The organism is Mesorhizobium sp. LNHC209A00 (assembly GCF_000502915.1).
In the GTDB taxonomy this organism is placed as follows: Bacteria; Pseudomonadota; Alphaproteobacteria; order Rhizobiales; family Rhizobiaceae; genus Mesorhizobium.
This window is the reverse complement of sequence record NZ_AYWT01000002.1, coordinates 229211-286342: the sequence shown is the minus strand read 5'-3', so window position 1 is coordinate 286342 and position 57132 is coordinate 229211. Positions and strand designations below refer to the sequence as shown.

Annotated in this window: 51 protein-coding genes and 1 tRNA gene (2 of these 52 only partly in view); 26 read left to right on the top strand and 26 right to left on the bottom strand. The window is 63.4% G+C overall.

Features of this window, described 5'->3' with window-relative positions; genetic code table 11:
* On the bottom strand, positions 1 to 1017 hold the 5' portion of the coding sequence (locus tag X739_RS161185; protein ID WP_023792988.1) for an aspartate aminotransferase family protein. Its footprint begins 363 nt before the window's first position; the window shows 1017 of its 1380 coding nt (coding positions 1-1017); the start codon lies at positions 1015 to 1017; the stop codon falls past the left edge of the window.
* A 157-nt stretch (positions 1018 to 1174) separates the two neighbouring features.
* Here X739_RS161185 and X739_RS161190 point away from each other — a divergent pair, with 157 nt between their 5' ends.
* The gene (locus tag X739_RS161190) at positions 1175 to 1627 is read left to right on the top strand and encodes a hypothetical protein (protein ID WP_023772392.1); all 453 of its coding nucleotides are present in this window, start codon (positions 1175 to 1177) and stop codon (positions 1625 to 1627) included.
* Between the two features lie 14 nt (positions 1628 to 1641).
* Here X739_RS161190 and X739_RS161195 read toward each other — a convergent pair whose 3' ends face one another.
* The gene (locus tag X739_RS161195) at positions 1642 to 2616 is read right to left on the bottom strand and encodes a WD40 repeat domain-containing protein (RefSeq protein ID WP_023772393.1); all 975 of its coding nucleotides are present in this window, start codon (positions 2614 to 2616) and stop codon (positions 1642 to 1644) included.
* Positions 2617 to 3127: 511 nt separating this feature from the next.
* Entirely contained in the window at positions 3128 to 4183 is a 1056-nt protein-coding gene (locus X739_RS161200) for a GTP-binding protein (protein WP_023792984.1), read from the bottom strand.
* Between the two features lie 420 nt (positions 4184 to 4603).
* Between X739_RS161200 and X739_RS161205 the strand changes: the two genes are divergently transcribed.
* Entirely contained in the window at positions 4604 to 5074 is a 471-nt protein-coding gene (locus tag X739_RS161205) for a MarR family transcriptional regulator (protein ID WP_023772397.1), read from the top strand.
* 12 nt (positions 5075 to 5086) lie between these two features.
* Here the strand turns inward: X739_RS161205 and X739_RS161210 are convergent, their stop codons facing one another.
* Entirely contained in the window at positions 5087 to 5956 is an 870-nt protein-coding gene (locus X739_RS161210) for an AraC family transcriptional regulator (protein ID WP_023792971.1), read from the bottom strand.
* 52 nt (positions 5957 to 6008) lie between these two features.
* Here X739_RS161210 and X739_RS161215 point away from each other — a divergent pair, with 52 nt between their 5' ends.
* The 5 genes from X739_RS161215 to X739_RS161235 all read left to right on the top strand — a co-directional run bounded on the left by X739_RS161215 (position 6009) and on the right by X739_RS161235 (position 10047).
* Positions 6009 to 6416 carry a DUF2000 family protein gene (locus X739_RS161215; RefSeq protein ID WP_023792969.1) on the top strand — a complete coding sequence of 136 codons (408 nt, stop codon included), beginning with the start codon at positions 6009 to 6011 and terminating at the stop codon, positions 6414 to 6416.
* Positions 6417 to 6608: 192 nt separating this feature from the next.
* On the top strand, positions 6609 to 7493 hold the full coding sequence (locus tag X739_RS161220; protein WP_032924132.1) for a DMT family transporter: 885 nt from the start codon (positions 6609 to 6611) through the stop codon (positions 7491 to 7493).
* Between the two features lie 67 nt (positions 7494 to 7560).
* Positions 7561 to 8583 (top strand): LacI family DNA-binding transcriptional regulator, encoded by a 1023-nt coding sequence (locus tag X739_RS161225; protein WP_023772401.1) that lies wholly within the window; start codon positions 7561 to 7563, stop codon positions 8581 to 8583.
* The gene (locus X739_RS161230; protein WP_023772403.1) at positions 8580 to 9563 is read left to right on the top strand and encodes a 2-hydroxyacid dehydrogenase; all 984 of its coding nucleotides are present in this window, start codon (positions 8580 to 8582) and stop codon (positions 9561 to 9563) included. The genes X739_RS161225 and X739_RS161230 overlap by 4 nt, the downstream gene beginning before the upstream one ends.
* A gap of 79 nt (positions 9564 to 9642) precedes the next feature.
* A complete protein-coding gene (locus X739_RS161235) occupies positions 9643 to 10047 on the top strand; it encodes a hypothetical protein (protein WP_032924131.1) in 405 nt (134 codons plus the stop codon).
* Here X739_RS161235 and X739_RS161240 read toward each other — a convergent pair whose 3' ends face one another.
* Complete coding sequence (locus X739_RS161240) at positions 10048 to 10821, bottom strand: gamma-glutamyl-gamma-aminobutyrate hydrolase family protein (RefSeq protein ID WP_023792961.1); 774 nt, start codon at positions 10819 to 10821, stop codon at positions 10048 to 10050.
* Positions 10822 to 11084: 263 nt separating this feature from the next.
* Between X739_RS161240 and X739_RS161245 the strand changes: the two genes are divergently transcribed.
* A complete protein-coding gene (locus X739_RS161245) occupies positions 11085 to 12194 on the top strand; it encodes a TRAP transporter substrate-binding protein (RefSeq protein WP_023781713.1) in 1110 nt (369 codons plus the stop codon).
* A gap of 95 nt (positions 12195 to 12289) precedes the next feature.
* Here the strand turns inward: X739_RS161245 and X739_RS161250 are convergent, their stop codons facing one another.
* From X739_RS161250 to X739_RS161265, 4 genes are all read right to left on the bottom strand, one after another.
* On the bottom strand, positions 12290 to 13318 hold the full coding sequence (locus tag X739_RS161250) for a zinc-dependent alcohol dehydrogenase family protein (RefSeq protein ID WP_023792958.1): 1029 nt from the start codon (positions 13316 to 13318) through the stop codon (positions 12290 to 12292).
* Between the two features lie 13 nt (positions 13319 to 13331).
* Positions 13332 to 15119: a TRAP transporter large permease subunit gene (locus X739_RS161255; RefSeq protein WP_031251942.1), complete on the bottom strand. Its 1788-nt coding sequence runs from the start codon at positions 15117 to 15119 to the stop codon at positions 13332 to 13334.
* The gene (locus X739_RS161260; RefSeq protein ID WP_023781710.1) at positions 15119 to 15703 is read right to left on the bottom strand and encodes a TRAP transporter small permease subunit; all 585 of its coding nucleotides are present in this window, start codon (positions 15701 to 15703) and stop codon (positions 15119 to 15121) included. The genes X739_RS161255 and X739_RS161260 overlap by 1 nt, the downstream gene beginning before the upstream one ends.
* A 182-nt stretch (positions 15704 to 15885) precedes the next feature.
* Entirely contained in the window at positions 15886 to 16791 is a 906-nt protein-coding gene (locus X739_RS161265; RefSeq protein WP_023792953.1) for a branched-chain amino acid ABC transporter permease, read from the bottom strand.
* A gap of 143 nt (positions 16792 to 16934) precedes the next feature.
* Here X739_RS161265 and X739_RS161270 point away from each other — a divergent pair, with 143 nt between their 5' ends.
* From X739_RS161270 to X739_RS161310, 10 genes are all read left to right on the top strand, one after another.
* Positions 16935 to 17543, top strand: a complete 609-nt coding sequence (locus X739_RS161270) for a CGNR zinc finger domain-containing protein (protein ID WP_023792951.1) — start codon at positions 16935 to 16937, stop codon at positions 17541 to 17543.
* A complete protein-coding gene (locus tag X739_RS161275; protein ID WP_023792949.1) occupies positions 17536 to 18069 on the top strand; it encodes a hypothetical protein in 534 nt (177 codons plus the stop codon). Before X739_RS161270 ends, X739_RS161275 begins: the two co-directional genes overlap by 8 nt.
* 217 nt (positions 18070 to 18286) lie before the next feature.
* Complete coding sequence (locus X739_RS161280; RefSeq protein WP_023792947.1) at positions 18287 to 21781, top strand: indolepyruvate ferredoxin oxidoreductase family protein; 3495 nt, start codon at positions 18287 to 18289, stop codon at positions 21779 to 21781.
* Positions 21782 to 21918: 137 nt separating this feature from the next.
* Positions 21919 to 24234: an EAL domain-containing protein gene (locus X739_RS161285; RefSeq protein ID WP_015314282.1), complete on the top strand. Its 2316-nt coding sequence runs from the start codon at positions 21919 to 21921 to the stop codon at positions 24232 to 24234.
* Between the two features lie 471 nt (positions 24235 to 24705).
* Positions 24706 to 25395 carry a hypothetical protein gene (locus X739_RS161290; protein WP_245273780.1) on the top strand — a complete coding sequence of 230 codons (690 nt, stop codon included), beginning with the start codon at positions 24706 to 24708 and terminating at the stop codon, positions 25393 to 25395.
* A gap of 143 nt (positions 25396 to 25538) precedes the next feature.
* Complete coding sequence (locus X739_RS1000000167625) at positions 25539 to 25688, top strand: DUF3096 domain-containing protein (RefSeq protein WP_023772413.1); 150 nt, start codon at positions 25539 to 25541, stop codon at positions 25686 to 25688.
* 163 nt (positions 25689 to 25851) lie between these two features.
* A complete protein-coding gene (locus X739_RS161295; protein WP_015314279.1) occupies positions 25852 to 26076 on the top strand; it encodes an aa3-type cytochrome c oxidase subunit IV in 225 nt (74 codons plus the stop codon).
* Between the two features lie 87 nt (positions 26077 to 26163).
* Complete coding sequence (locus tag X739_RS161300; protein ID WP_023792943.1) at positions 26164 to 27438, top strand: Re/Si-specific NAD(P)(+) transhydrogenase subunit alpha; 1275 nt, start codon at positions 26164 to 26166, stop codon at positions 27436 to 27438.
* Positions 27435 to 27863 (top strand): proton-translocating transhydrogenase family protein, encoded by a 429-nt coding sequence (locus tag X739_RS161305; RefSeq protein ID WP_023781704.1) that lies wholly within the window; start codon positions 27435 to 27437, stop codon positions 27861 to 27863. The genes X739_RS161300 and X739_RS161305 overlap by 4 nt, the downstream gene beginning before the upstream one ends.
* Position 27864: 1 nt before the next feature.
* The gene (locus tag X739_RS161310) at positions 27865 to 29262 is read left to right on the top strand and encodes an NAD(P)(+) transhydrogenase (Re/Si-specific) subunit beta (RefSeq protein WP_023772416.1); all 1398 of its coding nucleotides are present in this window, start codon (positions 27865 to 27867) and stop codon (positions 29260 to 29262) included.
* Between the two features lie 75 nt (positions 29263 to 29337).
* Here the strand turns inward: X739_RS161310 and X739_RS161315 are convergent, their stop codons facing one another.
* From X739_RS161315 to X739_RS161330, 4 genes are all read right to left on the bottom strand, one after another.
* Positions 29338 to 30255 (bottom strand): membrane protein, encoded by a 918-nt coding sequence (locus tag X739_RS161315; protein ID WP_023772417.1) that lies wholly within the window; start codon positions 30253 to 30255, stop codon positions 29338 to 29340.
* A 214-nt stretch (positions 30256 to 30469) separates the two neighbouring features.
* Positions 30470 to 32941, bottom strand: a complete 2472-nt coding sequence (gyrB, locus tag X739_RS161320) for a DNA topoisomerase (ATP-hydrolyzing) subunit B (RefSeq protein WP_023772419.1) — start codon at positions 32939 to 32941, stop codon at positions 30470 to 30472.
* A 167-nt stretch (positions 32942 to 33108) separates the two neighbouring features.
* The gene (locus X739_RS161325) at positions 33109 to 33660 is read right to left on the bottom strand and encodes a hypothetical protein (RefSeq protein ID WP_023792936.1); all 552 of its coding nucleotides are present in this window, start codon (positions 33658 to 33660) and stop codon (positions 33109 to 33111) included.
* A gap of 79 nt (positions 33661 to 33739) precedes the next feature.
* The gene (locus X739_RS161330) at positions 33740 to 34309 is read right to left on the bottom strand and encodes an NADPH-dependent FMN reductase (protein WP_023772421.1); all 570 of its coding nucleotides are present in this window, start codon (positions 34307 to 34309) and stop codon (positions 33740 to 33742) included.
* Positions 34310 to 34521: 212 nt separating this feature from the next.
* On the opposite strand from X739_RS161330, the gene X739_RS161335 reads away from it, so the two are divergent.
* Positions 34522 to 35895 carry a cytochrome P450 gene (locus tag X739_RS161335; RefSeq protein WP_023772422.1) on the top strand — a complete coding sequence of 458 codons (1374 nt, stop codon included), beginning with the start codon at positions 34522 to 34524 and terminating at the stop codon, positions 35893 to 35895.
* A 19-nt stretch (positions 35896 to 35914) separates the two neighbouring features.
* Here the strand turns inward: X739_RS161335 and X739_RS161340 are convergent, their stop codons facing one another.
* From X739_RS161340 to X739_RS161370, 7 genes are all read right to left on the bottom strand, one after another.
* Positions 35915 to 36892 carry a complex I NDUFA9 subunit family protein gene (locus tag X739_RS161340; RefSeq protein ID WP_023792931.1) on the bottom strand — a complete coding sequence of 326 codons (978 nt, stop codon included), beginning with the start codon at positions 36890 to 36892 and terminating at the stop codon, positions 35915 to 35917.
* 267 nt (positions 36893 to 37159) lie between these two features.
* Positions 37160 to 37441 (bottom strand): hypothetical protein, encoded by a 282-nt coding sequence (locus X739_RS161345; protein ID WP_023772424.1) that lies wholly within the window; start codon positions 37439 to 37441, stop codon positions 37160 to 37162.
* A gap of 244 nt (positions 37442 to 37685) precedes the next feature.
* Positions 37686 to 38687 (bottom strand): Ldh family oxidoreductase, encoded by a 1002-nt coding sequence (locus X739_RS161350; RefSeq protein ID WP_023772425.1) that lies wholly within the window; start codon positions 38685 to 38687, stop codon positions 37686 to 37688.
* A 106-nt stretch (positions 38688 to 38793) separates the two neighbouring features.
* Complete coding sequence (locus X739_RS161355) at positions 38794 to 39603, bottom strand: ABC transporter permease (protein ID WP_015314268.1); 810 nt, start codon at positions 39601 to 39603, stop codon at positions 38794 to 38796.
* Positions 39603 to 40268, bottom strand: a complete 666-nt coding sequence (locus X739_RS161360) for an ABC transporter permease (RefSeq protein ID WP_032924130.1) — start codon at positions 40266 to 40268, stop codon at positions 39603 to 39605. Before X739_RS161360 ends, X739_RS161355 begins: the two co-directional genes overlap by 1 nt.
* A 205-nt stretch (positions 40269 to 40473) precedes the next feature.
* Positions 40474 to 41271 carry a transporter substrate-binding domain-containing protein gene (locus X739_RS161365; protein ID WP_023772428.1) on the bottom strand — a complete coding sequence of 266 codons (798 nt, stop codon included), beginning with the start codon at positions 41269 to 41271 and terminating at the stop codon, positions 40474 to 40476.
* A gap of 55 nt (positions 41272 to 41326) precedes the next feature.
* A complete protein-coding gene (locus X739_RS161370) occupies positions 41327 to 42142 on the bottom strand; it encodes an ABC transporter ATP-binding protein (RefSeq protein ID WP_031247950.1) in 816 nt (271 codons plus the stop codon).
* 214 nt (positions 42143 to 42356) lie between these two features.
* Here X739_RS161370 and X739_RS161375 point away from each other — a divergent pair, with 214 nt between their 5' ends.
* The 4 genes from X739_RS161375 to X739_RS161390 all read left to right on the top strand — a co-directional run bounded on the left by X739_RS161375 (position 42357) and on the right by X739_RS161390 (position 46468).
* The gene (locus tag X739_RS161375; RefSeq protein WP_023772686.1) at positions 42357 to 43229 is read left to right on the top strand and encodes a dimethylarginine dimethylaminohydrolase family protein; all 873 of its coding nucleotides are present in this window, start codon (positions 42357 to 42359) and stop codon (positions 43227 to 43229) included.
* Positions 43199 to 43870 carry a TetR family transcriptional regulator C-terminal domain-containing protein gene (locus X739_RS161380; protein ID WP_023772430.1) on the top strand — a complete coding sequence of 224 codons (672 nt, stop codon included), beginning with the start codon at positions 43199 to 43201 and terminating at the stop codon, positions 43868 to 43870. Before X739_RS161375 ends, X739_RS161380 begins: the two co-directional genes overlap by 31 nt.
* Before the next feature lie 80 nt (positions 43871 to 43950).
* The gene (locus X739_RS161385) at positions 43951 to 45531 is read left to right on the top strand and encodes a 5-guanidino-2-oxopentanoate decarboxylase (protein ID WP_023792922.1); all 1581 of its coding nucleotides are present in this window, start codon (positions 43951 to 43953) and stop codon (positions 45529 to 45531) included.
* A 229-nt stretch (positions 45532 to 45760) separates the two neighbouring features.
* Positions 45761 to 46468 carry an SDR family NAD(P)-dependent oxidoreductase gene (locus tag X739_RS161390; protein WP_023772432.1) on the top strand — a complete coding sequence of 236 codons (708 nt, stop codon included), beginning with the start codon at positions 45761 to 45763 and terminating at the stop codon, positions 46466 to 46468.
* On the opposite strand, the gene X739_RS161395 is transcribed toward X739_RS161390, so the two are convergent.
* The 4 genes from X739_RS161395 to aroA all read right to left on the bottom strand — a co-directional run bounded on the left by X739_RS161395 (position 46453) and on the right by aroA (position 52522).
* Positions 46453 to 48321 (bottom strand): hypothetical protein, encoded by a 1869-nt coding sequence (locus tag X739_RS161395; protein ID WP_023781695.1) that lies wholly within the window; start codon positions 48319 to 48321, stop codon positions 46453 to 46455. The genes X739_RS161390 and X739_RS161395 overlap by 16 nt on opposite strands.
* A gap of 131 nt (positions 48322 to 48452) precedes the next feature.
* Positions 48453 to 50150 carry a 30S ribosomal protein S1 gene (gene rpsA / locus X739_RS161400; protein WP_015314259.1) on the bottom strand — a complete coding sequence of 566 codons (1698 nt, stop codon included), beginning with the start codon at positions 50148 to 50150 and terminating at the stop codon, positions 48453 to 48455.
* A gap of 205 nt (positions 50151 to 50355) precedes the next feature.
* The gene (gene cmk / locus X739_RS161405) at positions 50356 to 51006 is read right to left on the bottom strand and encodes a (d)CMP kinase (protein WP_023792916.1); all 651 of its coding nucleotides are present in this window, start codon (positions 51004 to 51006) and stop codon (positions 50356 to 50358) included.
* A gap of 157 nt (positions 51007 to 51163) precedes the next feature.
* Positions 51164 to 52522, bottom strand: a complete 1359-nt coding sequence (aroA, locus tag X739_RS161410; protein ID WP_023792912.1) for a 3-phosphoshikimate 1-carboxyvinyltransferase — start codon at positions 52520 to 52522, stop codon at positions 51164 to 51166.
* Between the two features lie 206 nt (positions 52523 to 52728).
* Here aroA and X739_RS161415 point away from each other — a divergent pair, with 206 nt between their 5' ends.
* A complete protein-coding gene (locus tag X739_RS161415) occupies positions 52729 to 53118 on the top strand; it encodes a TIGR02300 family protein (protein WP_023772436.1) in 390 nt (129 codons plus the stop codon).
* Positions 53119 to 53291: 173 nt separating this feature from the next.
* Positions 53292 to 53367, top strand: a tRNA-Ala gene (locus tag X739_RS161420).
* Between the two features lie 722 nt (positions 53368 to 54089).
* Here X739_RS161420 and X739_RS161435 read toward each other — a convergent pair.
* Both X739_RS161435 and X739_RS161440 read right to left on the bottom strand, forming a co-directional pair.
* Positions 54090 to 54791 carry a Crp/Fnr family transcriptional regulator gene (locus tag X739_RS161435; RefSeq protein WP_023772439.1) on the bottom strand — a complete coding sequence of 234 codons (702 nt, stop codon included), beginning with the start codon at positions 54789 to 54791 and terminating at the stop codon, positions 54090 to 54092.
* 190 nt (positions 54792 to 54981) lie between these two features.
* Positions 54982 to 55656 (bottom strand): GntR family transcriptional regulator, encoded by a 675-nt coding sequence (locus X739_RS161440; RefSeq protein ID WP_023781692.1) that lies wholly within the window; start codon positions 55654 to 55656, stop codon positions 54982 to 54984.
* 443 nt (positions 55657 to 56099) lie between these two features.
* Between X739_RS161440 and ssuD the strand changes: the two genes are divergently transcribed.
* Positions 56100 to 57132: the 5' portion of an FMNH2-dependent alkanesulfonate monooxygenase gene (gene ssuD, locus X739_RS161445; protein WP_023792905.1), read on the top strand. It continues 140 nt past the right edge of the window; 1033 of the gene's 1173 nt are visible here — the first part of the coding sequence; its start codon is at positions 56100 to 56102; its stop codon lies beyond the right edge, outside the window.

Here is a 57132-nt window from a genome sequence, read left to right as displayed (position 1 = left end):
GGCGGCGAACTGCAGCGGGTTGGCCGACAGCGTCGTCCCCATGCCGGAATATCCCGGCTCTTTCGTCCTGTTGTAGTCGGCATAGCGCGAGGCGACCTCCTCGCTCATGCCCCAGACGCTCGCCGGCACGCCGCCGGCAATCGGCTTGCCCAGCACGAACAAGTCGGGCTCCAGCCCATATTTACCGGTGTAACCGCCGGGGCCGGTCGAGATCGTATGCGTCTCGTCGATCAAGAGCAGGGTGGCGGCTTCACGTGTCAGCTTTCGCAGCGCCTCATGGTAGCCGGGGTCGGCCAGCACCATGCAGGAATTGGTCAGCACCGGTTCGGCGATGACGCAGGCGACGTCCCTGTCCTTCAATGCGGCCTCGAGAGCGGCGACATCGTTGAACTCAATGACCTTGGCCGTGCGGGTCAGGTCGCGGAATTCGCCCGCCAGTCCCGGCCGGTTGACGGGCTTGCCGTCGATCAGCCGCACCATCGTCTCGTCCACCGAGCCGTGATAGCAGCCGTTGAAGACCAGGATCTTTTCCCTGGAGGTAACGGCGCGGGCGACGCGCAGCGCAAAGCGATTGGCGTCGGTCGCCGTGGTCGCGATCTGCCAGAACGGCAGGCCGAAGCGCTGCTGCAGCAGCGGCCCGATGGCCAGCGCATCCTCGGAAGGCAGCATATAGGTCAGGCCGCGTCCGGCCTGGCGGCGAATGGCGCGCGCCACCGGCGGAGGCGAGTGGCCGAACATCGAACCGGTGTCGCCGAGGCAGAAATCGTCGAGCTTGTTGCCGTCGATGTCGGTGATCGTGGCGCCTCGGGCGCTGTCGACCAGGATCGGAAACGGTGTCGGCCAATCATTCATCCAGTGCATCGGCACGCCGCCGAAGAAGCCGGGCAGGCCGTTGCCGATCTTGGCTTGCGATCTCGGCCGCGCCTCGCGGAAGGCTGCCCCTTCCATCTCCCGCAATCGCGCGATGCGGTCGGGGCTAATCCCGCCGATGGTCTTTGAACTGTCGTTGCCGTGCATGAAAAATCCCTCTGGCTCGTTGCTCTTAGCCAATCCACCTTGGCAACGGCAATTGGCCGTGCGTCCTTTCTGCATTGGCTCAGCCGCCAGCGGCGGCACTTGACCCCGCTGGCGAAGTCGGCGCCAATGCTGTGGGCAACGACGAGCGGGGGGAAGAATGCGGACGATGATCTGCGTGACGATGCTCTTCCTGTCCGCCGGCACGGCGTTCGCGACCGGCGGTATCTGGTGCACCGTCGATGATCCGCAGGCCAAATTCCAGGTCGATGCCGGCGTCACCACGGGCATGGGCGGCCCGACGTTCAATTTCCGCGGCGACCTCGAAATCAAGGCGAGGCCCGCCGGCGATCCATTGCACAAGACGGTGTTCGAGGATGCCAACCTCACCCAGTACTGGCTCGACGACAAGGAACTGCGGCTGAACATCTACCACGAGCAGGAGGTCGCCAAGACCTACAGTTCGGTCGAATTGACGGTCCTGACCAGGGCCAGTGACGAGGGCGTCTATGACGGGGATTACAAGCTCGCTGTCTATGACAGCACGGCCGACAAGAACAGCGATGGCAAGCCCATCGATCTGACCGGCAAGGTCTCCTGCGGCGCCGAGTGATCGGCCATTCCCCGCTAGGCCATGATGTCGATGACGCCGCAATCGCCGGCGGCGCTGCCGAAGGCGACGCGGCGTTCTTCCCTGTCCCACATCATCGCGGTGATGGCGCCCTTGCCTGGTCGCCGCAAAAGCACCTCCTTGGCGTCGGAAAAGCGCACGGCCATCACCATGCCGTCGTCGTAACCGACTGCGACGACGTCCTGGCTCGGATGGCAGGCGACCGCCGTCACCATGGCATTGCCGCGCGTGCCAAGTTCCAGCGGCGCCTTGCCCATCGGGCCGTCCTTGCCCGAAAACGGCCAGACGATCGCCGCCGGCGCGCCCGAACTGGCCAGCCACTTGCCTTTCACGCTCCATGACAGGCTTTTGACCTTGCCGGGATAGCCGCTCATGCGCATGTGCTTGCCGTCGGACAGCTTCCAGCCATGCAGGGCGTTTTCCTGCATGGTGGTGACCAGAAAGGCGCCGTCCGGCGAGAAGGTGATGCCGGTGTGCGCGCCCGCCCATTCCAGTTCCACCGGCTTGCCCTCGGCGGCGGGGAAATGCAGCGTCGCGCCATTGTAACGGGCGACGCCGAAGCGCATGCCCTTGGGCGAGAAGGCCAGCCCCTCGACCGAGCGCGGATGCGCAAATTCCCGGGTCTTGCCGTCGGTGAAGCGCACGAAGGCGGTCTTGCCCGTGGCATACGCGATGGCGCCTTGCGGCCCGGCGGCGACGCTGGTGATCCATTTTTTCCCGGCGTTCGCCACCTCTTGGGTCTCGCCGCCGGCTTTCACGGCAAAGACCTTGCCGTCCTCGCCACCGGTGATCAGCCGGTCATTGGCCGCGTCATGGAAGGCGGCAAGCAGCCCGTCATTGGCCTGCACCGTCTTGTGGCCATTGTCGAGCCGATGGACAGCACCGTCAGCCAGCGCAAAATGCGGCACGTGGCCAAGGAAGACGGCGGCGACGCAATGGCCTTCGAGATCAAGCGGGGCAACTGTGGGCATGGGCTATCTTTGTTCAATGAAAGTGCAGAGGGCGGCTTACTCGACGTTTGCACGTCCGGCAACTATGAGGTCGCGAAGTCGGAACCATAGGCTGTCTCCAATCGCCAATTATGGCGCTGCCCCTCATTGTCCTGCCGGACTTTTCTCCCCGTATAGTGACGTGGAGAAAGACGCTGTCGCGGATGGGTTCGCCTATCGCCAGCGCTGCAGAATAGGCATCGGCCCTGCGGCCAGTCCCCTTCCCCCGTCACTATACGGGGAGAAGGTGCCGGCAGGCGGATGAGGGGCGGCGCCGGCCGTTGGAAATTGTCGCTACAAGGGACTTGGTACCGCCGTGACCGCCCTAAGCAACGTCGCATTCGGCTCTGGAGGGTGCTAGACCAAATCTAAGATAAGCGCGAAATCCGAAGTGGATGCTCTCACCAATTCGGACGTACTGATCGCGACCTGAGGCTCATGTCCGATCTTGCTAACCACGGATTAGGGCATCACCCGGTCCTCTGCCAAACAATCAAGCCGCCTGGCAGGCGTCAAAACTCTTCTTCAGCCGCTCGGCGTCGAGCTCGCGGCCGATGAAGACCAGCCGGCTCTCATGCCTTTCGCCGTCCTTCCAGGCGCGCTGGTGGTCGCCCTCGATGATCATGTGCACGCCCTGGATGACATAGCGCTCGTCATCGCCCTTGAGCGCGATGATGCCTTTCAGCCGCAGGATGTTGGGGCCTTCCATCTGGGTGACCTTCTCGATCCACGGGAAGAATTTCTTCGGGTCCATCTCGCCGCCGCGCAGCGACACCGACTCCACCGTCACGTCATGGATGTCGGACGGATGAGTGTGATGGTGGTGGTCGTGCCCATCGTGGTCGTGATGATCATGGTCGTGATGATCATGATCATGGTGATCATGTTCATCATGCGCTTCGAGGAAATGCGGATCGTTCTCCAGCGCCCTGGACAGGTCGAAGGCGCCACGGTCGAGCACTTCCGACAGCGCCACGCCGGCGCGCGTCGTGCGGTGAATCTTGGCGGCCGGGTTGATCGCGCGGATCGTCGCCTCGACCTTGGCGAGTTCTTCCGGGGTGACGAGGTCGGTCTTGTTGAGCACGACGACGTCGGCGAAGGCGATCTGGTCCTCGGCTTCCTTGGAATCCTTGAGCCTGAGCGGCAGGTGCTTGGCGTCGACCAGGGCCACCACGGCATCGAGCTTGGTCTTGGAGCGCACGTCGTCGTCCATGAAGAAGGTCTGCGCCACCGGCACCGGATCGGCCAGCCCGGTGGTCTCGACGACGATGGCGTCGAAGCGGCCGGGCCGCCGCATCAAGCCCTCGACGACGCGGATCAGGTCGCCGCGCACCGTGCAACAGACGCAGCCATTGTTCATCTCGTAGATCTCCTCGTCGGATTCCACGATCAGGTCGTTGTCGATGCCGATCTCGCCGAATTCGTTGACAATGACGGCGTAACGCCTGCCGTGGTTTTCCGACAGGATGCGGTTGAGCAGCGTCGTCTTGCCGGCGCCGAGATAGCCGGTGAGGACGGTTACGGGGATCTGTGTCTGCGCTTCGCTCATGGCTTGCCTCGAAATGACTAGGCCCTGAAATTCAGGCCGCGAAAAAGGGATTGTCGGTTCCATATAGGATGTGCGCCGGGCTTTTGCACGGGGCAAAACCATGGGCCAAAGCTGCCGACCGGGATCGTCCCGACATCATGGCCGCGGAAAGCCGCCGCCGCTCCCGCGTGGAAGAGCAAGGGCCTGGTGCGAGAGCTGCCCGGTCGTCAAATCGCATTCACGCAGTGGCGCTCCGAATTCCCTTCACGCGAAAGTCGTTTGTCATCTAACTGAAATAAACATCTGGCATCACCACGGCGGACGCCGCGAATGCTTGCCGGCAAAGCTGTTTCGGATGCCGGAATCTTTTTCGATCGTCGATTGCCAACCGGCCGGCTGCGTCTATGCTGTGCGCACCGGCCCGGCCGAAGAGGGATGACCATGGCCAAGGCGGACAAGACTGCAACGATGAGCCGGCTGCATTCAGCGGCAAGGCTGGCAAGGACCGCCCTGGCGGCACGGCTCCTGGCGCATGGCTTTTACGCCGGCCAGGACCAGATCATGCTGGCGCTGGACCGTGAGGACGGCCAGACGCCGGGCAATCTCGCCGGTCGCCTCGGCGTGCGTCCGCCGACCATCACCAAGACCATCAACCGGCTGCAGGCACAGGGTTTTCTGGAGAAACGCGCGTCGGACTCCGATGCCCGCCAGGCCCATATCTTCCTCACCGATACCGGCCGTGAAACCATCCGCGCCATCGAGAAGTCAGTGAAGAAGACAGAGAAGCAGGCGCTCAGGGGCCTCGACAAGAAGGACCAGAAGGCGCTGTTCAAGCTGCTCGCCCGCATCGAGGCCAACCTCTCCAACGAGGAGCTGGTGCTGATCGACGACGACGCCGAGACGGACGACTGATCTCTCCGGCCGTCAGGCTGCCACGGCATTTCCGTGGATCAAGGACGACCAACGGCCCGGCGTCATGCCGAACGCTTTCTTGAATTGCCTGTTGAAGTGGCTCTGGTCGCTGAAGCCGGCCTCGATCGCGATCTGTGCCAGGGACGCGCCGGCGGCGATCATCCTGCGCGCCCGCTGAAGCCGGCGCATTACCAGGAAGCGATGCGGGCTGGTCGAGAAGGCCGCGCGGAAATGTCTCGACAGGGCATAGCGGTCGAGACCCGTGACGGCTTCCAACTCACCCGAACGCACCGGCCGGTCGAGGTTTTCCGTGAGATACTCACCCGCCAGCGTCGCCGCTCGCCACGCCGTCTCGGCTATTGGCTTTGCCGGCTTGCCGGCATGCCGGTTCAGACTTTGCATCAGCCGCGCCAGGAAGTCGTCGACGAACAGCTCGTCGAGTTCCTGCTCCAATGGCCCGAGCGCCGACAGCAGCGTCGCGCAGAAGGCCTCGTCCGTCACCACGCCCTCCCTGACGAAGGGCAACGCCGTGCCGCCGAGACAGCCGAGCATCAGTGACGGCTCCAGATAGAGCATCCTGTAGCGCAGGCCTTCTTCCGTGCCCGCGCCGCCATCGTGCAACTCGTCCGGATGCAGCACGATGACCTGGCCGGGCAGGCTCAGCCGTGCCGCGCCGCGATAGCGGAAGGTCTGCACGCCGCGCAGCGTCACCCCGATCGCGTAGGTGTCGTGGCGGTGCGGATCGAAGGCGCTGCCGTGAAACCGCGCCTCGATGCGTTCCATCCCCGCGGGATCGGGAGCGGAGATGATGCAGTTTTCAGCGGCATCGGCGCACAAACGTCCAAGACCCTCGAAGGCCTGGCGGTCTAGATCGAACGACATCGTCTCCTTCAGCCCCGCTACAGGGGCCTAACTTTGAATGGCTCACTTTCTCATGTTCGATACGAAATTTGCAATCGTGCTGCGGCAAGACCTGGCCGTCTGGCAGAAACTCAACGTCACCGCCTTCCTGACCAGCGGCATCGTCGCGCAATCCCCCGACATCATCGGCGAACCCTATCGCGATCGCGCAGGCAACCTCTACAATCCCTTGTCGATCCAGCCGGTCATCGTGCTCTCGGCCGACCGGGCAACGATAAGTGCGATCCATCGGCGTGCGCTGGAACGCGGCGTCACCACCTCGCTCTATGTCGAGGAGATGTTCTCGACCGGCTTCGATGCAGCCAACCGCGCCGTCTTTGCCGAATTCGCGCCCGAAGATGCCAAGGTGGTCGGCATGGCGCTGCGAGCCGAGAAGAAGGTGGTCGACAAGATAACCAAGGGCGCCCGCATGCATACGTAGCGCCCGGAACTAAGCCTGGCGGCGGCTGTTGTTGTACCAGCGAGCTTAGGCGCGGCTGCGGGCGACAATTGGCTTGCGGGCAAGCCGCAATTCCCGCAAAGTTGGGGTCCAGCCCAGCTTTTCCCCGGCCTGCACGTGAATCCTTCCCAAAGATATGTCGAAAGCGCGACGCCCCCGGTGGCGATCCTGTGCATGCTGACCACCTATGTCTTCTTCACCTTCCTCGACACCAGCAGCAAATATCTCGTCCTGGCCGGCGTCTCCGTCCTGATCGTCGCCTGGGTACGCTTTGCCGTGCATGTCGTGCTCGTTGGAGCGCTGCTGCGTGGCTGGCGCGAACCGATGCGATTTCGACCGGTCAACCTGCCGGCGCATGTGATGCGCGGCGCATTCCTGTTCGGCTCGACCATGTTCAATGTCCTGGCGCTGCGCTCCCTGCAACTGGCCGAGACGACGTCCATCTATTTCTTCGGGCCGATGGTGATCACCGCCCTTGCCGGACCGCTGCTCGGCGAATGGGCCGGCTGGCGGCGCTGGCTGGCGATCCTGGCCGCTTTCGCCGGGGTCCTGATCATCACGCGGCCCGGTGTCGGCGTTTTCGGCATCGGACATCTCTTCGCGCTCGGCTCGATGCTATCGAACTGCTTCTATGTCATCATGACGCGCCGCATGTCGGCGAACGAGACTCCCGAGAGCCTGATCCTGTTCTCGGCCCTGGCGCCGACGGTCCTGCTGTTGCCCCTGCTGCCGTTTTCTTTTTCGCTGCCGCATGATGGCTGGCACTGGTTCGTGCTGCTCATGCTTGGCGTGTTCGGCGGTGTCGGCCATTGGCTGCTGGTCCAGGCCTATCGGCTGGCGACCACCACGGCGCTCGCGCCATATCCCTATTCGCAAATGGTGTGGATGATCATTTCGGGCTGGCTTGTCTTCAAGCAGTTCCCCGACCGCTGGACGTTGGTCGGCGCCGCCATCATCGTCGCCAGCGGCCTCTACATCGTCCATCGCGAACATCGGCTCAGGCTGCGCAGCCGCGCGGCTTCGGATGTGGAGGCCGAGGCGCTGGCAAAAAAACTTTGATTTGGCCCGGATCGATGGCATAAGGCCGCCCTTAAACAGTTTAAAAAAGGCGACGGGGAGCGGAAGGCTGGCACAGAAGATCAAGCTGTCGACGATCGCGGATGCGCTCGGCGTGTCCACGGCCACCGTGTCCTTGGCACTGCGCGACAGCCCGCTGGTTGCCGGCTCGACACGCGACCGCATCAAGGAACATGCGCGCGCCATCGGCTATATCTACAACCGCCGCGCCGCGAGCCTGCGCACTTCGCGCTCGGGCATTGTCGGTGTCGTCGTCCATGACATCATGAACCCGTTCTTCGCCGAGATTCTGCGCTCGATCGAGAGTGAGCTCGACCGCAGCCGGCAGACCTTCATCCTGTCCAATCACTACGATCAGCTCGAAAAGCAGCGCACCTTCATCGATACATTGCTGCAGCTCGGCGCCGATGGCGTCATCATGTCGCCGGCCATCGGCACGCCGGCGTCCGATATCGTCATGGCCGAGGAGAATGGGCTGCCGGCGGTGCTGATCGCACGCACCGTCGAGGGAGCCGACGTACCGGTGTTTCGCGGCGACGATGCCTATGGCACGGGCCTCGCCACCAATCATCTGATATCGCTCGGCCACAAGCGCATCGCCATGATCGGCGGCACCGACCAGACCTCGACCGGCCGCGATCGCTACCAGGGCTATGTCAACGCCATGGAGGCGGCCGGGCTGGAGGTCAGACCGTCCTGGCGCATATCGGGCCCGCGCACCAAGCAGGCTGGCTTCGAGGCCGCTGGGCAGTTTCTGGCGCTGAAGGACAGACCGACCGCCGCTTGCTGCTGGAACGACCTCGTCGCCATCGGCCTGATGAACGGCATTGCGCGTGCCGGCCTTGTGCCGGGCGTCGACATCTCCGTTACCGGCTATGATGACCTCGAGGAGGCGGCTATCGCCACGCCGGCGCTGACCACCGTCTGGAATGGCCAGCGCGAGGTCGGCCGCCGCGCCGCCAGCGCGCTGCTCGACAAGCTCAACGGACAGACGGTGCGGCCCTCGCAAGAATTGATCAAGCCGGAACTGCACGTGCGCCAGTCGACCGGCAAGCCGGTGGAGCGTGCATGACCAAGGCCGAACAATTGGAAGCCGTTGCCATTCTGGTGCCGGCGGATTTCAACGATCACGCCGTCGGGCGGATCGAGCGGACATTCAGGCGCGTCGGCATCGAGCGCGCCGATCCGGCGCTGGTCACCGAGGAGATGCGCCGCACGGTGCGTGGCATCGCTTCGTTTGCCGGGATTGGTGCGGCGATGATGGATGCATTACCGAACCTAGAACTCATCGCCTCTTTCGGCGTCGGCTATGATTCGGTCGATGTCGGCCATGCCCGGGCGAAGAACATCATGGTCACCAACACACCCGACGTCCTGACCGAAGAGGTCGCCGACACCGCCATCGGGCTGCTGATCAACACGGTGCGCGACCTGCCGCGTGCCGAGACCTGGTTGCGTGACGGCAGCTGGGCGAAGAAGGGCAACTATCCGCTGAGCCGGCTGACCTTGCGCGCGCGCCGCGTCGGTATTTTCGGCATGGGCCGCATCGGGCAGGCCATTGCCAGGCGGCTGGAGGCCTTCGGCCTGCCGATCGCTTATCACAACCGACGCCGGGTCGAAGGCTTGTCCTTCCAGTACCATGACACGCTGAAGGGCTTGGCCGAGGCAGTCGACACGCTGATTTCGGTGGCGCCTGGCGGTGCTTCGACACAGAAAGCGGTCAATGCCGAGATCCTGTCGGCGCTCGGCGCGAACGGCGTCTTCGTCAACATCGGCCGCGGCAGCACCGTTGACGAGGCGGCGCTTGCGGCCGCTCTCGCCGACGGCACCATCGCCGCCGCAGGCCTCGATGTCTTCGCCGACGAGCCAAATGTCCCCAAGGCGTTGCTCGACTTACCAAACGCCTCTCTGTTGCCGCATGTCGGCTCGGCCTCGGAGCACACACGCCGCGCCATGGCCGATCTGTGCGTCGACAATCTGGTGTCGTGGTTCAGCGACCGCAGGCCGCTGACACCAGTGCCGGAGACGGCGCATGTGAAGGCTCGCCCTTGAGCGGTGGCGCTGCCATAATTATTAACGTCGGATTAACCCTCTGAAATCATTATTCATCCTGTGTGCCGGATGAAGAATGATGAAAACGCTTTCCGCCTTGATCGCCGCCGCCGCGCTATTGGGCGGCATTCAATTGCTTCATGACGGCAGCGGGGCAAGCGCTGCGAATGAGGCCACCCCTTCAAATACCTACAGGCTGGTCGCCAATGGCGATGAGGGCGCCTGCGCGATCACGCGCGGCGCCACGGTCTCGGATGGCCTGTCGCTGCTGACGGTGGCGCCGAATTGCCGACGGCTCCTGCCGGGCCTCGAGCGGGCGAAATTCTGGCGCGAGCAAAGCCACGGAACCGTCGCATTCAGCGCCAACGGCATCGATCCGATCGTCACCTTTGCCGTGGCTGATGGCGATGGCTACGAATCCTACGCGCCGGTCCTACCGTTGCTGTCGCTGGCATCAGGCGGTGGCTTGAAACACCGAGACTGACTACTCCGCCGCCGCCCGTGCGCCGGCTTTCGCGGCGGCATGCAGGCGCACCGCGTCGCCGAAAGCGCGAAAAATCTTGGCGGAATTGCTGTCCGACTTGACCCAGTATTCGGGATGCCACTGGACGCCGACGGCGAAGGCGCGGGCACCCTTGACCGAAACCGCTTCGACCGTGCCGTCGGTCGCGACAGCCTCGATCTCGAGCTTCGATCCCAGCCGGTCGATCGCCTGGCGATGCAAGGAATTGACCTTGATGTCGCCGGCGCCGAACAGGCCGGCCAGGCAACTGCCTGGCTTGATCGAAATGGTCTGGTGGATGGCGAAGCGCTCATCCTGTTTGTCGCTCACCGCCGCACGGTGGTCCAGCGACCCCTCGCGCTCCTGGATCTCGGTGCCCAGTGTGCCGCCGAGCGCCACGTTCAATTCCTGGATGCCGCGGCAGATGGCAAGCAGCGGCACGCCGCGCTCGATCGCCTTGCGGATCAGCGGCAGGGTCGTGGAGTCGCGCGCGGTGTCATAGGGCCCGTTCGCTTCGCTGGGATCGCCGCCATAGAGCGAGGGGTCGACGTTGGACTTCGAGCCCGTCAGCATGACGCCGTCGACCGACGACAGAAGCTCGTCGAAGTCCAGCCGGTCGCCGAACGAGGGCACGAGCAGTGGGAAAACGCCGGCACCTACGATTGCTGCTTCCAGATATTGTTGGGGGGCGGCATGCCAGGTGTAGTTGTCGAATTGACGGACGTCGGTCGATATGGCGACGAGCGGCTGCTGCATTTTGTGTCTGTCTTCCATCTGGCAAGGGATGTCCTGCCTTTAAAATAAGCGATCCCATGGTGTTTTTCCAGCCAAGTCTCAGCGTGTCGCATGGGCCACGAAACCGCCTGTTTAGACTATAGTTGCAGGGTCGCATGGCTTTGACACCAAATCCGGCCGCCGTGCTGGACTCGACTCCTTGCCCGTGTATTGTTTCGGCGAACCGATGCGGAGCCCGAGGATTCCCCGAGCGTCGGTTTGTTGGTCCAAAAGGGAGGAACTGCATGGATCGTCGTTCATTTATCCGCAAGGCCGGCGTCACCGGCGTCGGCGCAGCCGCGGCGGCGGCCACGCTCGCAGCACCGGCAATCGCCCAGTCCAACCCCAAGGTGACGTGGCGATTGGCGTCGTCCTTCCCGAAGTCGCTCGACACCATCTATGGCGGGGCCGAAGTGTTCTCCAAGATGCTGTCGGAAGCCACCGACGGCAATTTCCAGATCCAGGTCTTTGCCGCCGGCGAGCTCGTTCCCGGCCTGCAGGCCGCCGACGCCACTACGGCCGGCACGGTCGAGGCCTGCCACACGGTGGCATATTATTACTGGGGCAAGGACCCGACATGGGCGCTGGGTGCGGCGGTGCCGTTTTCGCTCAACGCGCGCGGCATGAATGCATGGCACTACCACGGCGGCGGCATCGACCTGTTCAATGAATTCCTTGCCACGCAAGGTCTGTTCGGCCTGCCGGGCGGCAACACCGGCGTGCAGATGGGTGGCTGGTTCCGCAAGGAGATCAATACAGTCGCCGACCTCTCCGGCCTCAAGATGCGCATCGGCGGCTTTGCCGGCAAAGTGGTGCAGAAGCTCGGCGTCGTGCCGCAGCAGATCGCCGGCGGCGACATCTACCCGGCGCTGGAAAAGGGCACCATCGACGCCGCCGAATGGGTCGGCCCCTATGACGACGAGAAGCTCGGTTTCTACAAGGTCGCGCCCTATTATTACTACCCCGGCTGGTGGGAAGGCGGCCCGACCGTCCACCTGATGTTCAACAAGGCGAAATACGACGAGCTTTCGCCGACCTACAAGTCGCTGCTGCGCACGTGCGCCCAGGCCGCGGACGCCAACATGCTGCAGAAATATGACTATGTGAACCCTCCGGCGGTGAAGCGGCTGGTGGCCGGCGGCGCCAAACTGCGCCCATTCAGCCAAGAGATCATGGCCGCCTGCTTCGAGAAGGCCAACGAGGTCTACGCCGAGATGGAAACCTCGAACGCGCCGTTCAAGAAGATCTGGGAATCGATCAAGGGCTTCCGCAAGGAGCACTATCTCTGGGCGCAGGTGGCCGAATACAATTACGACACCTTCATGATGGTCCAGCAGCGCAACGGCAAGCTGTAGGCGACTTTGCTTTTCGAAGCCCCGGGGCACTTTTGTTCTCCGGGGCTTTTTTTGCTCGACGCGAAGGCAATTGCCAAATGCCCGAAGCCTGAACCTCAGCCCATGGCTGGCACCACCAGCACCTTCACTTCACCCGGAGCCGGCGGATTGGCGATCACCCTTGGCGCCTCCTCAAGCGTGACTTGCCTGGAGATCAGCCGATCGATCTCGATCACGCCCGACGCGATAAGCCCGGCGGCGCGGCGATGCGTGTAGGGATTGAGGAATGAGCCCACTACCTTCAGTTCGCGGAACAACAGGTCGAAGGGCTCGAATTCCGCCTTCATGCCTTGCGGCGTCACGCCGACGATGACGACGGTGCCGCCCGCCCTTGCCAGCCGCATCGACTGCTCGACGGTCTCGCGCACACCGGCGCATTCGAACACCACGTCGGCGCCGCCAGGCATCAGTCCGGCCGGACTGGTGACGGCGTCGATCACATCGGTGGCGGTGGGATCGACCGAAGCCGTGGCACCGAGTTCCCTGGCAAGAGCGCGCCGCGAGGCTTGCCGTGTCGACAGGATGATGGTGGTGGCCCCGGCCAGCCGCGCCAGTTGAACTGTAAGCAGGCCAATGACGCCGCCGCCGAGCACGACCACCGAGCTGCCGGGCCTGACCTCGGCAAGGTCGACACCGTGCAGGCAGCAGCCGAGCGGCTCGCAGAAAGCACCATGTGTTGGCTTCAGATCCGCGGGAAGGACAAAGGCCTGTTTCCGCGGCATCACCACATAGTCGGCAAAGCCACCGTCGCGGTGGATGCCGATGGCGGTGAGATTGCTGCATAAATTGACGCGGCCGGCATGGCATTGGCCGCAGCGCCCGCAGGCGATGTTGGGATCGCCGGTGACGCGGTCGCCGACGGCAAAGCCGGAGACGGCGGTGCCGACTTCCTCGACGATGCCGGAGAATTCGTGCCCGGGTGTCACTGGCGGCCTGCAGGGGAACTCGCCGTGGAAAAGATGCCGGTCGGTGCCGCAGACACCGCATGCCTCGATCCGCACCAGGAGGTCGTTCGGGCCAGGGACCGGCTTGGCGATCTCGCGCAACGAGATGCTGCCTACTGCCTCCAACCGCACGGCTTTCATGGCATCATCTCCATCAATTAAAGCTCGGCGGTTGCGACAGGTCCGGCGCGGGTGCAGCCGGCTTGGCCGGCGGCGCATCGCCGAAATTCGGCGGCTGCGACAGATCGGGCGTGCCCGGTGCCGTCGTTGCGGCGCCGCTATTGGCAGGCGCGCCGCCACCTTCCGGCGCGCCGAGCGGCGACAGGCTGGGCACCTCGGGAACCGTGTAGTCGATCGTGCCGGAATCGACGGCCGTGCCCTTGTAGCGCATCACCATCTGCGGGAAGGCGATGGTCAGGCCGATCATGATCACCTGGATGCAGACGAACGGCACCGCGCCCCAATAGATCTGGCCCGTTGTCACCGGCGCGATCTGCTTGCCGGTCAGGCGATCGAGATAGGGCACGCGGGAGGCGACCGAGCGCAGGTAGAACAGCGCGAAGCCGAATGGCGGATGCATGAAGCTGGTCTGCATGTTGACGCCCAGGAGCACGCCGAACCAGATCAGGTCGATGCCGAGCTTGTCGGCCGCCGGCGCCAGTAGCGGCACGATGATGAAGGCCAGTTCGAAGAAATCGAGAAAGAAGGCGAGGAAGAAGACCAGGATGTTGACGCCGATCAGGAAGCCGACTTCGCCGCCCGGCAGCGAGGTCAAAAGATGCTCGACCCAAATCTGGCCGTTGACGCCGTAGAAGGTCAGCGAGAACACCCGCGCGCCGATCAGGATGAACAGCACGAAGGACGACAGCCGCGTCGTCGAGGCCAGCGCCTGCTTGATCACATCCATCGACAGCCGGCCCTTCATTGCCGCCATCGCCAGCGCGCCGACCGCGCCCATCGCGCCGCCCTCGGTTGGGGTGGCTATGCCGAGGAAGATAGTGCCGAGCACCAGGAAGATCAGCGCCAGCGGCGGGATCAGCACGATCACGACTTGCTGCGCCAACCGCGACATCATGTTGATGTTCAGGCTGCGGTCGAGGATCGCTACGATGTAGATGAAGATGACGCCGACCGTCGCGCCGAGAATATCGGCATTGTCGCCATGAGCGGGCACCAGGTAACGGTAGGCGGCATAGGCGATCGCAATGGCCGCTATCAACGCGATCAGCAACGACACCACGCCATGGCCGAGCGTCCGCGCCTCGAGCGGCAGGGCCGGCATCGACTTTGGTCGGACGATCGACATGATCACGATGTAAAGTGTGTATAGGCCGGTCAGCACCAGGCCGGGGATCAGGGCGCCGGCATACATGTCGCCGACAGAGCGGCCGAGCTGGTCGGCGAGAACGATCAGCACCAGCGACGGCGGAATGATCTGGGCGAGCGTGCCCGAGGCAGCGATGACGCCGGATGCCACCCGGCGGTCGTAACCGTAGCGCAGCATGATTGGCAGCGAGATCAGCCCCATGGCGATGACGGACGCCGCCACCACGCCTGTGGTCGCCGCCAGCAGTGCGCCGACGAAGATCACCGCGTAGGCGAGGCCGCCTCGGACGGGTCCGAACAACTGGCCGATCGTGTCGAGCAGGTCTTCGGCCATCCCCGATCGTTCGAGCACGATGCCCATGAAGGTGAAGAACGGAATCGCCAGCAGCGTGTCGTTCGACATCACCCGGCTGCCGTAGAAATTGTCCGGCAGCGCATAGAGCAGCGGCCAGGCGAGATTGATCGCGCCGCCCGAATAGGGCGTCAAAAGCACACCGATGAAGAAGAACATCAGACCGTTGGCGGCGAGCGAAAAGGCGACGGGATAGCCGATCAGCATGAACAGGATCAGCGAGGCGAACATGATCGGCGCCATGTTCTGGGCGATGAATTCCATCACGAACGCACCTCTTCGGCCAGCGCCTTGGCTTCGAGTTCAGCCTGTTCGTGCACGGAAATGAACGGGTTGGGATCCTCAATGACGCCGCGCATGATGGCGATCTTCTTGATGATCTCGGAAATGCCCTGCAGCGCGAGCAGGAAAAAGCCGACCAACAGGATCGCCTTGGCCGGCCACACGATCAGGCCGCCGGCGTTGGTCGACATCTCGCCGCTGTGAAAGGACAGCGACACGTAGGGCACGAAATAGAACACCATCAGCGTCACGAACGGCATCAGGAAAAAGACGTGGCCGAAGAGGTCGATCCAGTGCTGCGCGCGGCGTGAAAACAGGCCGTAGACGATGTCGATGCGGATATGCTCGTTCTGTTTCAACGTGTAGGCGGCGGCCAGCATGAAGGCGGCGCCGAAAAGGTACCATTGCAGCTCCAGCCAGGCGTTGGACGAGGTGTCGAACACTTTTCGGATGACAGCGTTGGCCGCACTCACCAGGATCGCCAGCAGGATCAGCCAGGATACCGATTTGCCGATGAACTCGTTCATACGATCGATCGTTCTGGATAGAGCGAGAAGCCCTGCCATGCATTCCTCCCTGATGCGGTGACGCGCGATCGCCCTTCTTCGTCGCGCCGCCTGGCCCAACCGTATGCAGTGCGTGGTCCGGTTGGTCAACACGGGGAGGAAGGATGCAGGCCATTTGGCGCACGCGGTACCCTGGAAAACCGCGGCCTGACGAAACGTCATGCAACCAAAGTCTGACGGGATCAGACGACCTTGCCGGTGTCGCGACCGGCGCCGATCAGGATAAGCATGGCAACCAGGAACAGATACATCCAGGCATCTCGCCATTCGACTGGGAAATAGCCGGCCCACAGTGATTCGGCCATGCCGAAAACGGCCGCGCCCAGCGCCGCCTTTGGCGGCGAGAGATAACCGCCGACGGCCGTCACGAACAGGATCTTCAGACCGTAGACAAGGCCGGAACCGAAGCTGACATTGCCGTAGTAGAGGCTGGCCATGACCCCGGCCAGCGCGGCGCAGAAGCCGCCAAACAGTACGGCACGCCGGAACACGCCGCGCACGTCGACGCCGCACAGGGCGGCGGCCCTGGGGTCGTCGGAGACGGCGCGCCAGCACCGGCCGAAGTTTGAGCGGGCAAATGCCCAGGTGGCGAGGGCAACCGCCGCCACGACCACGGCGCAGTCGAGCACCTGGATCAGCGTCAGCGTCGCCTTGAATCCGGAACCTTCGGCGAAAACGACGGGCTCGGCCAGCATCGGCGGCAGCCATAGATCATGCGTGTCGGCGGCGATGCGGCTTGCTTCCGACAGGACGAGCAGGATGCCAAGTGTCGTCACCACGATGGCGTTGGGCGATCGGTCGGCCAACGGCTCGAAGACCCCGCGCGACAGGACATGGCTGATGAGCGCCGCATAGAGGAACGCCGCGAGGACGCCGAACAGCACCGAAGCCAGCAGCGTCAGCCACAGCACCTGGTAGCCGAAGGCGACGCTCAGGATCATTGCCTGGCCGCAAAAGGCAAACAGCGCCCCGAAGGCGAGGTTGGTGCGGTGCAGAATGCCGTTGGTCAGCACATAGCCGAAGGCGAGCAGCGCATAGAGCGCACCCGAATGCAGCCCGTTCAGCACCTGCTGGAAGAAGTAAAGCATGCTCGACTACACCAGAAGCATCCCGCCCATGAGGGAAATAGGACAGGCGCGGAGCGGACAAGGCGACAATACCCCTGCGCATCTGAGCTTTGCATCGTCGAATCTAACTTGTCAAACGCGATTTATCGGTTAGATTTTCGGAAATGACAGTCGCCTGGACTCCTCACCGCTTCACCGGCGGTCTGCTCGCGCTCGACACGGCGAACACCGTCGTGCTGCGAGGCGATCCGGAGCGCACGTTCGACCGCTTCGACGATCCGGCCGAAATCGCCCGCTTCGCCGACGCGGCCAGCGGCTTTCGCGCCGCCGAGCTTGGCGACAGGCGGCTGGCGGTGCCCTCGCCGGCGGCAATCGCGCCCGTCGTGCTGTCGATCCGCGAGACGACTGATAGGCTGTTTCGAGGCGCTGTGTCGAAAGGCGCGGTCCCCACCGCCGATCTGCCGGAATTCCTGCGGTCCTGCGCCGACGGCCTGGCCGCCGGCGAGACCGAGATCGGGGCGCGGGGACGGCCGTTCGGCGATCCGGCGACGCCGATCGCCTTCGAGGCGGCACTGGCGGTTTCGGCGCTTTCCCTGCTGCGTGACGACACCATAGCGAGGCTCAGGATCTGTCCCAATTGCACCTGGCTGTTCGTCGACAGAAGCCGCAATTCCAGCCGCCTTTGGTGCGACATGGCGGTGTGCGGCAACAGGCAAAAGGCAAGCCGTCACTATCGCCGCCGCATGGCGGCCAATGAGGTCAGGAATGCCTAGAGTTCTTTCCCGCTCGACGGTTGTTGGCGCGGCACTGATTGCAGCGATGACGCTTGGCGCTTGCCGGGATACCGGCGGTGAAGGCAAGCTGTTCGAAGTTTCCGGCAAGATATTCGTCTTCAACTACCGCCTCGCCAGGGCGACCTATGTCGTGACGCTGAGGCCCTTGCGGCCGATGGGCGAGGGTCAGGTGGCGGTTGCCAGCTTCCAGAACCCCGCCGGTGGTGATCCCATCGTGGTCGAGCAGAAGATCTGGCCAAAGCTCGACAAGGTCAGCCTGGAAAGCCCGGCGCTGACCTGCGTCGTCAAGAACAAGCCCTATGCCATCGCCATCAGCATCAAGGGCGCCGACGGCGCGGTCCTGCAGACCCTCGACACCACGCTGATGTCGACGGAAGACCAGTCCATCCTGCCCGATCGGCCGCTGGTCATCGACCAGCTCTACACGGCCAATCCCGCCCTTGTCGGCCATCCCGACGGCAAGCTCCCGGGCGAGCCGAAGCCGGACTGCTCGAAAGCCGGCTGACACCTTCCGACGGCATCGAGTTCGGCTGGAAATTTCGTGCGCCATCGCGCTGTCGGCGCACCGTTTCACGCGTGGTCCAGCGCCCGCCGAACTGTTTGTCGCGCCTTCGCCGGTCCTTTCGATTTTGTTTGACCTGCCTTGCAAGGGAAGAAAGGATGCGTCATCCGATCCCGACGTTGGCTGCTGCCCCGCGCGGCCTTCGCAGAGGAAATGCCTGATGACGCTGCATGATGTCGCGCTCGACGACAAGTTCGATCTTGGAAAGGAGCGCATCTTCCTGTCCGGCGCTCAGGCGGTCATCCGCATGCTCCTGATGCAGCGCGAGCGGGACCGCCGCGCCGGCCTGAACACGGCAGGCTTCGTCTCCGGCTATCGCGGGTCGCCGCTCGGCGGTCTCGACATGCAGCTGTGGAAGGCGAAAAAGCAGCTCGCCGGGGCCGACATCGTTTTCCAGCCCGGCCTCAACGAAGAGCTGGCCGCCACCGCCTGCTGGGGCTCGCAGCAGACGGAACTGCTGGGCGAGGGCACCCATGATGGCGTTTTTTCGGTCTGGTACGGCAAGGGGCCGGGCGTCGATCGTTCGGGCGACGTGTTCCGCCACGCCAATCTCGCCGGCTCGTCCAGACATGGCGGCGTCCTTGCGCTCATGGGCGACGACCACATGGCCGAATCCTCGACCAATGCGCACGCCACCGAATTCCTCTTCGTCGACACCATGGTTCCGATCCTCAATCCGGCCGGTGTCCAGGAGATTATCGACTACGGCCTGTACGGCTTTGCCATGTCGCGCTTCGCCGGCACCTGGGCGGCGATCAAATGCGTCAAGGACAACATCGAATCGACGGCTTCGGTCGATGCCTCGCTCGAACGGTTGAACATCGTCGTCCCGGATTTCGATATGCCGCCGGGCGGCCTCAACATCCGCCACGAGATCGACATGCTCGGCCAGGAAGAACGGCTGTATGAGCACAAGCGTGCCGCGGCCTCCGCCTTCATCCATGCCAATGGGCTGAACAGGATCGTCTATTCGGGCGGCCGCAATCCGAAACTCGGCATCATCACGCTGGGCAAGAGCTATCTCGACGTCCGCCAGGCGCTGGAGGATATCGGCGTCGACGAGGCGGCCGCCAACCGCATCGGCGTGCGGCTGTTCAAGGTCGGCTGCCCCTGGCCGCTCGACCTGCAGCACATCGCCGACTTCGCGCGCGGTCTCGACACCATCGTTGTCGTCGAGGAGAAACGCTCGCTGATCGAGGTGCAACTGCGCGAAAGCCTTTACGGCACGGCCTCGCAGCCGGTCATCGTCGGCAAGAAGGACGAGCGCGGCGACTGGCTGTTTCCAGCCAAGGGGGCGCTCGACCCCAACGAGATCGCCATTGCGCTCGGCGAGAGGATCCTGAAGACCATCGGCCCGTCCGAAGAGATTTCGGCCAGGGTAGCCAAGCTACGCCAGTTCCAGGCGATGCTGGCCGATGCCTCCGACATCGGCTCGCGCACACCCTTCTTCTGTTCGGGCTGTCCGCACAATTCCTCGACCAAGGTGCCGGACGGCTCGATCGCCGCCGCCGGCATCGGCTGCCACTTCATGGCGCTGTGGATGGATCGTAACACAGTTGGCTTTACCGCCATGGGCGGCGAGGGAGCGCAATGGGTCGGCCAGGCGCCGTTCTCCAGGCGCGACCACATCTTCCAGAATCTCGGCGACGGCACCTACAACCATTCCGGCACGCTGGCGATCCGCTTCGCCCTGTCGAGCGAGGCCAACATCACCTACAAGATCCTCTACAACGACGCCGTCGCCATGACTGGCGGCCAGCCGCATGAGGGCGGGCTGACCGTGGACATGATCGCCAGGCAGGTGCGGGCAGAGGGCGTCGACCGCATCGCCATCGTCACCGACGAACCCGACAAATATGCCGGGAAGGTTGAATTCCCGGCCGGCGCCACTATCCACCACCGCGACGACCTCGACCTCGTCCAGCGCGAGCTGCGCGACGTCAAGGGCGTATCGATCCTGCTCTACGACCAGACCTGCGCCGCCGAAAAGCGCCGTCGTCGCAAGCGCGGCACCTTTCCCGATCCCGACAAGCGGGTGTTCATCAATGAACTGGTCTGCGAAGGCTGCGGCGATTGTGGCGTGCAGTCGAACTGCGTCTCGATCCAGCCGGTCGAGACCGAATTCGGCCGCAAGCGCAAGATCGACCAGTCGAGCTGCAACAAGGATTTCTCCTGCGTCAACGGCTTCTGCCCGTCCTTCGTCACCGTGCACGGTGCCAAGATCCGCAAGGCCGAGGGCCTGGCTGGCGGGACCGACCCGCTTGAAGGCGTGCCGATGCCAGCCGAATTCCCGCTCGGCGTCGAGGGCTGGGCGGCGATTATCGACGGCGTAGGCGGCACCGGCGTCGTCACCGTCGGTGCCGTCCTCGGCATGGCGGCGCATCTCGAGAACAAGGGCTGCGGCATGATCGACATGGCCGGCCTCGCCCAGAAGGGCGGCTCGGTGTTCACCCATGTCCGCATCGCCCGCACACCCGAAGACATTAATGCCATCCGCGTTTCGGCGGGGAAGGCCGACCTCGTGCTCGGCTGCGATCTCGTCGTGTCGGGCGCCAAGAAGGTGCTGACGGCGGTGCGAGAGGGGCATACGATATTCCTCGCCAACACCGCCGAGATCATGCCAGGCGAATTTGCCCGATCGGCCGATTTCTCGCTGCCGATCGAGCGCCTGAAGAAGGCTATCCGCTCAGCGGCCGGTGACGACAAGGCGCATTTCTTCGACGCCACCCGCACCGCCACAGCCCTGTTCGGCAATTCGCTGGGCGCCAACATGTTCATGCTCGGCTTTGCCTTCCAGTACGGCGGTCTGCCGCTCTCGGCCGAAGCCGTCGAAAAGGCAATCGAATTGAACGGCGAAGCGGTGGCGATGAACATCGCTGCTTTCCGCTGGGGCCGCCGCGCCGCGCATCAGCCGGATTTCGTACGCGGCCTCATCGCCCAGCCGTCCCCAACCCTCGGCGACAAGGCCGGACAGGCCGGTCCGGTCGCCGAGACACTGGACGATATCATCGCCCGCCGCGTTGCCTTCCTCACGGCCTATGAGAACGCTGCTTACGCCAAGCGCTACGCCGACAGGATATCGACGCTGCAAGCGTCAGAAACGAAGGCCGTGCCGGGTTCGACCGACGTGACCGAAGCCGCCGCCAAAAGCCTGTTCAAGCTGATGGCGATCAAAGACGAATACGAGGTTGCGCGGCTCTATACCGACGGCTCCTTCGCAGCCGAGCTTGGCAAGCAGTTCCAGAGCTACGAGAAACTTGAATTCCATCTCGCCCCGCCGATCATGGGACGTCGCGGCAATGACGGCAAACCCAGGAAATCGAGCTTCGGCCCTTGGATGATGAAAGGCTTTCGCCTGCTGGCCGCGATGAAGGGCCTGCGCGGCACGGCTTTCGACCTGTTCGGCTATACCGCCGAGCGGCGCATGGAGCGGCAATTGCTGGCGCAGTACGAGGCCGATCTACAGCTCGTGGCCAGCTTGCTGGCGCCGGGCAAGATCGAGGCCGCGGCAGCCCTGGTCTCGGTCCCGGGGCTGATCCGCGGCTATGGCCATGTCCGGCAGGCAAGCGCCGAAAAGGCGGCGGGCGAGCGCTCCAGACTGCTCCAGCGACTGACCCAAACCATGCCGGTACCGGTTCTCAGTGCAGCTGAGTGATTTCCCCACTCGGGCCCGAAGCCTGCCGCAGCTTCCTCTCGTCGCGGCGTGCGGGCCGAAGCCATAGCTTAAGCCCTCTGTCTAAGCCTTTCTTAAGGCGGTTGTGGCATGACAAGGCTTAGCGTTGGGCCGATCATATGGGCAAAACAAAGACCGAAAGCATCCCCGCGGATGTCTATATCCAATTTGTGCGGTCGTTGTTCGACAACGCGCACATGTTGGTGATCGGTGGCGCGTGCTACTGGATCCTTGGATTCATGATCTATCTGCGCACGCAAAATCCGTTGTTTCTGGCCTTTTCTTTTATTCTGCTGCCGATCAGCCTTCTGCGTTATTTCGGTATCCGCAGCTTTTTGAAGACGGGCGGCGTGATTGCCGATGTCGAACACGCACACCGATTGGAGCGCAGTTACATCCTCAAGGGCTGCTTGCAGGGCCTCGGATTGGGTGCGCTGTGCTTCGTGTCGATCTATGTGTATCCCGACCCATTCGCCGAACTGGCGGCAATGTCGCTGACCCTGGCGACCCTGGTCACGGTTGTCGCCCGCAATTACGGGTCTCCGCGCATGGTGCGGATTTTTTCGGTGACCTTCATCGGTCCGGCGGCGCTAGCGCTGCTGCTGCGTCTGGATGCACCGTCCGTGGTCCTCGGTCTAATGATCTTCCCGATGACGTTTATTACCATCAACAGCGCCGACCATGTTCGCAATGTACTGTTTTCGGCGGTCATCGGCCACAAGCAGGCGAAAAGCATAACGCGCAAGTTCGACCGCGCGCTCAACACCATGTCGCACGGCCTGGTCATGCTTGGCCCTGATGGGCGCGTCGCGGTCGCCAACGCAGAGGCCGCCCACCTGATGTCGCTGAAATCGGCCGACGCGCTGCTCGGGCGCTCCATCCACGGCCTTCTGATGCGCGGCGTCGCCGGCGGAATGTTGGCGCCGAAGGACTGCCGCTACGTCGAGGCGCAGCTGACGCGCGCGTTGCGCGAGGGCAGGGACCGCAAGGTGCTTGTTTCGCTCGCCAACGGCCAGCATTACGAATTCTCCGCGCGCGAAGGCAGCCAGGAACTCGGCGTGATCACCTTCGAGGATGTCACGGCGCGCGTTGAGGCGGAGGAAAAGATCCGTTTCATGGCGCGCTACGACAATCTCACCGGCCTTCCCAACCGCGCCTATTTCCACGAACTCGTCGGCGAACTGATGGCCTCCGGCGACCGGGATCGCCTGTGCGGTCTCGCCGTGATCGATCTCGACGATTTCAAGAGCGTCAACGACACGCTCGGCCATCCCGTCGGCGACGGGCTGATCTACGCCGTGGCGGACCGGCTGGCGGCCATCGCCGGGCAGGGCCTTACCGTCAGCCGCTTCGGAGGCGACGAGTTCATGCTGTTCTTCGACCGCATCGATGACGAAAGCCATCTGGAGAGCCTGCTCGACCAGATTTTCGCCGAGTTGCAGGGAGAAGTCGACGTGGCGGGCCACGGGTTGCGGATTCAGGCCAGCGCCGGCGCGGTGCTGTCCAAGGTCGGCGGAACCGATGTTGACGCCATGATCGTCAAGGCGGACCTGGCGCTCTACAAGGCCAAGGAACTCGGCAAGAACGGTTGGCGGCTGTTCGAGGCGGCGATGGATGCCGCTTTCCGCAATCGCCAGCTGATGAAGGCGGATCTGCGCAGCGCCGTGGAAGGCAGGGAACTGCGGGTCGTCTACCAGCCGATCGTGGCGATGAATACCATGCGCATCGCCAGCTGCGAGGCGCTCTGCCGTTGGGACCATCCCGATCTCGGACCAATTTCGCCCGGGATCTTCATTCCGCTGGCCGAGGAGATGGGCATCATTTCCGAGATCAGCACCTTTGTGCTGCATGCAGCTTGCACCGAATGCGCCAAATGGCCTGACCAGACCAGCGTCTCGGTCAATCTCTCGGCAAGGGATTTCCGCAGCCGCGACGTCATCCAAAAGGTGCGCGATGCGTTGGCGAACTCCGGCCTCGACGCTAGCCGCCTGGAGATCGAAGTCACGGAAACCGCGCTGCTCGACGACAAATCCCTGACCCGCCAGTATATCGAGGAACTGAAGCAGCTTGGCGTCCGCATCGCCCTCGACGATTTCGGCACCGGCTATTCAAGCCTGAGCTATCTCCACAAGCTTCCGCTCGACAAGATCAAGATCGACCGGTCGTTCGTGATGGACGTCACCCACAACCCGCGCTCGCTCGAGCTGTTGAAGGGCGTCGTCGACCTGACCCGTGTCCTGGGGCTCACCGTCACCATCGAAGGCGTGGAAACATTCGAGCAGCTTAAGGTCCTCATGCATTCGGTGAAGCCGGATCTTGTCCAAGGCTTCCTGTTCGGCGCTGCGCTCAGCGCGTCGGGCATCGAAACGATGTCGAACGTCACCTGGCCGTTTGCCGCGGATTTGCGTCTCGCCGCCAAGCGCACAGTCGGCTAGCTTTTCATCGTATATCTCTTGCCACTCCGAAGTTGATAAGCGCGTTGCTTGGATCGTGTCGCGGGTGCGGGCCGGAATATTCTATCGGCCGCGAAAAAATCCAAGCAAAGCGCGCAGTAGTTTTGGTCCGATTTTGAAGAAGCGAAAAGGTTTGACCGGCTCGGTGCATCTGTCAAAGCGGAACGCTCCAGTGCTTTTCGCGCCCAACTTTGCAGCGCCCTTCATAGGAATGGAAGGCTTGGATTAGAACGTCCAGGCTGCTCCTTCAGCAACCACCCCGCAGCCAAGGATCTCCGGCTGTTAAGGTTAACAAGTGGTAAACCAGTTGGGTCCGATTTTCGGCTTGTGTCTCATTTCAACTCGCATAGCCTGTCTACCGGCGGATACGAGGACTTGAGAATGGATGCTGCGAGAAACGATGCGCGGGCTGGCGCCAGTTCCAATGCTGGGTCGGCGCTGAACCAGTCGATCATGCAATTGCTGGAGCATGTCGACTACCGTCTCATCACTGGAGGCGAGGACCTGGAGGCGATATACCGCCTTCGCTATCAATCCTACCTGCAATCGGGCATGTGCGGCCCGATCGCCAGCGGGATGTTCGAGGATCGCTGGGATAATCTGCCGAATTCCTATAGGTTCGGCGTCTATTTCGATGGACACCTGGTCAGCACGTTACGGCTCCACTACATTTCCCGAGAGCACCCTTATTCACCGTCCGTCGACGCCTATCCGGAAATATTGGCCGAGCGGCTTGCCCGCGGAGAGACGTTCATCGACGGGACTCGCTTCGCAACCGATGCCGACAGTGCGCCCGCGCCCGGAGTTCTCCCTTTTCTGACGCTCCGGCTTGGCATGGTGGCCGCCTCTTACTTTGGTCTCACTGCAGTGCTTACACCGATCAAGATCGAGCATTCCGCTTACTATGCTCGTATCTTCCATGCCATTCAGAGGACAGAGGGCAAGGTGTTCCCGGGTGTCCTTGCCCCGATCGCTCTGTTCGAAATCCCCTGCGGCGAAAACTTGCGCCAGACACTCGAACGGTTCCCGTTCTTTAAGTCGACAGCCGTGGAACAGCGGATGATGTTCGCCAATCCGGCCATCAACCGGCTGACGCCGCTGTCCATAGTGCCGACGGCGAAATACTATCGCGATGCTGCTTGAACGGGCGTCGTCCTTGTATATGAACCTTCCCGCGGCTTCGCCGTTATAGGGAGCGGCATCGCCATCGAGTATCGCCGCGATCCTGCCCAACGGGCATTTCGCCCCGGGCTCCTGTCGCATTGTTCGTGGGAAGGAATACGGTCATGACCATCCACTCGCTCGCGCTCACACCGCTGATTTCGCTGATCGCCGGCGTGCTGATCCTGATCATGCCGCGGCTCCTGAACTACATCGTCGCGCTCTATCTGATTGTGGTTGGGCTGCTCGGGCTTTTTCCTCACCTTGTTGGCTGAGACGCTGGGCAGGGCCTCGCGCAAAAGCCATCCCCGCGGGCATCGACCGCCAGTTTCAATTTTCCCTTGAGGGAGTTGTCGGCTGCGATGCGGCAATAGCGCCATTGCCCTGCGCCCAGCTTTTCGGTATGTGCCTGAAAGATGTCTTCGAAGGGGTATTCCTATGGCTGAGCACACGCCGAGCGGTCCTGTAGAACTGGGCGCGAAGATGGACTATGCCGAGCATGACCGCACCTATGCGGGCTTCCTGGCGCTGGCCAAATATGGCTCGCTCTTCTGCGGCGCGCTTCTCCTGGCGATGGCTTTCGGCTTCTTCGCGGGCGGCTTCTTCTCTGCGCTGATCCTGTTCGTGCTTATTCTGGCAGTAGGCGCCTTCATTCTGCGATAGACATTCCAAAACCCTCTTGCGGTTGATGTCGCCGGATATCCCGGACGAGACTTCGCGCAGACAGGTTCCGGCCGAAAGGATCATGCGGTGGGACAGACGGTTTTCATCCCTCGTGAGCTTGACGCGAACGAGCCGCGTGTCGCGGCTTCGCCCGATACGGTTAAGCGGCTGACGGCGCTGGGTTTCGACGTGGTCGTCGAAGCCGGTGCCGGCACACGCTCGCGTATCCCCGACGAAGAGTTTGCCAAGACAGGTGCTGTCGTCGGCAAGGCCTCGGACGTCGCCAAGGCCGATGTCGTGCTGAAGGTTCGCCGGCCGACGGATGCCGAGCTGAAGAGTTACAAGTCCGGCGCCGCGGTGATCGCCATCATGGATCCCTACGGCAACGATGCGGCTCTCGCGGCCTTGGCCAAAGCCGGCGTCACCGCCTTCTCGATGGAGTTGATGCCGCGCATCACCCGCGCGCAATCGATGGACGTCCTGTCCAGCCAGGCCAATCTTGCCGGCTACCAGGCGGTGATCGACGGAGCCGCCGAATACGACCGGGCGCTGCCGATGATGATGACGGCTGCTGGCACGGTGCCGGCGGCGAAGGTCTTCATCATGGGCGTCGGCGTCGCTGGCCTGCAGGCGATCGCCACCGCGCGCCGTCTCGGCGCGGTCGTCACCGCCACTGACGTTCGGCCCGCCGCCAAGGAACAGGTCGCCTCGCTCGGCGCGAAGTTCCTCGCGGTCGAGGACGAGGAGTTCAAGGCCGCCGAGACGGCCGGCGGCTACGCCAAGGAAATGTCGAAGGAGTATCAGGCCAAGCAGGCGGCGCTCACCGCCGAACACATCGCCAAGCAGGACATCGTCATCACCACGGCGCTGATCCCCGGCCGGCCGGCGCCGAAGCTGGTGTCGGCGGCGATGGTCGCCTCGATGAAGCCGGGTTCGGTGATCATCGACCTCGCCGTCGAGCGTGGCGGCAATGTCGAGGGCGCCGAGGCCGGCAAGATCGTCACCACGGCCAACAACGTGAAAATCGTCGGTCATCTCAACGTGCCAGGTCGCATCGCGGCATCCGCCTCGCTGCTTTATGCCAGGAACCTGTTCGCCTTCGTCGAGACGCTCGTCGACAAGACGACCAAGACGCTTGCCATCAATCGCGAGGACGATCTGGTCAAGGCAACCATGCTGACTGATGGCGGCAAGGTGGTCCATCCCGCCTTCGCCAAGGCCGACCAGCAGCCTTATATCGAGCCGGCCGCGATCCCGGCCACGACCATGGTCGCCGACGCCACGGCCGCGCCCAGGAAGGCCGCGCCCGGGAAGACAGCCGCATCCAAGTCACTCTCGCCGAAGCCGAAAGGGACCGCGTGATGGACCAGACCTTGCAGAAAGCCTTGGATCAGCTCGACCAGGCAAGCGCTGCCGTTCGGCTCGCGGTGCAGAACCTGGGCAATGCCCCAGGCGGTGCCGAGGCGGCCGGTGATGCCGCGCACGCGCTGTCGGGCGGGGCCATCGATCCCTTCGTCTTCCGTTTCGCCATCTTCATCCTGGCGATCTTCGTCGGCTATTACGTCGTCTGGTCGGTTACCCCGGCATTGCACACGCCGCTGATGGCCGTCACCAACGCCATCTCCTCGGTCATCGTGGTCGGTGCGCTGCTCGCCGTCGGCATCGCGGCCTCCGGCGTCGCCGCCGGCTTCGGTTTCGTCGCGCTGATGCTGGTCTCGGTCAACATCTTCGGCGGTTTCCTCGTCACCCAGCGCATGCTGGCCATGTACAAGAAGAAGGACAAGTGACGTGACCGTCAATCTCGCCTCCTTCCTCTATCTGGTATCCGGCGTCCTGTTCATCATGGCGTTGCGCGGCCTCTCGCATCCGACCACCAGCCGGCAGGGCAATCTCTACGGCATGATCGGCATGGGCATCGCCATTGCCACCACGCTGGCGCTGGCAACCCCGTCCGCCGGCCGTTTCGGTCTGATCGTGCTTGGCCTCGCCATCGGCGGCGGCATCGGCGCCGTCACCGCCCGCCGCATTGCCATGACCTCGATGCCGCAGCTGGTCGCCGCCTTCCATAGCCTAGTCGGCCTTGCCGCCGTCATGGTGGCGGCCGCGGCCATCTATGCGCCTGAAAGCTTCGGCATCGGCACGGATGGCGACATCCATGCCCAGGCACTGGTCGAGATGAGCCTCGGCGTCGCCATCGGCGCCATCACCTTCACCGGCTCGGTCATTGCCTTCCTGAAGCTCGACGGTCGCATGTCGGGCAAGCCGATCATGATCGGCGGCCGTCACGTCATCAACGCTGCGCTTGGCGTGGCGCTGATCGTACTGATCGTCCTGCTGGTCACCACGGAATCGAAACTGGTGTTCTGGCTGATCGTTGCCGCCTCGCTGGTGCTCGGCGTGCTCCTGATCATCCCGATCGGTGGCGCCGACATGCCGGTCGTCGTGTCGATGCTGAATTCCTATTCCGGTTGGGCGGCCGCCGCCCTTGGCTTCACGCTCGGCAATCTTGCGCTGATCATCACCGGCGCGCTGGTAGGCTCGTCGGGCGCGATCCTGTCCTACATCATGTGCAAGGGCATGAACCGGAGCTTCATCTCCGTCATCCTCGGCGGCTTCGGCGGCGAGACCGCCGCTGCGGCTGATGACGGCATCGAGCGCACCGTCAAGCAAGGTTCGGCCGATGATGCCGCCTACCTGATGATGAACGCGCAGAAGGTCATCATCGTACCGGGTTACGGCATGGCGGTCGCCCAGGCGCAGCACGCGCTGCGTGAAATGGCCGACAAGCTCAAGGCCAATGGCGTCGACGTCAAATACGCCATCCATCCCGTCGCCGGCCGCATGCCCGGCCACATGAATGTGCTGCTCGCCGAAGCCAACGTGCCTTACGACGAAGTGTTCGAGCTCGAGGACATCAACTCAGAGTTTGCCCAGGCCGACGTCGCGTACGTCATCGGCGCCAACGACGTCACCAACCCTTCCGCGCGCGACGACAAGTCGTCGCCCATCTACGGCATGCCGATCCTCGACGTCGACAAGGCCCGCACCTGTCTGTTCGTCAAGCGCTCGCTCGGCTCCGGCTATGCCGGCATCGACAACACGCTGTTCTACAAGGACGGCACCATGATGCTGCTCGGCGACGCCAAGAAGATGACCGAGGAAATCGTCAAGGCAATGGATCACTGACTGGCCGATCTTGACCGTCGAATAGAAAGAGCCCGGCGCGATGCCGGGCTCTATAATTTTGGCGTGATGCTGCCTTCAGCCGTTGGTCAGGAACACCGCTTCCTCGTCATCGCGCTGCCTGCCGCCGAGCGCCGCGGCCGCACTGGCGATGAAGGCGCCGATAACCAGCGACAAGGCGCCGAGAAGAGCGAAAGTGGCGCTTGCTTTCCTGGCCGTGTCGGCCGCCTGCTTCGCCTTGACCTTTGCGTCCTGCGCCTTCGCCAGCACCGTGTCGACACGCGTCTTGGCATCAGCCTCGGAAAGGCCGGTGCGTGCGGCGACCAATTGCGCAAGATAGGTCTTGTCTTCCGCCGAGACGTCGCCGGCGACGGCGCCGGCGATCAGGATCCGCGAGGCCTGCCCGGCCGCCGCGGCTTCGTCAGCAGGATTGGCGGCGGCGAGCTTGGCCGGATCGGCCGGGCGGAACAGGGAATCCACCAGATAGGAGGTCGCATTGTCGGTCGATGCACCGCTGGCATTCGCCGAGGCCCCGGCCGACGCGCCCATGGCGGCTCCCGAGGCCACGGTGGACGCGGCCTGTACACCTGAACCAATCGCGGCGGAAAGCGCCGAGCCAAGCACGCCGGCGACCAGCAAGGTGGCTAGCGCCCAGGCGAGAAACCCGTGCGCGGTGTCACGGAAATAGACTTCATCGGTGTGGATGCCGACCCATTTGGTCCTCAACCGGCCCGCAAGGTAGCCGCCTACACCGGCGGACAGCCACTGCACGATCACCAGCCAGACGGCGGTGGAAACCGCGAAGGTGGTGATCGACGCGCCAGACCCCGACCATGGTGAAACCATGCTGAGCCCAAGGCCTGAGCCGAGCAACATGAGGATGAACGTCAACGTCGAGGCCGCGAAAGCGCCGGCGATGATCGGTCCCCAACTGACGGCGGTGGAGGACGATTCCGTGGAAGCGGATACGTCGACAGCCGATAGGGTGGACTGCATCGACGCCCCCTACCGTACGAACAGCATGATGAGGATGATGATCGGAATCGGAATGCCGAGCAACCAGAGTAGAATGCCGCGTCCCATGAAAGCCTCCTGCAAGAAATTGTGATGGACACTGTCACAATGTCTTCAAAGGCCTTCTGTTCCGGCGCATCCTCATTATTGGCGCGCGCACGAGCCATGCCAATCTGTTAAAAGGCTGGACGAAACCTCAAATATCCAGGTTGGCGACCGACAGTGCGTTGTCCTGGATGAATTCGCGCCGCGGCTCCACCTCGTCACCCATCAGCCGCGAGAACAGGCTGTCGGCATCGGTCGCATCGTTGACCTTGACCTGCAACAGCGAACGCACATTCGGGTCGAGTGTGGTTTCCCAGAGCTGCTCGGCATTCATCTCGCCGAGACCTTTGTAGCGCTGCATGGTCAGCCCCTTGCGGCCGGTCGCGAAGACCGCGTTGAGCAGCGCCAGCGGTCCCGAGACTGTCTCGGACACCTCCTTGCGGCGCAGCACCGGCGGCGCCCCGTAGACTTCGCTGAGGCGCTGCGCGTATCGATCGAGCTGGCGTGCGTCGGCGGAATTGATCAGCGCCATGTCGAGATGGGCGTATTCCTTGACGCTGCGCACGGTGCGTTCGAAGACATAGCCGCCGATGCCCTCATTCGAGGTCGACATGCGGCCGGTCCAGCCGCGCTCGGTGTCCTCGGCAATGATGTCGAGGCGTTGCGCGACGCGCTCGGCCATCGCGTTGGCGCGGCCAAGATCGGCGAAGATTTCGGGATTGAGCCCGCCGGCGATCGCCGCCTGCTCGACGACGTCGCGGTTATAGCGCGTGTGCAGGCCGTTGATGAGCTGGCGCACGGCAAGCGCATCGGCGACGGCGCCGTGCAGATCCTGTCCGGTCCGCACTTCCTCTGAGCCGAGCGTAAGGGACGCTTCCTCCAACCCCGAATCGATCAGGAATTCTTCGAAGGCGCTCTCATTCTTGATGTATTGCGAGCTCTTGCCGCGCGTCACCTTGTAGAGCGGCGGCTGGGCGATGTAGAGGTGGCCGCGCTCGATCAGCTCCGGCATCTGCCGGAAGAAGAAGGTGAGCAGCAAGGTCCTGATATGGGCGCCGTCGACGTCGGCGTCGGTCATCAGGATGATCTTGTGGTAGCGCAGTTTGTCGGCGTTGAATTCGTCCTTGCCGATCGAGGTGCCGAGCGCGGTGATCAGCGTGCCGATCATGTCGGATGAGAGCATGCGGTCGAAGCGGGCCCGCTCGACGTTGAGGATCTTGCCGCGCAGGGGAAGGATTGCCTGGTTTTGGCGCGAACGGCCGCCCTTGGCGGAGCCGCCGGCCGAGTCACCCTCGACGATGAAGATTTCGGACTTCGCCGGGTCGCGTTCCTGGCAATCGGCCAGCTTGCCGGGCAGCGAGGTGACGCCGAGCGAGGTCTTGCGGGTGATGTCGCGAGCCTTGCGCGCGGCTTCCCGCGCCGCCGCGGCCTGGATCACCTTGTCGACGACCACCTTGCCCTCGGTCGGATGCTCTTCGAGCCACGTGCCGAGCGCTTCGTTGACTAGCCCCTCGACCACGGGACGAACTTCCGACGAGACCAGCTTGTCCTTGGTCTGCGACGAGAATTTCGGGTCGGGAACCTTGACCGACAGCACCGCCGTCAGGCCTTCGCGGCAATCGTCGCCGATCAGCGAGACCTTTTCCTTCTTGGTCAGGCCCGAAGATTCGCCATAGCCGGTGATCTGGCGGGTCAGTGCGCCGCGAAAACCGGCCAGATGGGTGCCGCCATCGCGCTGCGGGATGTTGTTGGTGAATGCAAGCACATTCTCGTGGTAACTGTCGTTCCACCACATCGCCACTTCCACGGTGATGCCGTCACGCTCGGCCCTGATGGAGATGGGCTTCCCGATCAGCGGTTTCTTGACCCGGTCGAGATATTTGACGAACTCTTCCAGGCCGCCGTCATAGTGCAGTTCATGCTTCACGACGTCGGCATGACGGGCGTCTGTCAGAACGATGCGAACACCGGAGTTCAGGAAGGCGAGTTCGCGCAGCCGGTGCTCCAGCGTGCCGAAATCGAATTCGACCATGGTAAAGGTCTCGGACGACGGAAAGAAGGTCACCTCGGTGCCGCTGCGGCCCTCATTGGTGCCCGGGCGCTTGTCCTGCTCGTAGCTGCCGATCGCCTTCAGCGGCGCATCGGCATTGCCGTGGGTAAAGCTCATCTCGAAGACCTGGCCGTTGCGGCGGATCTTGAGCTTCAGCCAAGCCGACAGCGCGTTGACCACCGAGACGCCGACGCCATGCAGACCGCCAGACACCTTGTAGGAGTTCTGGTCGAACTTTCCGCCGGCATGCAGCTGCGTCATGATCACTTCGGCCGCCGAAATGCCTTCGCTGGGGTGAATGTCGGTTGGAATGCCGCGGCCATTGTCGATAACGGTTACCGAACCGTCGGGATTGAGTGTCACCGAAACCAGGTCGGCATGGCCAGCCAGCGCCTCGTCGATGGCGTTGTCGACCACTTCGTAGACCATGTGATGCAGGCCCGAGCCGTCATCGGTATCGCCGATATACATGCCCGGCCGCTTGCGGACGGCGTCCAACCCCTTCAAAACCTTGATGGAATCGGCGCCGTATTCGGCTTCAGCGCCGTTTGTGTTCTCGGTCTGATCGCTCATGAAAACCTGTTGTCTAGATGCCGCTTCTACAGCGCGAAAAATCGGCCCCGAATCGCGCCTCTGATATGGTGTAGATATAGGCGCTAAAGGCGGTTTTTCCAAGGTTTGCAGGCATTTCCGGCGTAAATGCCGAGCCGGCAGCCGGCTATTTTTTTCGGGCGTTGAATTTAGCCAGAAGGCCGCGCAAATATTTGACGGTAGTTTTGTCCCTGGGCGCCAGCCGGCCCGTACGGTCGAGCTCGAGCGTCTGGTTCAGCGCCTTGGTCAGAACCGCCTTCGGATCCTTGGCCATATACGCTTGTGGTCAGCTCCTGCAGCATGCTCCTGGCCGTCTCATAGTTGTCGAACGAGGTCGGCAGGTCGCCTTGCACCATCTTTATGTTGGCGAGCTTGATATGGCTGATGGCGAGATCGCGTTTGACGCTGGCATCGGTTTCCTGACGCGACCGCTGTTCGAGGTTGGCCAACAGGGCCGTGAAGGCCCGGCCGGCCGCCTCGACATTGCCGACCGTCGTGTAGGGCAGACCGAGCTCTTCCAGCGTGCGGCTGTGGCGGTCGGCTTGTTCCGGGCTGAGTGAGGTCTGCCCGGCCTCGCCGTACAGCGACAGCACGGTTTCATAGCCCTTGATGGCCGCCGCATAGTTGAGGTCGGCGCGTGCCGCGCCCGCCGACAGGAACAGCGTCGCGGCCTGCGACAGCGTTCGGTCGAGGAAATTCACCTTCAGGGCCTAGCGCGACACCTCGTCGAAATCGACCGCCTCGGCCTATAGCGCAAGCAAGCCGCTGAGAGCGGCTCTCTCAGGCAGCGCGCATCGGTTTCAACGCCTCGCTCCAGCGCAACAGTTCGTCCAGCATGGTCTTGGCTCCGCCCCGCACTTGCTCGCTGGCATCGAAGGCTCCGTTCTCGTCGAGCAGTTTCTGGTACAGCGGCAGCGCGACACCTTCCGGGATGGGCATGATCCCGACCGAGGTCAGCAGCGGCTTCAGCGCCTGCGCCGCGCGCAAGCCGCCGGAGACACCGCCATAACTGAAGATCGCAGCGGGCTTGTATTTCCATTCGCGGGCGAGATAGTCGATCGCGTTGATGATCGCGGGTGCGGCGAAGTAATTGTATTCCGGCGCCACGAAGACGAAGGCGTCGGCGGCATCCATCGTCTTCGACCAAGCTTTGGTGTGGTCGTTCTGATAATTGCCGAGCCTTGGATGATGCGGTTCGTCCAAGACCGGCAGGTTGAACTCGGCGATGTCGGTCAGCACAGGCTCGAATTTTCCATGCTCGCGCGCGAACGTCTCCAGCCATTCGGCAAAAACCGGGCCGGCGCGGCCGGGCCGCGTGCTGCCGATGATGATGCTCAGCTTGTGCTTCAAGACGGGCTCCTTTGCCGGGTGGTATAGTTTGGTGACCGTCACTACGGCAGAGGGTTCCTGCGGGCAAGGTTGGACCCCTGACGGAATGGTCACGATTGAATGAACAGACCGTCCGCCCTGGCGTTCCCGCCGTCATGGGTCCGGTTTGCCGTTCGGTCACATGGACGCCCGAGGTGCCAGCCACTACATTGATAGGAACAGCGGAGCACTTCATGGACACGCAGCCCGCCCCATTCGTTCCTCCCGCCCCGAAGCCGCGCACGTCGCCGCCTTCGACGCTGGAGATGATCCGCATCGTCTATCGCAACCCGCTCGAACTCTGGGGCGAGCCGACCTACAACGAACCTTGGATTTCTGCCAAGGGCGCTGGTGGGCCGCTGGTCATCGCCAATGATCCGGGCCTGATCCGCCATGTGCTTGTCGACAACGCCAAGAACTACAAGATGGCGACGGTCCGCCAGAAAATCTTGAGGCCGATTCTGCGCGACGGCCTGCTGACGGCCGAGGGCGAGGTGTGGAAGCGGTCGCGCAAGGCGATGGCGCCGGTGTTCACGCCGCGCCACATTTTCGGCTTTGCCCAGCCGATGCTGAAACGGACGCTGGAGTTCGTCACCCGTTACGAGGCCGGCGGTACGTCCGATATCGCCCATGACATGACGCTGCTCACCTATGACATCCTCGCCGAGACGCTGTTTTCCGGCGAGATCGCGGGTGAGCCCGGCAGTTTCGCCAACGAGATCGACCGCCTGTTCGAAACCATGGGCCGCGTGGATCCGCTCGACCTGCTGCGCGCGCCCGACTGGCTGCCCCGGCTGACCCGTATCCGCGGCCGCAAGACCATGGCCTATTTCCGCAAGATCGTGACCGACACGGTCAAGATGCGCGAAGAGAAGTTGAGGCGCGACCCCGATGCCGTGCCGCAGGATTTCCTGACGCTGCTGCTCAAGGCCGAAGGCCCCGACGGACTGACGCGCCCGGAAGTCGAGGACAATATCATCACCTTCATCGGCGCCGGCCACGAGACCACGGCGCGCGCGCTTGGCTGGACGCTCTATTGCCTGGCCGAATCGCCCTGGGAGCGCGACCGGATCGAACAGGAGATCGACCGGGTGCTGGCGCGCGAGCCCGATCCAACGAATTGGCTCGACGCCATGCCGCTGACACGAGCCGCCTTCGACGAGGCGCTTCGGCTCTACCCGCCGGCGCCGTCGATCAATCGCGAGCCGATCGAACCGGAAATGTGGAAGGATCTTTATATCCCCAAGCACGCCGCCGTGCTGGTGATGCCGTGGGTCGTTCACCGCCACAGGAAGCTGTGGGATCGGCCCGACGCCTTCCTGCCCGAACGCTTCCATCCGGGAAACCGTGAAAAGATCGACCGCTTCCAATATTTGCCCTTCGGCGCCGGTCCGCGCGTCTGCATCGGCGCCAGCTTCGCCATGCAAGAGGCGATCATCGCGCTCGCCATCCTCTTGTCACGCTTCCGCTTCGACGCGACCGCTGAAACGAAACCCTGGCCGGTGCAGAAATTGACCACGCAGCCGCAAGGCGGTCTGCCGATGCGGGTCACGCCTCGCCCTCGCTGAGGGCCGACGCGTCTGGAGATTATACCGCGGGCTTACGCTGCTGGAACTGGCCGGCGGCGCGGAAGCGCCAGAGGTAGCTCGGCAGGATCGTCGCGATCGACTGCGGCTGGATGCCGAGCCCCGCCAGTGTCCGGTTGGCCTTGGTGGCATCCTCTGAAACAATGTTGTGCTCGCGCAACTGCAGCACCTGGTCCTTGGTCAGCAGCGGATTGGGCAACAGGCCGAGGATCGAGGCCTGGATGTTTGCCACCCACCACGGCACCGGCACCAGCAGGCGCTTGCGCTCGATGACGGTGAGCAGTTCCTGCATGCACTCCTTGAAAGTGAGCACGTTGGGGCCGCCGAGCTCGTAAACCTGGCCGCGATCGATCTTGCCGTCGACCGAACGCGCGACAGCCTCCGCCACGTCACCGACATAGACCGGCTGGAACTTGGTGTGGCCCCCGCCGATCAGCGGCAGCACCGGCGAATAACGCGCCATATTGGCGAACCGGTTGAAGAAGCTGTCCTCCGGCCCGAAATTGATCGACGGCCGCAAGATCACGGCATCGGCGATCGTCTCCAGCACGGCCTTTTCACCGAGCGCCTTGGTGCGCGCATAATCCGATTCGGAATCCGGATCGGCGCCGAGCGCTGAAATATGGGTGAGCCCGGCGCCGACGGAGCGCGCCGCCTCGGCGATGGCGCGAGCACCGAATTCGTGCACGGCGGAGAATTTCTGCCGGCCGCTCTCATGCAGGACGGCGACGAGATTGACGACATGGTCGGCACCTTGCACGGCACGGTCGACCGACCAGCGCACGCGCACATTGGCCTGCACCGGCTGGATCTGGCCGACATTGCCGAGCGGCTGCAAATGGCCAGCAAGATCGGGCCGCCGGCAGGCGACCCTGATGCGATAACCGCGCTTGGCCAAAGCCCGCACGACATGACGGCCGACAAAGCCGGACCCGCCAAAGACGGCGACGAGCTTTGGGGTCTGCAGGATTTCGGTCATGGCGGGCTCCGGCGCGCGTTCCAGATGGCTTGGCTGAGCCGTTTCATAGTCCGTTTTGCGCCAAAGGCAAAGGGTGACGCGTCGTCGCGTCATCCTTGTTTTTTGCGCGAATCCAAGAAAAAGTATGACGCGGTATTCCTGCGACAAGTGCATCGATCATGTCTCGGCCCAGCGAGCGACAAACGCAGAAAACCCCGCCGAAGCGGGGTTTCCCGGATGACATCATGAGGTGTCAGGGGCCGACGAGCGGCCTGACCTGAGACGGCATCAGGAGGGCGTGAAGCAAGTACGCCCACCCCAGCCCTGAACATCCGACATGGTGCCACCAACCTTCTTGCAGGCGGCGACGAAATCGGCGCTGCAGTTGGCGAATTTCGCATGGCCGTTCTTGCAGTAGTGGTCCTCGGTGGCGCCGCCGCTCGGCGCGGTAATGACGCCCGGGTTGGCGGGCTTGACCGGTGCGGCTTTCAAATTGGCCGCCTGCGTGGCGCCCATGAAGGAACCGAGCAGGAGGACGGCGGTCAGCATGGTGGTCTTGGTGTTGGTCATGACAATTTCCTTTGACTTGAGGTTGGGTTTTCCGGGACGCGAAGGGTCATGCCTTTCACGCGGAGCAGACTTTCGATTTGATTTTGCTGTTCCCCGGTCTGGATCGGGCAAGCTCATCTTGCCCTGGACAAACGTTGGTCGCCCGGGCGCTCAAAAAGGTTCAGAACGCACGCGAAAAGAACGCGCACAACCGCGCTACAGGCGGGGGCCGGCCAATTAACTAACTGAAAAGAAAGCAAAATAATCAGGCCGAGTAGCGTGCGGCGAATTCGGAGATGCGCTGGATCACTTCCTTGGGCGCGGTGATTCCGCGCGCCTGAGCCTTTTCGGCCGCTTCGGCGCGGCCGCGGCCGGGCACATGAACGCCGAAGCGGCGCCGCAGCCGGTCGAGCTGGTCTTTCATGCGCTGCTCGAAACCCGGGTCGAGCAGCTTGGGCTCGACGGCAAGGACGAACAGGCCGGTCCCGGGGCTGTCCGGGCCGCCGCTGAACCATGGCGCGTCGAGTGACCAGTTGGCGCCCGACAGGCCGGCCGCCAGCACTTCGACCATCAGCGCGATGTTGGCGCCGCGCTGGCCGCCGAAGGCGAGCATGGCGCCCTTCATGGCCGCCGCCGGATCGGTGGTCGGGTTGCCGCTGGCGTCCAGCGCCCAGCCTTCGGGGATCTTCTTGCCGTCCTCGGCGGCCTTGCGGATGTTGACGAAGGCGGTGGCGCTCGACGACTGGTCGATCACCAGCGGCGCGCCGTCGGCGGCGGGGGCGGCGAACGACATCGGATTGGTGCAGTAGACCGGCTTGACCGAGCCTGAGCCGGCCAGGACAGCCGGACCATTGGTGGCGGCGAAGGACACCAGCCCCTGCGCGGCCAGCCGGCCGGTGAAGTAGCCGAGCGCCCCGCAGGTGTAGGCGTTCTTCTGCGAGAAGATGGCGACGCCGAACAGTCTTGCCGCTTTGGCGAGGTCGTCGATGGTGCGGTCGAAGCCGGTATGCGCCAGCCCGCCGCGCGCATCCGAGAGATAGATGGCCAACGCCGGCCGGGTGATCACTGGATCGGCATTGCCGTCGATGCGCCCGGCCTCGAGCGCTTCGAGATAGTCGATGAAATGCGTGAGCCCGACCGCTGCAAGTCCCTCTGCCTCGGCCGCGATGATCGAGGCGGTGAGCGATTGCGCCGCTTCCTCGTTGGCGCCGGCGCCAAGTGCCGCCATCCGGCACAGCCCTTTTGCCTGGTCGAGACTGAGTTGCATGGCGATTGCCCTTAGTAGGAGTGAGTAGGGGTTAGTGAGTGGTGAGTTGTGGAGTGCGCGGCAGCCACTTCCTACTCACCAATCCCTACTCACCACTCACTAGAACCTAACCGATCTTGACCGGGATTCGTGCCTCGATCCGGCTGAAGGCGAAGACCAGAATGCCGGTGATCGCCATATAGATCAACGCCAGGAGCAGCAAGGGCTCGTAGGTGAGATAGGTGTCCTGCCGCACCTTGGACGAGACGGCGAAGATGTCTATCACGCTGATGGTCGCCACCAGCGGCGTCGATTTCAGCTGCAGCACGGTCTCGCCGGTCAGTGTCGGCAGCGCCCGGTAGAAGGCTTGCGGCAGCCAGATGCGGCGGAAGATCTTCCAGCGGCTCATGCCGAAGGCGCGGGCGGCTTCCAACTGCCCCTTGGGCACGCCGGCAAAGGCGCCGCGCATCACTTCGCCCTCGTAGCCGGCGAAGGACAAGGTCAGCGCCAGCACGCCATATGGCCAGGCCTGCCTGAGATAAGGCCACATCCAGGATTCGCGGATCCATGGATATTGCGGGAACAGCGAGCCCAGCCCGTAATAGAGCAGCCATAGCTGCAGAAGCAGCGGCGTGCCGCGGATGATGGTGCAGAAGACTTTCGCAGGCGCCGCGACCCAGATCGAGCCGGCCGCCTGCGCCAGCCCGACGGGCACGGCGATCATGAAGCCGAGCGTACAGGTGACGGCCAGGATCCACAGGGCACGCCAGATCCCCATCAGGCCCATTTCCCAATATTGCGGCAGCCAGTCCCAGCGCATGAAGAAGGCGGCCGACGCCACCAGCCCAAGCGCGATCAGGATCAGCACGATGCGATGCGGCTGCAGCCAGAGCGAAGCGCGCGCCGCCGTGTCGATGATGACGGTTTCGCTGGTCATCAGCGTGCCTCCTTGAGGGAAGGCATGCCGCGCCGCGCCCATTTCTCGGCGCGGCCAAGCAGGAGGTTCGAAATCAGTGTCACGCAGAGATAGAGCACGCCGGCGGCGAGGAAGAAGACCAGATAGGCCTTGGTGACGCCCGCCGCCTGTCGTGTCGCCAGCGTCAATTCGAAGAAGCCGACGACGGCAAGCAGCGCGGTGTCCTTGGTGGCGATCAACCACAGATTGGCGAGGCCCGGAATGGCGAAAGGCAGCATCGCCGGCAGCGTGATGCGCCGCAACAGAAGGCCGGGAGACATGCCGAAGGCGCGGGCGGCTTCGATCTGGCCCTGCGGGATGGCGAGGATCGCGCCGCGGATGACTTCCGTCGAATAGGCGCCCTGGACGAAGCCGAGCACGGCGATGCCGGCCACCAGCCCGCTGATGTCGACACGCTGGTAACCCATCGCGGTCAGCACCTGGTTTATCAGGTCTGTGCCGGCATAGTAGAGCAGCAGGATCAGCACCAGTTCCGGCACGGCGCGCACCACGGTGGTGTAGACCGCGAACAGGTCGCGCACCACGGGTCCGCCGTAAAGCTTGCCATAGGCACCGCAGGTTCCAATCAGCAGGCCGACGATGGTCGCGCCGACGGCGATCTCGAGTGAATGCAGGAGCCCGAGCAAGAGCGTCCCGCCCCAGCCGACGGGAGCCGGCGAGAGCAGTTCGACGATGCCGGCCGCGGAAGCCGGAAGAAAGGATTCGATCAGCTTCGCCCCCGGATTGCTGGCTCTGTCCGCCGGCACCAGCAGCCGGCGGCAAGCATGCGTGGACAGGCCGGCTGGAGGACGAGGGCGTCAGCCCCCCGTCCTCCAGCCGATGCGAGGGTCGTCAGTTCGACTGCGTGGCGCCGCCGTAAATGTCGAAATCGAAGTATTTCTTCGAGATCTCGTCATATTTGCCGTTGGCGCGGATCGCCTTGATGCCGGCGTTGATCTTCTCTTTCAGATCGGTGTCTTCCTTGCGCACGCCGGCGCCGACGCCCGGTCCGAGCACTTCGTCGTCAGGGGCAACCATGCCCTTGAGATCGCAGCAGGCCTTACCCTGGTCGGTCTTGAGGAACTCCTTGAGCGCGATGGAATCGGCCTGTACCGCGTCGAGGCGGCCCGCGGCGAGGTCGTTGTTGGCTTCGTCCTGCGTCTGGTATTCCTTGATCTCGGATGCGGTGGGGCCGAAATGCTTCTTGGCGTAGACGGCATGCACCGTCGACACCTGGACGCCGACGACCTTGCCCTTGAGATCGTCGGGCGTGGCGCCGAACTTCTGGTCCTTGGGCCCGATGATCGCGGTCGGGGTGTTGTAGTACTTGTCGGAGAAGTCGATGGTCTTCTTGCGTTCGGCGGTGATCGACATCGACGAGACGATGAGGTCGATCTTCTTGGTGGTCAGTGCCGGGATGATGCCGTCCCAGGCGACAGGGGTGATGACGCAGTCGAGCTTCTCTTCGGCGCACACGGCGTCGATGAAGTCGATCTCCCAGCCGACCCATTTGCCCGAAGCATCGGGCGAGGTGAAAGGCGCGTAGGGTTCGGCGGCGACGCCGATCTTGACCGGATCGGCCTTGGCCACGCCCATGGCTGCGACGCCGAGCAGCAGCGCCGCGGCGAATGTCTTCAGAACAGTCTTCATTTCAGAACTCCCAGTTTGTTGTTGGTTCCCGGTTTTCTTCCGTCCCGGCCTGTCCCTAGCCGATGTTGCGGATGAACTGCTTTAGCCTTTCGGACTTGGGCGCGCCGAAGATCTGCTCCGGCGGGCCTTCCTCCTCGACCAACCCGTTGTAGAGGTAGACGACATGGGTCGCGACCTCGCGGGCGAATTTCATTTCGTGGGTGACGAGCACCATGGTGCGGCCTTCACGGGCCAGATCGCCGATCACCTTCAGCACTTCGCCGACCAGTTCGGGATCGAGCGCCGAGGTCGGTTCGTCGAACAGCATGACGCGCGGATTGATGGCCAAGGCGCGAGCAATCGCGGCGCGCTGCTGCTGGCCGCCGGAGAGATAGGCCGGATAGACGTCGCGCTTCTCGGCCAGCCCGACGCGCACCAGCAGTTTTTCGGCCTGGGCGATAGCCTGGTCGCGCTTGACGCCCAGCACATGAACGGGAACCTCGATGACGTTTTCGATCAGCGTCATATGGCTCCACAGGTTGAAGTTCTGGAACACCATGCCGAGCTTGGAGCGGATGCGTTCGATCTGCCTGCGGTCGGCCGGAATGGTATGGCCATGGCTGTCCGCCTTGAGCTTGATCTGCTCGCCATTGACCCGGATGATGCCGCTGGTCGGGTTTTCCAGGCAGTTGATGCAGCGCAGCAGCGTCGATTTGCCTGAGCCCGAGCCGCCGATGATGGCGATGACCTCGCCGTCGCGGGCCGACAGCGATACGCCCTTCAGCACATGCAGTTGACCGAATTTCTTGTGCAGGTTCTCGACATGGATGGCTTCTGCGGCGCCGTCCTGCGCCTCGCCGGATGGGACTTTGGCAGCTGCCACAGCGCTCACCAAATGACCTCCATATCGCCGCCGGCGGTTCGTCGAACGTCTATCCGGCTAATCAACATACGCTGTACTGCCCCGCTCCAGACCTCAAGCATGGACCCAACAGAGCGAGCCCGTCAATCCCGCTCATTACGGCACTTGCGGCCTTGTTGTGCAAGTGTATAAATAACCTCTCATGAAATTTTCTCGGTTTTTTTCAGCTTAAAAAAGGGTATCGATGAGCGCTTTCGGATCCCAGTCCATGGCGGCGCCGCTACGGCGCGTGCTGATGCGGTCGGCCGCCAACGCCATGCGCGACGCCGACCGGGCCGCCTGGCACTATGGTCCGGGATTCAACGCGGCGAAAGCGGCCTCGCAGCACGCAGTCCTTGCTGAACTGGTGGCGGCATCCGGCGCCGAGATCGAATGGATCGAGGACAAGGCCGACGGACTCTCGGATTCGGTTTTCACGCACGACCCTTCGCTGATGACCGACCGCGGTGCGCTGATCCTGTCCATGGGCAAGCCGCTGCGCGCCAGGGAGCCTTCGCTTCATGAAGAAACCTACAGAAGATTGGGCATTCCGATCCTTGGCCGCGTCGAGGCTCCTGGCCAGGTAGAAGGCGGCGACTGTGTATGGGTGGATGCCCGCACGCTGGCGATCGGGCGCGGTGTCCGTTCCAACCAGGAAGGCATCCAGCAGGTTTCCAACCTGCTGTCGCCGCTGGGGATTTCCGTCTACGGCTTTGATCTGCCGCTGTGGCAGGGCGAAGAGGCGTGCCTGCATCTGATGTCGGTGATCAGCCCGCTGGCCGACGACCTGGCGCTGGTCTATTCACCACTTTTGCCGGCCCCTTTCTATCAGACGCTGAAGGCGCGCGGCATCCGGCTGGTCGAAGGCGACGCCGAGGAGTTCGCGGCTTCCAACGGCCTCAGCCTTAACGTACTGCCGACCAGCCCGCTCAAGGTCATTGCCGTCGCGGGCTTTCCCAGGACCAAGGCCGCCATGGAAGCCGCCGGCTGCACGGTTGAAATCTTCGAGGCGGACGCGCTCTGCATCGCCTGCGAAGGCGGGCCGACATGCCTGACGCGACCGATCCTGCGCCAATGAATGAGCGCCGTAAGTTCCGTCGCGAGGGCGAGGAGCGGCGGCGGCAGGATCTGATCGAAGCGACTCTGGACAGCGTGGCGGAATATGGCCTGCAAGGCGCCAGCCTGCGCACCATCGCATTGCGTGCCGGCGTCACCGCCGGGCTGATCCGGCATTATTTCCCGGGTAAGGAAGAATTGCTGCAGGAAGCCTATACGGCGCTGGTCGACCGCATGACCGAGCAGGCGAAGGCGGCATTGGTCATGGATGATGCCTCGCCGCGCCAGCGCCTCGCGGCTTTCATCACCGCCAATCTCAATGCGCCGATCATCGACGCGCGGGTGTTTTCGCTGTGGGCAACCTTCATCGGCCGCGCCAGTGCGGATCCTGCCCTGGCCCGTGCCCACCGCGAAGGCTACCTTGGCTTTCGCAACGAAGTGGAAGCAGTTGTGGCCGACGTGCTCGCCGCCGAACAGCACAAGCCGGACGCAACCCAGTTGCGCCACCATGCCATCGCCATCAATGCGATCATCGACGGACTCTGGATCGAAGGCTGCCTGGCCGGCGAGATGTTCTCGCCCGGCGAATTGGCGGCGATCGGCATCAAGGCTGTCGAGTCGGAGCTCGGCCTCGCGCCGCTGGAGCAATTCCTGGAAAAGTGAAAAGCGGTTTTCCCGTGAAAAGCGCGCAGCGCTTTCCCCTTGGGAAATGCGTAGAAACAAAGAGATAGGGGAGAAAACCAATGACCACTGTGGGCGAAGCGCTCATTTCGCTGCTCGAGGCGCATGGCGTCGACACCGTGTTCGGCATTCCCGGCGTCCACACGGTCGAACTCTATCGCGGCCTTGCGCGCTCGAAGATACGCCACATCACGCCGCGCCACGAACAGGGCGCCGGGTTCATGGCCGACGGCTATGCGCGCGCCGGCGGCAGGCCGGGAGTCGCCTTCGTCATCACCGGGCCGGGGCTGACCAACACCATCACCGCCATGGGCCAGGCACGCGCCGATTCGGTGCCGATGCTGGTGATCTCCGGCGTCAACGCCACCGACACGCTCGGCAAGGGGCTCGGCTTCCTGCATGAACTGCCCGATCAGCGCGGCATGATGGAGAAGGTAGCACTGTTGTCGTTACGCGTGACCGGGGCCAGCGAATTGCCCGATGCGCTGGCGCGGGCTTTCGCCCTGTTTTCCTCATCTAGGCCCGGCCCTGTGCATATCGAGATCCCGACCGACATCATGGTCAAGCCGGCGGACGGATTGTCGGCCGCGTTGAGCAATGCCGCGCCGCCGGCGCCAGACAGCGCCGCCATTGCCAGGGCTGCCGAACTCATCGCCGCCTCGCGCCGCCCGCTCATCCTTGCAGGCGGTGGCGCCAAGAAAGCTGATGCGGCGCTGCGGCGCCTTGCCGAAAGGCTGGGCGCGCCGGTCGTCGAGACCACCAACGCACGCGGTCTCATGCATGGCCATCCGCTTTGCGTGCCGGCAAGCCCGAGCCTCAAGGCGGTTCGCGCGCTGATGGCCGGGGCCGATCTAGTGATCGCCGCCGGTACCGAATTCGGCCCGACCGACTATGACGGCTATGGCGACGGCGGCTTCATACTGCCTTCGAACCTGATCCGTATCGACATCGGCGCCGACCAGCTTGCGCGGCGTCCGTTGACGGTCGCCATCGAGGCCGATTGCGCCGAGGCGATCGAGGCGCTGCTTGCGGCGATCGATCCCGCCCACGGTGCTGGCGAAGATGGCCATGGCCGCGCCGCGGCGGCGAGAAAGGCCGCTTTTGCCGAGTTGAGCCCGGCCTATGCGGCGCAGGTGCGTGCCGTGGAAATGATCCGCGACGCTTTGCCCGGCGCCATCATCGTTGGCGACTCGACCCAGCCGATTTACGCCGCCAACCTCTATTACGACCACGACCGGCCCGGCGGCTGGTTCAATGCCGCGACCGGCTTCGGCGCGCTTGGCTACGGTCCGCCGGCGGCGATCGGCGCGGCACTTGCCGTGCCCGATGCCCCGGTTGTCTGCCTCACCGGCGACGGGGGCTTCCAGTTCACCTTGCCGGAGATAGCGGTGGCGCTCGATTCTGGAGCGCCCGTCATCTTCGTGGTCTGGAACAACAGAGGCTATCGTGAGATCGAGACCTCGATGCTCGATGTCGGCGTGGAACCTGTCGGCGTATCCCCGGCGCCGCCGGATTTCTGCAAGCTGGCCGAAGCCTATGGCATTGGCGCCGAAAGGCTGGCCGACATCGACGCCTTGCCACGGGCGCTCAAGCACGCCCGGGCAACGGGGCTGCCGCGCGTCATCGAGGTCACGGTCGTCTAAAACATCTGGGCCGTCCTTGCCGACAGGAAGCGGACCATTCGCCGGCTTGGTTTTCAAGAGTTGAGCCGCTTCCGGGCGGCTTCGTTATTCGGCGACGTCCTGACGCATGCAAAGACGTGACGGCTGCCATGTCGAGATATCGGTTGAGTGATCGACGGAAAGGGGCGACGCTTCGCGTCGGCGCGGCAAACCACGACAAAAATCATAAAAATGACAGGAGCGGTCAAGGATGACGGAAACACTTGAAGGCAGGCACATCGTTGTGACCGGCGGAACCGGCGCGCTCGGTGGGGCGGTGGTCGGCAGACTGCTGGAGCAGGGCGCGATCTGCCACGTGCCGAACGCGCATGCCGCGGCACCTCAGCACTTCCCCTTCACCACGCACGACAATGTCAAATTGGCGCACAATGTCGATCTCTCGGACCCCGCCAAGGTCGAGGCATTCTACAGCCAGGTTCCTGCCTTGTGGGGATCGATCCATCTGGCCGGCGGCTTTGCCATGGCGCCGGTGGAGAAGATCGAATCGGCGTCCTTTGCCGAGATGATGGACACCAACGCCCGCACCGCCTTCCTGTGCAGCCGCGCCGCCATCCGCTCGATGCTGGCGTCGGATACTGCCGGCCGCATCGTCAATGTCACGGCACGCGCCGGGCTCGACCCGCGCCGCGGCGCCGGCATGGTCGCCTATACGGCCAGCAAGGCGGCGGTCGCGGCCATGACGGTCGCGATGGCGGAAGAATTGAAGGCCCAGGGCATCCTGGTCAACGCGGTGGCCCCATCGACGCTCGACACGCCGGCGAACCGCGCCGACATGCCGGATGCCGATTTCACCAGATGGGTCAGCCTCGAAGCCGCGGCCGAAGCCATCGCCTATCTTGCCTCGCCGGCCAATCAGGCAATGAGCGGAACGCTGGTGCCGCTCTACGGCAGGGCCTGAGCGGAGAGCGTCGACGCCGGGCAGCCGGCGTCGGATCCATCGGCATTGCGGTAGCTGTAGATACGCAGCGGCGATGAAGCGTCCGTGGGACACTCCCTCAACCAAGCCGGCGGCTTGCCTTCCATCAGGGCCGCCGCGAACGGGTAGGCGGCTTCAAGACTTGGCGAGGGCGCGCCTCGCCAGGCGCAGATCGCGACATGTGTCGCCTTCGACGCGTCGAGAATCGCACGCGGGTCGGCGGTCATGGGGTCGAGAAAGCGGTAGCTCCGTTCGATGCCCATGGCCGAAGGGTGGTTGGGGATCGTCACCACCTTGGGGCCCTCGGCCAGCGCGACGAAATGCGATCCGATGAGCGGTGGCGAAAAGACGATGGCGCCCGGCGGCCAACCCCGTTGCACTCCGAAATGATCGAGGTCGCAACTGTCCGCGAATTCGGCGGCGGGTATAGCCGCCTGGGAGGGTTCGACCGCCAGGTGGTACAACGCGATGGCCGCGGACAAAACCAGGCCGGGCAGGATCAGCGCGTATTTGCGCGATGGCGCCGGCACGGGAGATTTCAAATAGCGCCGCAGCCCCGAACCGTGCGGCAGGAGGCTCTCCAGCACGAAGATCAGACCGATGCCGGAGAAAATCGGGAGATAGCGGAAGTAGCGGAGATAGTCGATCGCCAGCACCAATCCGAGCAGCGAAAACAGGGCCAGTATGACCAGAGGCCGGCTGCGGCCATGCGACCCGGTGCAGATGACGACCGGCGCAAGCGCGCCGACGAACAGCAGCAACATGCTGGGAAAGCCGGACGACAGCACGAAATCGGAACGCCGGAACAGGCTCATCTCCTGAAGAATTCTGTTCAGCATGTTGTCGCGGACATAGGCGTCCATCGACGCGTAAGGGCCGCCCAGGCATTGCGGAAACAGTTTCACCAGCGCCACCACGCTGATAGCGGCGAACGCCAGCAGAAGCGCTGTCCGCATTGCCCAGCCGCCACGCGTGCCAACAAGCCGAGGTACGACGGCGAACGAGAGCCCGGCGGCGGTCAGCCCCAGTCCATGCGGCGCGGAATAGGTATCGCATTTGATCGCGGCATAGGCCGAGGGCGCGACGGTGGCGGCGAACAGGCCGATCGCGCCGATCGCCAGGGCCAATCCAAAGCTGGTGATCCCTGTTGCACTCTCGTCGCGGCCGGCGATCCAGTCGAAGGCGTAGACGGCCATCACGAGCGCAAAGAACGGTGCGAACTCGGCGCTGATCGCGATTGCCAGGGCGGTCAGCAAGCCGTTGACGAGGGGCGAAAGGCGGTTCCGCGACAGCAACAGGACCAGGGCGGCAAGCAGAAGCAATATCTGCAGATTGTGATAGTCGATCCGCCCCGGCGCGTATTCGAAGAAGGTGCGCGCGGCGAAGATCAAGGCCAACGGCAATGCAATGGCCGGATAGGCAAAGCCCATCGCGACAATCAGCCGGTTGTAGAAGTAGAGCGCGGGTACAAACAGGAGCAGCGGCACGACAAAGCTTGCCGCCATCAGCGCCGGCTCGAAGCCGGCAAACGGCGCGAGCAACCACGCAAAGGCGGCATAGGGCAGATCCACGATCCATGGCCAGTGCGAGATGTAGGGTTCGGGCTGGGCAATGCCGGGCATTGTCCGGTCGAATATATTCCCGGTCTCGAGCAAGGTGCGGATCTCGTGTATTTTGAGAAGGTCGTCCGCATCGGTATTGAGCCGGAAGCCCAGGGACCAGAGGACGATCATCACCGTCACCATGCCGCAGAAGCAGAAAAGGGCCGGTGCGCTCGTATAGAGACGCGGCAGCCACGAAGATTGCGCTGCGGCCCTGTCGTCGTCTTTGCTCATCGAAGGCTTCCCCGGGACGACTGCCAAATACGCGAGGAAGTTTATCTTGCCGTAAAGAAAAGCCCCGCCGGATCGCTCCGGCGGGGCCTTTGTTCAAGGCCGCACTAAATCGTGCGGCAAGCGGTTAATCCTTAGTTGCCCTGCTTCTTCAGCGCGGCGCCCAGGATGTCGCCCAACGAAGCGCCGGAGTCGGTCGAGCCGTACTGTGCGACGGCTTCCTTCTCTTCGGCGATTTCCAGCGCCTTGATCGAGACCTGCAGCTTGCGGGTCTTCTTGTCGAAGGCGATGACGCGGGCGTCGACCTTCTGGCCGACGGTGAAGCGCTCGGGGCGCTGCTCGTCGCGATCTCGGCTGAGGTCGGAGCGCTTGATGAAGGTCTCGATGCCGCTGTCGACCAGCCGCACTTCCAGACCGCCATCCTTGACGCCGATGACTTCGCAGGTAACGACGGCGTTCTTGCGCAGTTCGCCTGACGTCGCGGCTTCGCCGACCGTGTCCTTGGCCAGCTGCTTGATGCCGAGCGAGATGCGCTCCTTGTCGATGTCGACGTCGAGCACCTGCGCCTTGACCATGTCGCCGCGATTGTACTCTTCGATGACCTGCTCGCCCGGACGGGTCCAGTCGAGGTCGGAGAGGTGCACCATGCCGTCCACGTCGCCTTCGAGGCCGATGAACAGGCCGAACTCGGTCTTGTTCTTGACCTCGCCCTCGACCTGGCTGCCGACCGGATGGCTCGAGGCGAAAGCCTGCCACGGATTCTCGAGCGTCTGCTTGAGGCCGAGCGAGATGCGGCGCTTGGCCGGATCGACTTCGAGCACCACCACGTCGACTTCCTGCGTGGTCGACAGGATCTTGCCGGGATGCACGTTCTTCTTGGTCCACGACATTTCCGAAACGTGGATGAGGCCTTCGATGCCCGGCTCCAGCTCGACGAACGCGCCGTAGTCGGTGATGTTGGTGACGGTGCCCTTGATCTTCTTGCCGATCGGGAACTTGGTGCCGATCTCGGACCATGGATCGCTCTCGAGCTGCTTCATGCCGAGCGAGATGCGGTGGGTTTCCTGGTTGATGCGGATGATCTGCACCTTGACCGTCTGACCGATGTTGAGGATTTCGGTCGGATGGTTGACGCGGCGCCATGCCATGTCGGTGACATGCAGGAGACCGTCGATGCCGCCGAGGTCGACGAACGCACCGTAATCGGTGATGTTCTTGACGACGCCTTCGACAACCTGGCCTTCCTCGAGGTTCTGCACGATTTCAGAACGCTGTTCGGCGCGGCTCTCCTCCAGCACGGTACGGCGCGACACGACGATGTTGCCGCGGCGGCGATCCATCTTGAGGATCTCGAAGGGCTGCGGGTTGTGCATCAGCGGGGAGACGTCGCGGATCGGGCGAATATCGACCTGGCTGCGCGGCAGGAAGGCCACGGCGCCGTCGAGGTCGACGGTGAAGCCGCCCTTGACCTGGTTGAAGATGACGCCTTCGACGCGCTCACCCTTGGTGAACTTCTCTTCGAGCTTGACCCAGCTCTCCTCGCGGCGTGCCTTGTCGCGCGACAGCACGGCCTCGCCCAGCGCATTTTCGATGCGCTCGACCATGACTTCGACCGTGTCGCCGACCTTGAGAGTCGAGTCCTTGCCCTTGACGCCGAATTCCTTAAGCGGCACCCGGCCTTCGACCTTGAGGCCGACATCGATGATGGCCATGTCTTTTTCGATCGCCAGAATCGTGCCCTTGACGACTTGGCCTTCGCCGGAATGACCGGTGGTAAATGATTCTTCGAGCAGGCTCGCGAAATCATCGCGAGTGGGATTTGCAGCAGACATTGTTTCTCCTGGAGTACCCCGCATTTTTCGCGGGGCGGGCGCCGTGGGTTAGCGTTGCGTTGGCCTGCCGGCGTTCCGGGCTGCAAAAGCCCTAGGCCGCTTTTAAGCGGCAATTCCGGCGCATGAAGAATGCTGGCAGGCTGGTTCGTACCCGATATGGGTATTTTCTTCGCCTCCGGCAACCGGAAGCAGCATGAAACCCGGATCAGGCTTTGTTTCTCTTGGCCAGCACGTCGTCGATGACGGACATGGCCGCGAGAAACGCGGCTTCTATAGCCATTTCGCTGGTATCAAGCAAGTGCGCGTCGGTGGCCGGCTTCAGCGGCGAGTCGGCCCGACCCATGTCGCGCTCGTCGCGGCGCACGATATCGGCAAGGATTTCGGCGAAATCGGCGGTGCCGCCGATGCTTTCGATCTCAGCCAGCCGGCGCTGTGCGCGCACTTCCGCGCTCGCCGTTACATAGAGCTTTATGTCGGCGTCAGGGCAGACGACGGTGCCGATGTCGCGGCCATCGAGCACCGCGCCCGGCGGCGTCCTGGCGAAGCCGCGCTGCTTTTCGACCAGGATGCGCCGCACGGTCGGAAAAACCGCGACCTTCGATGCGGCCTCGCCAACCGCATGCGCCGACAGCACCGCGCGGTCGAGCTTTGCCAGGTCGACCTGGCGGGCGGCGGTTTCCGCCGCCGAGACATTGTCGAGCGGCAGGCCCAGCCGCAGCAAGGCATGGGCGACGGCGCGATAGGTGAGGCCGGTGTCGAGAAGGTTGAGGCGGTAGTGGTCGGCGAGACGGCGGGCGAGCGTGCCTTTGCCTGCGCCGGCCGGTCCGTCGATGGCGATGGTAAAGGGGTGGGTCATTGGCGGGCCGTCGGGATCGAAAGCCTCAATGAATGGGACGAGCGCCGAGATCCTTCGCGCCCCCCTCGTGGGGGAGATGTCCAGCAGGACTGAGGGGGGCGCTGTCCCGCCGACATCGCAGTTTGGCTGCAATCCTCAAGGTCCGCGAATGCCACTATCACTCGATCTCCGCGCCCAGCCCCGTCATCAGTCCCATGAACTCCGGAAAGCTCGTCGCGATCATCGCTTGATCGTCGATGGTGACCGGCTTCTCGGTCGCCAGGCCCATCACCAGAAAGCTCATGGCGATGCGGTGGTCGAGATGGGTCTGCACCGTCGTATCCCGGCCATTGGGGTGGCCGCCCAATCCCCTGCCACCAGGCTTGCCGCGCACGGCGAGCGAAGCTTCGCCCTCGGTGCAGTCGACGCCGTTGAGTTTCAGCCCGTTGGCGACGGCCGACAGCCGGTCGGATTCCTTCACCCGCAGTTCCTCCAGCCCCTGCATCAGCGTTTCGCCCTCGGCGAAGCTGGCGGCAACGGCCAGCACCGGATATTCGTCGATCATCGAGGGCGCCCGCTCGGCCGGCACGGCGACGCCTTTCAGCTCGGAGTAGCGAACGCGCAGGTCCGCGACGTCCTCGCCACCGGCATTGCGCGGGTTCAGAATGTCGATCTGGCCGCCCATTTCCTGCAGCGTCAGCAGCAGCCCCGTGCGGGTCGGGTTCATCAGCACGTTTTCGATCGTGATGTCCGAGCCCGGCACGATCAGCGCCGCCACGAGCGGAAAACCGGCCGAGGACGGATCGCCAGGCACGGCGATGGTCTGACCGGTCAGCTTGCCCTGGCCTTCGATGAAGATGTGGCGCACGCCGCGCTCGTCGGTCTCGACCGACAGGTTGGCGCCAAAGCCCTTGAGCATCTTTTCCGTATGGTCGCGCGTCATGACAGGCTCGATGACGGTGGTGATGCCTGGCGTGTTCAACCCTGCCAGCAGCACCGCCGACTTCACCTGCGCCGAGGCCATCGGCACGCGGTAAGTGATCGGGGCCGCGTGCTTCGGACCATGCAGGGTGATCGGCATGCGGTCGCCGGGCGTGGCTTTGAGCACCTGCACGCCCATCTGGCGCAGCGGTTCGAGCACGCGGCCCATCGGGCGGCCGGACAAGGAAGCGTCGCCGATGAACGTCGTCTCCATGTCGTAGGTGCCGACAAGGCCCATGGTCAGCCGGGAGCCGGTGCCGGCATTGCCGAAATCGAGCGGACCTTCTGGCTGCAGCAGCGCGCCGTTGCCGGTGCCGCGGATCACCCACTCGGCGTCGCGTTTCTCGATATGCGCACCCATCGCCTTCATGGCCGCGCCCGTGCGCATCACGTCCTCCCCCTCGAGCAGGCCGGTGATGCGGGTTTCGCCCGAGGCGAGCCCGCCGAACATGAAGGAGCGGTGCGAGATCGACTTGTCGCCCGGCACACGGGCCGTGCCGGAAAGGGCTGGTGACTTGCGGGCGGTGGCCGGCTTGGCAGCGGCGGCGTGAGACATGGAATTTCCCTGGACGGATTGCCGGCATGCCGGCGCTTTTCATTTGTTGCGGCGGTCTCGTATCACGGCGGGGCGAAATGGTCATCCCCATGCTCGTCACTTGGCGCGAGGCCTTTCGGTGCTTGGTTTTGCGACGCCGGCTTTTCGCTTTGACAGCGCTGCAAACTGTGGTTAAGGGGACCACTCTTTTATCGACGAGGCTTGCCGTGGCAAAAACCGAACTTGGCACAAAACGCATCGACCCGGAAACGGGCCGGAAATTCTACGACCTGAACAAAGACCCGATCGTCTCGCCCTATACGGGCAAGACCTATCCGCGCTCCTATTTCGAGGAAGGCAAGATCGCCGCCGTCGAGGAGGAAGAGGAAGTGGCTGAGAAGGAAGTGGACGCCGAGGAGGAAGAGGGCGTCGAGGTCGTCTCGCTCGAAGAGGCGGAAGACGACACCAAGAGCGACGATCTTCCCGATCTCGGCGACGACGAGGATGACGTCGATCTCGGCGACGACGAGGATGACACCTTCCTTGCCGACGAAGAGGAAGAAGAAGACGACGTTTCCGACATGATCGGCGTCGGCGACGACGACGACGAGGTCTGACAAAGGCGTCTAACCTAAGCGTTTGCCGGCTTTCACGCCCTGTGAAGAAAAAGCCGCCGATGAAGGCTTGATATCTGGGAATGGCGGGGTTAGAAGCCGCCTGCACTAACGGCGCGGTCTTCCAACCCGCGCCGATCTCTCGCCGGAAACGGCGCCGGCTGACTGCCGGGAGTGGGGCCATAGCTCAGTTGGGAGAGCGCTTGAATGGCATTCAAGAGGTCGTCGGTTCGATCCCGATTGGCTCCACCAGTCGCCTTCCAGGGCTTTCAAGGAAACGCTTCGCTTTCAAAGCCCTCTACCGTGGATGTGTTTCATCTAGCGTGACATATCCGGCCTCTGCTGGCGTCTATTCGCTTCGGCGGCGCATCTCGGACCTGTTCGACCATTGGCGACGCCTGATTTGCACGATCACGGAACATCAGCGCCGAACTCGACGGCAAATCCCGCGTCGATCGCGCTTCGCGCAATGAGATCGCCAAGTTCCCAATCCGTGAGTTCGCAAAGCGGGTACATTCTCCTCACTGCGTGGCTCACCTCGGATATCGAAATGCACGGCCTGTCGACGGTGTCGATCAGGCAGCGGACAATCGCTTGGCGAACGTCCGACAGGGTAGGCGTCTGCGCGAGCGCAGGCATCTCCGCCCTACGAATGGAGCTGCGGCGCTACGCCATCGGCTGAGTTTGTGTCGAAGGCCACGGGTACGCCGTGAACGAGGGATAGGGTCGCCAGCAACTCCTCCAACTCGCGGTCGGTAGCCCTGCATGCGGGCATGAGTGTTCGGATGGCGCGTATTGCCTGCGCAATGGAGAGGAACCGAGCCTTGCCTCTTGAAAGAACATAGGCCTCGGTAGCTCTTTCAACCGTGATGGAGTGAAAAGAGTTGGTCATCGAGAATTCCTCCCTGAACCCTGACCAACATGGTTTACGGCAGGACTTTGGTGGTCTCAACCCTATGTCCGATTCCAGACGATCAGCCAGCCTCTATGCTGAACTGATGTTGCTCCTCTTCGCCATATGCACCATCCGTGAGTTTTATCATTCCGATGCGGTCGACGATCGTGATCTCGCCGCGCTTGGCATGAACCAGCCCCCGATATTCGAGCATTTGGAGGGCGGTGGTAACGCCCGGGCGCCTGGAGCCAAGCATGGTCGCCAGAAATTCATGCGTCAGATAGATAATATCTCCTTCAGCGCGATCGTTAACCATCAGCAACCAGCGGGCGAGCCGTTCCTCGATTTTCGAATGGCCATTGACCAGCGCCGTTCGCGACGACTGGACCAGGAATGCGTGGACGTAGCGAAGCAGCGACGGGCGAAGGGTTTGGCTCTCGGCAATCGCAATGCGAAGATGTTCAACCGGCAGGCACCAGCCGTTGCTGGCGACCTGGATATAGGTTTCATTGGGAGATCGGTCTTGGCCGAGAACGACCGCTAGCCCCGTCATGCCGTCGCGGCCGATGATGCCGACTTCGCTTTGCCGCCCTCCGGTCATGGCGGCGACAACCGAGGCGATGCCCGTCTCGGGAAAATAGACATGCTCGATCGGCTGATACGCGACCTCCAGCCGGGCGTTGAGGGCCAGTTCGACGTGATGCATCGATGGCCATAAAAGCCCAAAATCCTCAGGAGTGAGGGTTTTCAAGACATGGTTGCGAAGCGTGGATTGCGGCATGGCTCTTCTCCCTGACGGGCAAGAGCACGTACCCTCTTACTGTCGGCTGCACCCGGATAAACGGCGGCCGATGGCAGACCTTACGCTCCATACGCGGGCTTGGCAAACGACTGCGCCTGTGTGGAAAGCCAAGAGCATCGACGGTTAGGCGTCCCCGGAGCAGCAGCGCTGCCAGACGCCGAAGAAGGCTTCAGCCGAGAAGGTCCGCGGCGACTTCGAGCGTGTTGCGGAACGACGTCTCGAGGTGGTGTTCCATTGCTTGTGCGGCGCCCTCGGCATCGTGTCGCCTCAGGGCCTCGAGAATGGCTTGGTGCTGCTCGATCGTCTGTTCGCCATAGCCGGGCTTTGGAATGGCCAGATAGCGGCCGCGGTCCATCTGCGCCTTGGAGATGTCGACCGCTCGCCAGATCATCGGTAGGCCGCAGATTTCGGCGATGGTGCGATGAAAGACATCGTCGAGTTGAATCGCGGTGGCATATCGGCCGCGCGCGATGGCGAGCTTGTGCGCCGTCATATTATCCTCCAGCAATTCGGCGGATGCCGGCGTGAGCTTGACGGCCGCGCGCCTGGCGCTCTCCATCTCGAGCGCCCGTCGGATGACGTAGGCCTCCTCGAGGTCGGCGCGGCTGATCGGCGCGACATAGGTGCCGGTCTGCGCCAGGATATTGACCAGGCCTTCGTCGCTGATGCGCTTGACCGCTTCCCGCACCGGGGTTCGCGAAACGCCGAGCGCTTCGGCGATGGCCACCTCATTGATCACCTCCCCCGGCTTCATCTGTCCGACGACGATCAGGTTGCGGATCTTCTGATAGATCTGATCGCGCAGCGGCAAAGCCCGATTGAGGGTCGACGGGTCAAGGTCCATGGCAAATCCGTAGCGTTCGTTCGCCGGAAATGATGGGATTATATTAGAATGTAAATTGGAATGCACCCAATGGGGGGGCGTCCCTGTCGACAAGGAAGCGTCGGTCAAGTCACTCGACGCCTGAAGGAGGCCAATCCTTCCAAGGCGACGCCGCCGTCGTCGACCCCCGCCGACCGTCGTCGCCAAGGACAACGTCAACGCGGTCGAGCCGGCGTTCTGACTAGACAAGCCGGGACCGGCCTATCCTCTCGCAGGGGCATGAGGAAGAATTTCCAATACCGTGGACGGATTTAGAACAAACTAACTCTACAGAATTTATAGAATGAGCAATCTGCATGGGCGATCCTTTTCCCCGCACAGGACCACGCCATGCCAGCATTTCCGCGTCTACTCTCAACCGTGCCGGACCCGGGCCGCCATTGCCCAACCGCGGGAGGCAGGGCATGACCCAAGATGTTCCCGACCGCATCAAGGTTCTCTGGTTCCTGCCGACGCATGGCGACAGCCGTTATCTCGGAACGACCGAGGGAGGCAGGGCCGTCGATCTGCCCTATCTGACGCAGGTGGCGAAAGCCGCCGACACGCTTGGCTATTACGGCGTGCTATTGCCGACCGGCCGGGCCTGCGAGGATTCCTGGGTGATTGCCTCGGCGCTGGCGCCACTGACAGAGCGGCTGCGTTTCCTCGTCGCCGTGCGGCCCGGCTTGCAGTCGCCGACGCTTGCCGCGCGCATGACCGCCACGCTCGACCGCATTTCCAACGGCCGCTTGCTGATCAATGTCGTCACCGGCGGCGATCCGCTGGAGAACAAGGGCGATGGCATCTTTCTCTCGCATGCCGAGCGCTATGAGGTGACGCAGGAATTCCTCCGAATCTACAAGCGGGTGCTGAGCGGTGAGACGGTCGAGCACGAGGGCAAGCATTTCCGCATCGAGGACGGAAGGTTGCTGTTCCCGCCGGTGCAGGCGCCCTATCCGCCGCTCTATTTCGGTGGCTCATCGGATGCCGGATCGGCAGTCGCGGCGCAGGAAATCGACAAATATCTGACCTGGGGCGAACCCCCGGCCGACGTCGGACGCAAGCTCGATGCCGTGCGCGAACTGGCCGACAAGGCCGGCCGCAAACTCTCGTTCGGCATTCGTCTGCATGTCATCGCCCGCGAAACCACCGAACGGGCTTGGGCCGCCGCCGACAGCCTGATCAGTCGGCTCGACGACGCGACGATCGCTTCGGCGCAGAAAGTCTTCGGCCGCATGGATTCGGTCGGCCAAGCGCGCATGAGCGCGCTGCATGGCGGCAACCGTGACAAGCTCGAGATCGCGCCCAATCTATGGGCCGGCGTCGGCCTTGTGCGCGGCGGTGCGGGAACGGCACTGGTCGGCGACCCGGATACGATCGCCGAGCGCATCGATGAATACCGTCGCCTCGGCATCGACACCTTCATCCTGTCCGGCTACCCGCATCTGGAGGAAGCCT

What these genes read in the sequence shown, in the direction of transcription:
- X739_RS161190 (WP_023772392.1), top strand. Translation starts at nt 1,175, where the DNA reads ATGCGGACGATGATCTGCGTGACGATGCTCTTCCTGTCCGCCGGCACG.
- X739_RS161195 (WP_023772393.1), bottom strand. Translation starts at nt 2,616, where the DNA reads ATGCCCACAGTTGCCCCGCTTGATCTCGAAGGCCATTGCGTCGCCGCC.
- X739_RS161200 (WP_023792984.1), bottom strand. Translation starts at nt 4,183, where the DNA reads ATGAGCGAAGCGCAGACACAGATCCCCGTAACCGTCCTCACCGGCTAT.
- X739_RS161205 (WP_023772397.1), top strand. Translation starts at nt 4,604, where the DNA reads ATGGCCAAGGCGGACAAGACTGCAACGATGAGCCGGCTGCATTCAGCG.
- X739_RS161210 (WP_023792971.1), bottom strand. Translation starts at nt 5,956, where the DNA reads ATGTCGTTCGATCTAGACCGCCAGGCCTTCGAGGGTCTTGGACGTTTG.
- X739_RS161215 (WP_023792969.1), top strand. Translation starts at nt 6,009, where the DNA reads ATGTTCGATACGAAATTTGCAATCGTGCTGCGGCAAGACCTGGCCGTC.
- X739_RS161220 (WP_032924132.1), top strand. Translation starts at nt 6,609, where the DNA reads ATGCTGACCACCTATGTCTTCTTCACCTTCCTCGACACCAGCAGCAAA.
- X739_RS161230 (WP_023772403.1), top strand. Translation starts at nt 8,580, where the DNA reads ATGACCAAGGCCGAACAATTGGAAGCCGTTGCCATTCTGGTGCCGGCG.
- X739_RS161235 (WP_032924131.1), top strand. Translation starts at nt 9,643, where the DNA reads ATGAAAACGCTTTCCGCCTTGATCGCCGCCGCCGCGCTATTGGGCGGC.
- X739_RS161240 (WP_023792961.1), bottom strand. Translation starts at nt 10,821, where the DNA reads ATGCAGCAGCCGCTCGTCGCCATATCGACCGACGTCCGTCAATTCGAC.
- X739_RS161245 (WP_023781713.1), top strand. Translation starts at nt 11,085, where the DNA reads ATGGATCGTCGTTCATTTATCCGCAAGGCCGGCGTCACCGGCGTCGGC.
- X739_RS161250 (WP_023792958.1), bottom strand. Translation starts at nt 13,318, where the DNA reads ATGAAAGCCGTGCGGTTGGAGGCAGTAGGCAGCATCTCGTTGCGCGAG.
- X739_RS161255 (WP_031251942.1), bottom strand. Translation starts at nt 15,119, where the DNA reads ATGGAATTCATCGCCCAGAACATGGCGCCGATCATGTTCGCCTCGCTG.
- X739_RS161260 (WP_023781710.1), bottom strand. Translation starts at nt 15,703, where the DNA reads ATGGCAGGGCTTCTCGCTCTATCCAGAACGATCGATCGTATGAACGAG.
- X739_RS161265 (WP_023792953.1), bottom strand. Translation starts at nt 16,791, where the DNA reads ATGCTTTACTTCTTCCAGCAGGTGCTGAACGGGCTGCATTCGGGTGCG.
- X739_RS161270 (WP_023792951.1), top strand. Translation starts at nt 16,935, where the DNA reads ATGACAGTCGCCTGGACTCCTCACCGCTTCACCGGCGGTCTGCTCGCG.
- X739_RS161275 (WP_023792949.1), top strand. Translation starts at nt 17,536, where the DNA reads ATGCCTAGAGTTCTTTCCCGCTCGACGGTTGTTGGCGCGGCACTGATT.
- X739_RS161280 (WP_023792947.1), top strand. Translation starts at nt 18,287, where the DNA reads ATGACGCTGCATGATGTCGCGCTCGACGACAAGTTCGATCTTGGAAAG.
- X739_RS161285 (WP_015314282.1), top strand. Translation starts at nt 21,919, where the DNA reads ATGGGCAAAACAAAGACCGAAAGCATCCCCGCGGATGTCTATATCCAA.
- X739_RS161290 (WP_245273780.1), top strand. Translation starts at nt 24,706, where the DNA reads ATGCAATTGCTGGAGCATGTCGACTACCGTCTCATCACTGGAGGCGAG.
- X739_RS1000000167625 (WP_023772413.1), top strand. Translation starts at nt 25,539, where the DNA reads ATGACCATCCACTCGCTCGCGCTCACACCGCTGATTTCGCTGATCGCC.
- X739_RS161295 (WP_015314279.1), top strand. Translation starts at nt 25,852, where the DNA reads ATGGCTGAGCACACGCCGAGCGGTCCTGTAGAACTGGGCGCGAAGATG.
- X739_RS161315 (WP_023772417.1), bottom strand. Translation starts at nt 30,255, where the DNA reads ATGCAGTCCACCCTATCGGCTGTCGACGTATCCGCTTCCACGGAATCG.
- gyrB (WP_023772419.1), bottom strand. Translation starts at nt 32,941, where the DNA reads ATGAGCGATCAGACCGAGAACACAAACGGCGCTGAAGCCGAATACGGC.
- X739_RS161335 (WP_023772422.1), top strand. Translation starts at nt 34,522, where the DNA reads ATGGACACGCAGCCCGCCCCATTCGTTCCTCCCGCCCCGAAGCCGCGC.
- X739_RS161340 (WP_023792931.1), bottom strand. Translation starts at nt 36,892, where the DNA reads ATGACCGAAATCCTGCAGACCCCAAAGCTCGTCGCCGTCTTTGGCGGG.
- X739_RS161345 (WP_023772424.1), bottom strand. Translation starts at nt 37,441, where the DNA reads ATGACCAACACCAAGACCACCATGCTGACCGCCGTCCTCCTGCTCGGT.
- X739_RS161350 (WP_023772425.1), bottom strand. Translation starts at nt 38,687, where the DNA reads ATGCAACTCAGTCTCGACCAGGCAAAAGGGCTGTGCCGGATGGCGGCA.
- X739_RS161355 (WP_015314268.1), bottom strand. Translation starts at nt 39,603, where the DNA reads ATGACCAGCGAAACCGTCATCATCGACACGGCGGCGCGCGCTTCGCTC.
- X739_RS161365 (WP_023772428.1), bottom strand. Translation starts at nt 41,271, where the DNA reads ATGAAGACTGTTCTGAAGACATTCGCCGCGGCGCTGCTGCTCGGCGTC.
- X739_RS161375 (WP_023772686.1), top strand. Translation starts at nt 42,357, where the DNA reads ATGAGCGCTTTCGGATCCCAGTCCATGGCGGCGCCGCTACGGCGCGTG.
- X739_RS161380 (WP_023772430.1), top strand. Translation starts at nt 43,199, where the DNA reads ATGCCTGACGCGACCGATCCTGCGCCAATGAATGAGCGCCGTAAGTTC.
- X739_RS161385 (WP_023792922.1), top strand. Translation starts at nt 43,951, where the DNA reads ATGACCACTGTGGGCGAAGCGCTCATTTCGCTGCTCGAGGCGCATGGC.
- X739_RS161390 (WP_023772432.1), top strand. Translation starts at nt 45,761, where the DNA reads ATGACGGAAACACTTGAAGGCAGGCACATCGTTGTGACCGGCGGAACC.
- X739_RS161395 (WP_023781695.1), bottom strand. Translation starts at nt 48,321, where the DNA reads ATGAGCAAAGACGACGACAGGGCCGCAGCGCAATCTTCGTGGCTGCCG.
- rpsA (WP_015314259.1), bottom strand. Translation starts at nt 50,150, where the DNA reads ATGTCTGCTGCAAATCCCACTCGCGATGATTTCGCGAGCCTGCTCGAA.
- cmk (WP_023792916.1), bottom strand. Translation starts at nt 51,006, where the DNA reads ATGACCCACCCCTTTACCATCGCCATCGACGGACCGGCCGGCGCAGGC.
- aroA (WP_023792912.1), bottom strand. Translation starts at nt 52,522, where the DNA reads ATGTCTCACGCCGCCGCTGCCAAGCCGGCCACCGCCCGCAAGTCACCA.
- X739_RS161435 (WP_023772439.1), bottom strand. Translation starts at nt 54,791, where the DNA reads ATGCCGCAATCCACGCTTCGCAACCATGTCTTGAAAACCCTCACTCCT.
- X739_RS161440 (WP_023781692.1), bottom strand. Translation starts at nt 55,656, where the DNA reads ATGGACCTTGACCCGTCGACCCTCAATCGGGCTTTGCCGCTGCGCGAT.